Annotated in this window: 59 protein-coding genes (2 of these 59 running past the window's edge); 32 read left to right on the top strand and 27 right to left on the bottom strand. The window is 58.7% G+C overall.

What is annotated here, in order from left to right:
- From cysG to rpoS, 13 genes are all read left to right on the top strand, one after another.
- Positions 1–314: the final stretch of a siroheme synthase CysG gene (cysG, locus tag V1566_RS21485; protein ID WP_395304576.1), read on the top strand. It extends 1,045 nt beyond the left edge of the window; only the last 314 of its 1,359 coding nucleotides appear in the window; the start codon falls outside the window, past its left edge; the stop codon is at positions 312–314.
- Between the two features lie 9 nt (positions 315–323).
- The gene (gene cysD / locus V1566_RS21480) at positions 324–1,232 is read left to right on the top strand and encodes a sulfate adenylyltransferase subunit CysD (protein ID WP_006811770.1); all 909 of its coding nucleotides are present in this window, start codon (positions 324–326) and stop codon (positions 1,230–1,232) included.
- Positions 1,233–1,241: 9 nt separating this feature from the next.
- The gene (gene cysN / locus V1566_RS21475; RefSeq protein ID WP_395304575.1) at positions 1,242–2,666 is read left to right on the top strand and encodes a sulfate adenylyltransferase subunit CysN; all 1,425 of its coding nucleotides are present in this window, start codon (positions 1,242–1,244) and stop codon (positions 2,664–2,666) included.
- Positions 2,666–3,271, top strand: coding sequence for an adenylyl-sulfate kinase (gene cysC / locus V1566_RS21470; protein WP_048990159.1), 606 nt, complete (start codon positions 2,666–2,668; stop codon positions 3,269–3,271). Before cysN ends, cysC begins: the two co-directional genes overlap by 1 nt.
- Before the next feature lie 58 nt (positions 3,272–3,329).
- Positions 3,330–3,656: a DUF3561 family protein gene (locus V1566_RS21465; RefSeq protein ID WP_395304574.1), complete on the top strand. Its 327-nt coding sequence runs from the start codon at positions 3,330–3,332 to the stop codon at positions 3,654–3,656.
- A gap of 166 nt (positions 3,657–3,822) precedes the next feature.
- Positions 3,823–4,134, top strand: a complete 312-nt coding sequence (gene ftsB, locus V1566_RS21460) for a cell division protein FtsB (RefSeq protein WP_008499609.1) — start codon at positions 3,823–3,825, stop codon at positions 4,132–4,134.
- A gap of 19 nt (positions 4,135–4,153) precedes the next feature.
- The gene (ispD, locus tag V1566_RS21455; protein ID WP_039263357.1) at positions 4,154–4,864 is read left to right on the top strand and encodes a 2-C-methyl-D-erythritol 4-phosphate cytidylyltransferase; all 711 of its coding nucleotides are present in this window, start codon (positions 4,154–4,156) and stop codon (positions 4,862–4,864) included.
- On the top strand, positions 4,864–5,343 hold the full coding sequence (gene ispF, locus V1566_RS21450; protein WP_029741541.1) for a 2-C-methyl-D-erythritol 2,4-cyclodiphosphate synthase: 480 nt from the start codon (positions 4,864–4,866) through the stop codon (positions 5,341–5,343). The genes ispD and ispF overlap by 1 nt, the downstream gene beginning before the upstream one ends.
- Positions 5,340–6,389 (top strand): tRNA pseudouridine(13) synthase TruD, encoded by a 1,050-nt coding sequence (truD, locus tag V1566_RS21445; RefSeq protein WP_395304573.1) that lies wholly within the window; start codon positions 5,340–5,342, stop codon positions 6,387–6,389. Before ispF ends, truD begins: the two co-directional genes overlap by 4 nt.
- Positions 6,370–7,131, top strand: coding sequence for a 5'/3'-nucleotidase SurE (gene surE / locus V1566_RS21440; RefSeq protein WP_121932265.1), 762 nt, complete (start codon positions 6,370–6,372; stop codon positions 7,129–7,131). The genes truD and surE overlap by 20 nt, the downstream gene beginning before the upstream one ends.
- Positions 7,125–7,751, top strand: a complete 627-nt coding sequence (locus V1566_RS21435) for a protein-L-isoaspartate(D-aspartate) O-methyltransferase (RefSeq protein ID WP_023333224.1) — start codon at positions 7,125–7,127, stop codon at positions 7,749–7,751. The genes surE and V1566_RS21435 overlap by 7 nt, the downstream gene beginning before the upstream one ends.
- A gap of 116 nt (positions 7,752–7,867) precedes the next feature.
- Complete coding sequence (gene nlpD / locus V1566_RS21430) at positions 7,868–8,992, top strand: murein hydrolase activator NlpD (protein ID WP_029741538.1); 1,125 nt, start codon at positions 7,868–7,870, stop codon at positions 8,990–8,992.
- A gap of 59 nt (positions 8,993–9,051) precedes the next feature.
- Positions 9,052–10,044, top strand: a complete 993-nt coding sequence (gene rpoS / locus V1566_RS21425) for an RNA polymerase sigma factor RpoS (RefSeq protein WP_008499600.1) — start codon at positions 9,052–9,054, stop codon at positions 10,042–10,044.
- Between the two features lie 52 nt (positions 10,045–10,096).
- Here rpoS and V1566_RS21420 read toward each other — a convergent pair whose 3' ends face one another.
- Both V1566_RS21420 and V1566_RS21415 read right to left on the bottom strand, forming a co-directional pair.
- Positions 10,097–10,474 carry a DUF4440 domain-containing protein gene (locus tag V1566_RS21420; RefSeq protein ID WP_395304572.1) on the bottom strand — a complete coding sequence of 126 codons (378 nt, stop codon included), beginning with the start codon at positions 10,472–10,474 and terminating at the stop codon, positions 10,097–10,099.
- Complete coding sequence (locus V1566_RS21415) at positions 10,471–11,673, bottom strand: MFS transporter (protein WP_395304571.1); 1,203 nt, start codon at positions 11,671–11,673, stop codon at positions 10,471–10,473. The genes V1566_RS21420 and V1566_RS21415 overlap by 4 nt, the downstream gene beginning before the upstream one ends.
- 108 nt (positions 11,674–11,781) lie before the next feature.
- On the opposite strand from V1566_RS21415, the gene V1566_RS21410 reads away from it, so the two are divergent.
- Positions 11,782–12,669, top strand: a complete 888-nt coding sequence (locus tag V1566_RS21410; protein WP_395306025.1) for a LysR family transcriptional regulator — start codon at positions 11,782–11,784, stop codon at positions 12,667–12,669.
- Here V1566_RS21410 and V1566_RS21405 read toward each other — a convergent pair.
- On the bottom strand, positions 12,666–13,073 hold the full coding sequence (locus tag V1566_RS21405; RefSeq protein WP_395304570.1) for a MarR family winged helix-turn-helix transcriptional regulator: 408 nt from the start codon (positions 13,071–13,073) through the stop codon (positions 12,666–12,668). The genes V1566_RS21410 and V1566_RS21405 overlap by 4 nt on opposite strands.
- A gap of 171 nt (positions 13,074–13,244) precedes the next feature.
- On the opposite strand from V1566_RS21405, the gene V1566_RS21400 reads away from it, so the two are divergent.
- Genes V1566_RS21400 through V1566_RS21390 form a run of 3 tightly spaced genes read left to right on the top strand, consistent with a single transcriptional unit; the run spans position 13,245 to position 15,496 of the window.
- On the top strand, positions 13,245–13,847 hold the full coding sequence (locus tag V1566_RS21400) for a non-oxidative hydroxyarylic acid decarboxylases subunit B (protein ID WP_008499595.1): 603 nt from the start codon (positions 13,245–13,247) through the stop codon (positions 13,845–13,847).
- Positions 13,837–15,264 carry a non-oxidative hydroxyarylic acid decarboxylases subunit C gene (locus V1566_RS21395; protein ID WP_395304569.1) on the top strand — a complete coding sequence of 476 codons (1,428 nt, stop codon included), beginning with the start codon at positions 13,837–13,839 and terminating at the stop codon, positions 15,262–15,264. Before V1566_RS21400 ends, V1566_RS21395 begins: the two co-directional genes overlap by 11 nt.
- Before the next feature lie 10 nt (positions 15,265–15,274).
- Positions 15,275–15,496 (top strand): non-oxidative hydroxyarylic acid decarboxylases subunit D, encoded by a 222-nt coding sequence (locus tag V1566_RS21390; protein WP_033146398.1) that lies wholly within the window; start codon positions 15,275–15,277, stop codon positions 15,494–15,496.
- 136 nt (positions 15,497–15,632) lie between these two features.
- Here the strand turns inward: V1566_RS21390 and mutS are convergent, their stop codons facing one another.
- Both mutS and V1566_RS21380 read right to left on the bottom strand, forming a co-directional pair.
- Complete coding sequence (gene mutS / locus V1566_RS21385) at positions 15,633–18,194, bottom strand: DNA mismatch repair protein MutS (RefSeq protein WP_395304568.1); 2,562 nt, start codon at positions 18,192–18,194, stop codon at positions 15,633–15,635.
- A 113-nt stretch (positions 18,195–18,307) separates the two neighbouring features.
- A complete protein-coding gene (locus V1566_RS21380; RefSeq protein WP_395304567.1) occupies positions 18,308–18,538 on the bottom strand; it encodes a SymE family type I addiction module toxin in 231 nt (76 codons plus the stop codon).
- Between the two features lie 175 nt (positions 18,539–18,713).
- Between V1566_RS21380 and V1566_RS21375 the strand changes: the two genes are divergently transcribed.
- Entirely contained in the window at positions 18,714–19,058 is a 345-nt protein-coding gene (locus V1566_RS21375; RefSeq protein ID WP_024909244.1) for a nitrous oxide-stimulated promoter family protein, read from the top strand.
- 5 nt (positions 19,059–19,063) lie between these two features.
- On the opposite strand, the gene V1566_RS21370 is transcribed toward V1566_RS21375, so the two are convergent.
- From V1566_RS21370 to hypA, 10 genes are all read right to left on the bottom strand, one after another.
- The gene (locus V1566_RS21370) at positions 19,064–20,284 is read right to left on the bottom strand and encodes an MDR family MFS transporter (protein WP_395304566.1); all 1,221 of its coding nucleotides are present in this window, start codon (positions 20,282–20,284) and stop codon (positions 19,064–19,066) included.
- 16 nt (positions 20,285–20,300) lie between these two features.
- The gene (locus V1566_RS21365; RefSeq protein WP_395304565.1) at positions 20,301–21,062 is read right to left on the bottom strand and encodes an ABC transporter ATP-binding protein; all 762 of its coding nucleotides are present in this window, start codon (positions 21,060–21,062) and stop codon (positions 20,301–20,303) included.
- Entirely contained in the window at positions 21,062–22,099 is a 1,038-nt protein-coding gene (locus tag V1566_RS21360; protein ID WP_395304564.1) for a FecCD family ABC transporter permease, read from the bottom strand. Before V1566_RS21360 ends, V1566_RS21365 begins: the two co-directional genes overlap by 1 nt.
- Complete coding sequence (locus V1566_RS21355) at positions 22,099–23,097, bottom strand: ABC transporter substrate-binding protein (protein ID WP_395304563.1); 999 nt, start codon at positions 23,095–23,097, stop codon at positions 22,099–22,101. Before V1566_RS21355 ends, V1566_RS21360 begins: the two co-directional genes overlap by 1 nt.
- 153 nt (positions 23,098–23,250) lie before the next feature.
- Complete coding sequence (gene flhA, locus V1566_RS21350) at positions 23,251–25,323, bottom strand: formate hydrogenlyase transcriptional activator FlhA (protein WP_395304562.1); 2,073 nt, start codon at positions 25,321–25,323, stop codon at positions 23,251–23,253.
- 57 nt (positions 25,324–25,380) lie between these two features.
- Positions 25,381–26,391 (bottom strand): hydrogenase expression/formation protein HypE, encoded by a 1,011-nt coding sequence (hypE, locus tag V1566_RS21345; protein ID WP_395304561.1) that lies wholly within the window; start codon positions 26,389–26,391, stop codon positions 25,381–25,383.
- Positions 26,388–27,509, bottom strand: a complete 1,122-nt coding sequence (gene hypD, locus V1566_RS21340; protein WP_395304560.1) for a hydrogenase formation protein HypD — start codon at positions 27,507–27,509, stop codon at positions 26,388–26,390. Before hypD ends, hypE begins: the two co-directional genes overlap by 4 nt.
- A gap of 2 nt (positions 27,510–27,511) precedes the next feature.
- Positions 27,512–27,784 carry a HypC/HybG/HupF family hydrogenase formation chaperone gene (locus V1566_RS21335; protein ID WP_395304559.1) on the bottom strand — a complete coding sequence of 91 codons (273 nt, stop codon included), beginning with the start codon at positions 27,782–27,784 and terminating at the stop codon, positions 27,512–27,514.
- Positions 27,775–28,638: a hydrogenase nickel incorporation protein HypB gene (gene hypB / locus V1566_RS21330; RefSeq protein ID WP_395304558.1), complete on the bottom strand. Its 864-nt coding sequence runs from the start codon at positions 28,636–28,638 to the stop codon at positions 27,775–27,777. Before hypB ends, V1566_RS21335 begins: the two co-directional genes overlap by 10 nt.
- A 3-nt stretch (positions 28,639–28,641) precedes the next feature.
- Positions 28,642–28,992 carry a hydrogenase maturation nickel metallochaperone HypA gene (gene hypA / locus V1566_RS21325; protein WP_395304557.1) on the bottom strand — a complete coding sequence of 117 codons (351 nt, stop codon included), beginning with the start codon at positions 28,990–28,992 and terminating at the stop codon, positions 28,642–28,644.
- 211 nt (positions 28,993–29,203) lie between these two features.
- Here hypA and hycA point away from each other — a divergent pair, with 211 nt between their 5' ends.
- The 9 genes from hycA to hycI all read left to right on the top strand — a co-directional run bounded on the left by hycA (position 29,204) and on the right by hycI (position 36,982).
- Positions 29,204–29,668 carry a formate hydrogenlyase regulator HycA gene (hycA, locus tag V1566_RS21320; RefSeq protein ID WP_395304556.1) on the top strand — a complete coding sequence of 155 codons (465 nt, stop codon included), beginning with the start codon at positions 29,204–29,206 and terminating at the stop codon, positions 29,666–29,668.
- A gap of 70 nt (positions 29,669–29,738) precedes the next feature.
- Positions 29,739–30,347: a 4Fe-4S dicluster domain-containing protein gene (locus V1566_RS21315; protein WP_023308971.1), complete on the top strand. Its 609-nt coding sequence runs from the start codon at positions 29,739–29,741 to the stop codon at positions 30,345–30,347.
- Positions 30,344–32,158, top strand: coding sequence for a formate hydrogenlyase subunit 3 (hycC, locus tag V1566_RS21310; protein ID WP_395304555.1), 1,815 nt, complete (start codon positions 30,344–30,346; stop codon positions 32,156–32,158). Before V1566_RS21315 ends, hycC begins: the two co-directional genes overlap by 4 nt.
- Before the next feature lies 1 nt (position 32,159).
- Complete coding sequence (locus tag V1566_RS21305) at positions 32,160–33,083, top strand: respiratory chain complex I subunit 1 family protein (protein ID WP_395304554.1); 924 nt, start codon at positions 32,160–32,162, stop codon at positions 33,081–33,083.
- A 15-nt stretch (positions 33,084–33,098) separates the two neighbouring features.
- Positions 33,099–34,808 (top strand): formate hydrogenlyase subunit HycE, encoded by a 1,710-nt coding sequence (gene hycE / locus V1566_RS21300; protein WP_047173494.1) that lies wholly within the window; start codon positions 33,099–33,101, stop codon positions 34,806–34,808.
- Positions 34,809–34,817: 9 nt separating this feature from the next.
- Positions 34,818–35,360 (top strand): formate hydrogenlyase complex iron-sulfur subunit, encoded by a 543-nt coding sequence (locus V1566_RS21295; protein WP_395304553.1) that lies wholly within the window; start codon positions 34,818–34,820, stop codon positions 35,358–35,360.
- Entirely contained in the window at positions 35,360–36,127 is a 768-nt protein-coding gene (locus V1566_RS21290; protein ID WP_395304552.1) for an NADH-quinone oxidoreductase subunit B family protein, read from the top strand. Before V1566_RS21295 ends, V1566_RS21290 begins: the two co-directional genes overlap by 1 nt.
- Positions 36,124–36,534 (top strand): formate hydrogenlyase maturation HycH family protein, encoded by a 411-nt coding sequence (locus tag V1566_RS21285; RefSeq protein ID WP_395304551.1) that lies wholly within the window; start codon positions 36,124–36,126, stop codon positions 36,532–36,534. The genes V1566_RS21290 and V1566_RS21285 overlap by 4 nt, the downstream gene beginning before the upstream one ends.
- Positions 36,527–36,982: a hydrogenase maturation peptidase HycI gene (gene hycI, locus V1566_RS21280; RefSeq protein ID WP_395304550.1), complete on the top strand. Its 456-nt coding sequence runs from the start codon at positions 36,527–36,529 to the stop codon at positions 36,980–36,982. The genes V1566_RS21285 and hycI overlap by 8 nt, the downstream gene beginning before the upstream one ends.
- A 26-nt stretch (positions 36,983–37,008) precedes the next feature.
- Here the strand turns inward: hycI and V1566_RS21275 are convergent, their stop codons facing one another.
- The 3 genes from V1566_RS21275 to ascF form a co-directional block, all read right to left on the bottom strand.
- The gene (locus V1566_RS21275) at positions 37,009–38,028 is read right to left on the bottom strand and encodes a YiiG family protein (RefSeq protein ID WP_395304549.1); all 1,020 of its coding nucleotides are present in this window, start codon (positions 38,026–38,028) and stop codon (positions 37,009–37,011) included.
- Positions 38,029–38,162: 134 nt separating this feature from the next.
- Entirely contained in the window at positions 38,163–39,587 is a 1,425-nt protein-coding gene (locus V1566_RS21270) for a 6-phospho-beta-glucosidase (RefSeq protein ID WP_395304548.1), read from the bottom strand.
- Positions 39,588–39,605: 18 nt separating this feature from the next.
- Positions 39,606–41,057 carry a PTS cellobiose/arbutin/salicin transporter subunit IIBC gene (ascF, locus tag V1566_RS21265; RefSeq protein WP_395304547.1) on the bottom strand — a complete coding sequence of 484 codons (1,452 nt, stop codon included), beginning with the start codon at positions 41,055–41,057 and terminating at the stop codon, positions 39,606–39,608.
- A gap of 214 nt (positions 41,058–41,271) precedes the next feature.
- Here ascF and V1566_RS21260 point away from each other — a divergent pair, with 214 nt between their 5' ends.
- From V1566_RS21260 to V1566_RS21245, 4 genes are all read left to right on the top strand, one after another.
- A complete protein-coding gene (locus V1566_RS21260) occupies positions 41,272–42,285 on the top strand; it encodes a LacI family DNA-binding transcriptional regulator (protein WP_395304546.1) in 1,014 nt (337 codons plus the stop codon).
- Between the two features lie 134 nt (positions 42,286–42,419).
- Positions 42,420–42,965, top strand: coding sequence for an electron transport protein HydN (gene hydN, locus V1566_RS21255; protein ID WP_395304545.1), 546 nt, complete (start codon positions 42,420–42,422; stop codon positions 42,963–42,965).
- A gap of 5 nt (positions 42,966–42,970) precedes the next feature.
- The gene (gene hypF / locus V1566_RS21250; RefSeq protein WP_395304544.1) at positions 42,971–45,187 is read left to right on the top strand and encodes a carbamoyltransferase HypF; all 2,217 of its coding nucleotides are present in this window, start codon (positions 42,971–42,973) and stop codon (positions 45,185–45,187) included.
- Position 45,188: 1 nt separating this feature from the next.
- Positions 45,189–46,211 (top strand): HoxN/HupN/NixA family nickel/cobalt transporter, encoded by a 1,023-nt coding sequence (locus V1566_RS21245; RefSeq protein ID WP_395304543.1) that lies wholly within the window; start codon positions 45,189–45,191, stop codon positions 46,209–46,211.
- Positions 46,212–46,324: 113 nt separating this feature from the next.
- Here the strand turns inward: V1566_RS21245 and norW are convergent, their stop codons facing one another.
- Together norW and norV are read right to left on the bottom strand one after the other, a co-directional pair.
- A complete protein-coding gene (gene norW / locus V1566_RS21240) occupies positions 46,325–47,458 on the bottom strand; it encodes an NADH:flavorubredoxin reductase NorW (protein WP_395304542.1) in 1,134 nt (377 codons plus the stop codon).
- Complete coding sequence (norV, locus tag V1566_RS21235; protein WP_193941900.1) at positions 47,455–48,900, bottom strand: anaerobic nitric oxide reductase flavorubredoxin; 1,446 nt, start codon at positions 48,898–48,900, stop codon at positions 47,455–47,457. Before norV ends, norW begins: the two co-directional genes overlap by 4 nt.
- Positions 48,901–49,085: 185 nt before the next feature.
- On the opposite strand from norV, the gene norR reads away from it, so the two are divergent.
- On the top strand, positions 49,086–50,600 hold the full coding sequence (gene norR / locus V1566_RS21230) for a nitric oxide reductase transcriptional regulator NorR (RefSeq protein WP_395304541.1): 1,515 nt from the start codon (positions 49,086–49,088) through the stop codon (positions 50,598–50,600).
- Here norR and gutQ read toward each other — a convergent pair.
- From gutQ to srlA, 7 genes are all read right to left on the bottom strand, one after another.
- Positions 50,597–51,562, bottom strand: a complete 966-nt coding sequence (gutQ, locus tag V1566_RS21225; protein WP_045888106.1) for an arabinose-5-phosphate isomerase GutQ — start codon at positions 51,560–51,562, stop codon at positions 50,597–50,599. The genes norR and gutQ overlap by 4 nt on opposite strands.
- The gene (locus V1566_RS21220; RefSeq protein WP_029742069.1) at positions 51,555–52,328 is read right to left on the bottom strand and encodes a DNA-binding transcriptional repressor; all 774 of its coding nucleotides are present in this window, start codon (positions 52,326–52,328) and stop codon (positions 51,555–51,557) included. Before V1566_RS21220 ends, gutQ begins: the two co-directional genes overlap by 8 nt.
- A 63-nt stretch (positions 52,329–52,391) precedes the next feature.
- A complete protein-coding gene (gene gutM, locus V1566_RS21215; RefSeq protein WP_395304540.1) occupies positions 52,392–52,751 on the bottom strand; it encodes a transcriptional regulator GutM in 360 nt (119 codons plus the stop codon).
- 93 nt (positions 52,752–52,844) lie between these two features.
- A complete protein-coding gene (gene srlD / locus V1566_RS21210; RefSeq protein WP_029742071.1) occupies positions 52,845–53,624 on the bottom strand; it encodes a sorbitol-6-phosphate dehydrogenase in 780 nt (259 codons plus the stop codon).
- Between the two features lie 14 nt (positions 53,625–53,638).
- Positions 53,639–54,001, bottom strand: coding sequence for a PTS glucitol/sorbitol transporter subunit IIA (srlB, locus tag V1566_RS21205; RefSeq protein ID WP_023308951.1), 363 nt, complete (start codon positions 53,999–54,001; stop codon positions 53,639–53,641).
- 12 nt (positions 54,002–54,013) lie between these two features.
- Complete coding sequence (locus V1566_RS21200) at positions 54,014–54,973, bottom strand: PTS glucitol/sorbitol transporter subunit IIB (RefSeq protein ID WP_063144185.1); 960 nt, start codon at positions 54,971–54,973, stop codon at positions 54,014–54,016.
- On the bottom strand, positions 54,970–55,081 hold the final stretch of the coding sequence (srlA, locus tag V1566_RS21195; RefSeq protein ID WP_395304539.1) for a PTS glucitol/sorbitol transporter subunit IIC. 452 nt of this gene lie beyond the right edge of the window; only the last 112 of its 564 coding nucleotides appear in the window; its start codon lies off the right edge, out of view; the stop codon is at positions 54,970–54,972. The genes V1566_RS21200 and srlA overlap by 4 nt, the downstream gene beginning before the upstream one ends.

Raw genomic sequence — 55,081 nt, 5'->3', positions numbered from 1 at the left:
GGTCGCATCTCGCCCAGAGCCGCCAGACGCTGGCGATTTACATGGGCACGATGAAGGCGGCGGATATCAGCGAACAACTTATTCAGCACGGTCGCGAGGCGACGACGCCCGTTGCCGTCATTTCTCGCGGTACGCGCGTCGATCAGCACGTTGCGACGGGCACGCTGGAACATCTTGCAACCCTGGCGAAAGACGCCCCGATGCCCGCCCTGATCGTGGTGGGAGAAGTGGTGCAGCTACACAGCACACTCGCCTGGTTCCAACACACAACCGATACAGAAGGCTTTGGTTCTTCTGTTGTAAATTTGGCTTAAGGAACGGTTATGGACCAAAAACGTCTTACACACCTGCGGCAGCTCGAAGCGGAGAGTATCCATATCATCCGCGAAGTGGCCGCCGAGTTTTCTAACCCGGTGATGATGTACTCCATCGGTAAAGATTCCAGCGTCATGCTGCATCTGGCGCGTAAAGCGTTTTATCCGGGCACGCTGCCGTTCCCGTTGCTGCACGTGGATACCGGCTGGAAATTCCGCGAAATGTACGAGTTCCGCGATCGTACCGCGAAGGCCTACGGCTGCGAGCTGCTGGTGCATAAAAACCCGGAAGGGGTGGCGATGGGCATTAACCCGTTCGTGCACGGTAGCGCCAAGCACACCGATATCATGAAAACCGAAGGGCTGAAGCAGGCGCTGAATAAATACGGTTTTGACGCGGCCTTCGGCGGCGCGCGCCGTGACGAAGAGAAATCCCGCGCCAAAGAGCGTATCTACTCCTTCCGCGACCGCTTCCATCGCTGGGACCCCAAAAACCAGCGCCCGGAGCTGTGGCACAACTACAACGGTCAGATTAATAAAGGCGAAAGCATTCGCGTCTTCCCGCTCTCCAACTGGACCGAGCTGGATATCTGGCAGTACATCTATCTGGAAAACATCGAAATCGTTCCGCTGTATCTGGCCGCCGAGCGCCCGGTACTGGAGCGTGACGGCATGCTGATGATGATCGACGACGATCGCATCGACCTGCAGCCGGGCGAAGTGATCAAAAAACAGATGGTGCGTTTCCGTACCCTCGGCTGCTGGCCGCTGACCGGCGCGGTGGAATCCAGCGCGCAGACGCTGCCGGAGATCATCGAAGAGATGCTGGTGTCCACCACCAGCGAACGACAGGGGCGCGTGATTGACCGCGACCAGGCAGGCTCCATGGAGCTGAAGAAACGTCAGGGTTATTTCTAAGGAGCCGCCATGAATACCACTATTGCTCAACAAATTGCCAACGAAGGCGGCGTAGAAGCGTATCTGCACGCGCAACAACACAAAAGCCTGCTGCGTTTTCTGACCTGCGGCAGCGTGGATGACGGGAAAAGTACCTTGATTGGCCGCCTGCTGCACGATACGCGCCAGATTTATGAAGATCAGCTCTCTTCCCTGCATAACGACAGCAAGCGTCACGGCACCCAGGGGGAAAAACTCGACCTGGCCCTGCTGGTGGACGGCCTGCAGGCGGAGCGCGAGCAGGGCATCACCATTGACGTGGCCTACCGCTACTTCTCTACCGAGAAGCGCAAATTTATTATTGCCGACACCCCGGGGCATGAGCAGTACACCCGTAACATGGCGACCGGCGCCTCCACCTGCGACCTGGCGATCCTGCTGATGGACGCGCGTAAAGGCGTACTGGATCAGACCCGTCGTCACAGCTTTATCTCGACGCTGCTGGGGATCAAACACCTGGTGGTGGCGGTTAACAAGATGGATCTGGTGAACTTCAGCGAAGAGAAGTTCGAGGAGATCCGCCAGAGCTACCTGACCTTTGCCGAACAGCTGCCGGGCAACCTGGATATTCGCTTTGTACCGCTCTCGGCGCTGGAAGGGGATAACGTCGCCTCCCAGAGTGCGAACATGCCGTGGTACAGCGGTCCTACGCTGCTGGAGGTGCTGGAAACCGTTGAAATTCAGCGCGTGGTCGATACCCAGCCGATGCGCTTCCCGGTACAGTACGTGAACCGTCCGAACCTCGATTTCCGCGGCTTCTCAGGCACCCTCGCGTCAGGCTCCGTGAAGGTGGGTCAGCGCGTCAAGGTGCTGCCATCCGGCGTGGAATCCACCATCGCCCGCATCGTCACCTTCGACGGTGACCTGCAGGACGCGGGCGCCGGTGAAGCAGTAACGCTGGTGCTGAAAGACGAAATTGATATCAGCCGGGGCGACCTGCTGGTCGACGCGCAGGAAACGCTGGCGGCAGTGCAGGGTGCCTCCGTGGATGTGGTGTGGATGGCGGAGCAACCCCTGACCGCTGGCCAGAGCTACGACATCAAAATTGCCGGCAAGAAAACCCGCGCCCGCGTGGACCGTATTCAGTTCCAGGTGGATATCAACAACCTCACCCAGCGTGACGTCACCGAGCTGCCGCTGAACGGCATTGGTCTGGTCGATCTGACCTTCGACGAACCGCTGGTGCTGGATCCGTATCAGCAGAACCCGGTCACGGGAGGGCTGATCTTTATCGACAGGCTGACCAACGTTACCGTCGGGGCCGGTATGGTACGCGAACCGATTAAACAGGCTGCCGCGACGTCTGAATTCAGTGCCTTCGAGCTGGAACTGAACGCGCTGGTGCGTAAACACTTCCCGCACTGGGGCGCACGCGATCTGCTGGGAGGCAAGTAATGGCCGCCCATGATGAGAACGTCGTCTGGCATCCTCATCCAGTGACCGTTGCCCAGCGCGAACAGCTCCACGGTCACCGTGGGGTTGTGCTGTGGTTTACCGGGCTGTCAGGCTCGGGTAAATCAACGGTGGCGGGCGCGCTGGAAGAGGCGTTATACCAGCAGGGCGTAAGCACGTACCTGCTGGATGGCGACAACGTGCGTCACGGCCTGTGCAGCGATTTAGGGTTTAGCGACGATGACCGCAAAGAGAATATCCGCCGGGTGGGCGAAGTCGCCAGCCTGATGGCTGACGCCGGGCTGGTGGTGCTGACCGCGTTTATCTCTCCGCACCGCGCCGAGCGCCAGATGGTGCGCGAACGCGTGGGCCAGGATCGCTTTATCGAGGTGTTTGTCGATACGCCGCTGGAGATTTGCGAAGCGCGCGACCCGAAAGGGCTGTACAAGAAAGCGCGTGCCGGAGAACTGCGCAACTTCACCGGAATTGACGCGGTATACGAAGCGCCTGAATCGCCTGAGATTCACCTGGAGGGTCAACAATTGGTAACAAATTTAGTAAGCCAATTATTAGACCTGCTCAGACGGGACGATATTATCAGATCCTGAGACGGTATCGTTCGGGAGCTGTCCTCCCGAACGATGAGTCACGGTCACAGGATTAGCTATGCGCAACAGTGAAAATTACATCACCACCACCGGGTCGGAGCCGCTCGCGACCGACGACGAAACGACCTGGTCATTTCCTGGGGCCATCATTGGCTTCGCCTCATGGCTGTTGGCGCTTGGCATTCCGTTTCTTATCTACGGCGGCAACACGCTGTTCTTCTTTCTCTACACCTGGCCTTTCTTTCTGGCGTTGATGCCCGTGGCGGTTGTCGTCGGCATTGCGCTGCACTCTCTGCTCAATGGTAAGCTCCTCTACAGCACCGTGGTCACGATTGTGACGGTGGTTCTGATGTTTGGTCTGTTATTTTTGTGGCTCATGGGCTAACTTCAGCCATAATTCAAACCGTAACCAACTGTGTAACGATATTGTGCAGGACGATTCTGCGGAAAAAATGTGGTACATTTGCCCGCGATGTTGCGGCATCTCTGTTACCCCGGCGTAGTGCTCTGGGGAAGTCTTGGGATGATGATGCCGTTTTTCAGGGGGCAGGATGGGTAAACTAACGCTGCTGTTGCTGGCTTTGCTAATCTGGCTGCAATATTCGCTGTGGTTCGGTAAGAACGGACTGCACGACTATAGCCGGGTGAGCGATGACGTCGCGGCTCAGCAGGCAACAAACGCCAAACTTAAGGCGCGAAACGATCAACTCTTTGCTGAAATTGATGACCTCAATGGCGGGCAAGAGGCGATTGAGGAACGCGCACGCAATGAACTCAGTATGACTAAGCCGGGCGAAACCTTCTATCGTCTGGTTCCGGATGCGTCTAAACGCAATCAGGGCTCAGCACAAAACAATCGATAATCAGGCCCAGGATTACGACATGGCAGTAACTTTTTCGGACGTATGCGCCGTGGTGCCGGCCGCAGGTTTTGGCCGGCGCATGCAGACAGAATGTCCCAAGCAGTACCTCTCTATTGGCGATAAAACGATCCTCGAGCACGCCGTGGCAGCGCTGCTGGCGCACCCGCGGGTGACGCGTGTGATCATCGCTATCAGCCCTGGCGATGCTCGCTTCGCGCAGCTGCCGCTGGCAAATCATCCACACATTACCGTCGTTGACGGTGGCGCCGAGCGCGCCGATTCCGTGCTGGCGGGCATTCAGGCCGCCGGAAATGCGCCGTGGGTGCTGGTGCATGACGCGGCGCGTCCGTGTCTGCATCAGGACGACCTTGCGCGCCTGCTGGCCCTGAGCGAAACAAGCAAGGTTGGCGGGATTCTGGCCGCGCCCGTGCGCGACACCATGAAGCGTGCCGAGCCGGGTAAACAGGCTATCGCTCACACCGTCGATCGTGTCGATTTATGGCACGCGCTGACGCCACAGTTTTTCCCCCGCGAATTACTCCACGACTGCTTAACGCGTGCGCTTAAAGAAGGTGCGACCATCACGGACGAAGCCTCTGCGCTGGAATATTGCGGTTTCCACCCTGAGCTTGTTGAAGGACGCGCTGATAATATTAAAGTGACGCGTCCGGAAGATTTACAGCTCGCGGAATTCTATCTTACCCGTTCGACCCATCAGGAGAAGGCATAATGCGAATTGGACACGGTTTTGATGTACACGCCTTTGGCGGAGAAGGCCCAATTATCATTGGCGGCGTGCGCATTCCTTATGAAAAAGGACTGCTGGCGCATTCTGATGGCGACGTGGCACTGCATGCGCTGACCGACGCGCTGCTGGGCGCTGCCGCGCTGGGTGATATCGGCAAGCTGTTCCCGGACACCGACCCGGCATTTAAAGGGGCGGATAGCCGCGAGCTGCTGCGCGAAGCGTGGCGCCGCATTCAGGCGAAAGGCTACACCCTCGGCAACGTCGACGTGACGATTATTGCCCAGGCCCCGAAAATGCTGCCGCACATTCCGCAGATGCGCGTGTTTATTGCAGAAGATCTGGGCTGCCATATGGACGACGTGAACGTCAAAGCGACCACGACCGAGAAGCTGGGCTTTACAGGGCGTGGCGAAGGGATTGCCTGTGAAGCCGTAGCGCTGCTGCTGAAGGCGAGCAAATGACGGACTTCGATAACCTGACATACCTGCACGGTAAACCGCAGGGGAACGGGGTGCTAAAAGCCAGCCCGGAAGATTTCCTCGTGGTGGAGGATCTGGGCTTTGAGCCGGATGGCGAAGGCGAACATATCCTGGTACGTATTCTGAAAAATGGCTGCAATACCCGCTTTGTGGCCGACGCGCTGGCAAAATTCCTCAAAATTCATGCCCGCGAAGTGAGCTTTGCCGGGCAGAAAGATAAACACGCCGTCACTGAACAGTGGCTCTGCGCGCGCGTTCCCGGCAATACGATGCCTGATTTAAGCAAATTTGAGCTTGAAGGCTGTAAGGTACTGGAGTTCGCTCGCCACAAGCGCAAGCTGCGTCTGGGGGCGCTGAAGGGGAACGACTTTACGCTGGTGCTGCGTGAAGTGTCCCACCGCGAAGATGTTGAAAAACGTCTGAACGCTATCAGTGAACGCGGCGTACCGAACTACTTTGGTGCGCAGCGCTTTGGCATTGGCGGCAGCAACCTGCAGGGGGCGCTGCGCTGGGCGCAAAGCGATGCACCAGTGCGCGACAGGAATAAACGCAGTTTTTGGTTGTCGGCGGCCCGCAGTGCGTTGTTTAATCAGATTGTGAGCGAAAGGCTGAAAAAACCAGACGCGAATCAAGTTGTTGTTGGCGATGCGCTACAATTAGCGGGACGCGGAAGCTGGTTTGTGGCAACGGTCGAAGAAATGGCCGATGTGCAATCGCGCGTGGAAGCAAAGGCGCTGATGATTACCGCCGCGTTGCCCGGTACGGGCGACTGGGGAACACAGGGCGGCGCGCTGGCCGCCGAGCAGTCAGCCGTAGCGGATGCGCCAGAATTGCAATCCTTGCTGGTGCGGGAAAAAGTCGAAGCGGCACGCCGCGCGATGCTGCTCTATCCGCAGCAGTTAAGCTGGAACTGGTGGGATGACGTAACCGTTGAGTTACGCTTCTGGCTACCGGCAGGTAGCTTTGCCACCAGTGTTGTCAGGGAACTTATCAACACCTCGGGTGATTATGCGAATATTGCTGAGTAACGATGACGGGATCCACGCGCCAGGCATTCAGACCCTGGCGAAACACCTCCGTGAATTTGCGGATGTGCAGGTCGTGGCACCCGATCGTAACCGCAGTGGAGCGTCTAACTCTCTGACTCTGGAGTCGTCGCTTCGCACCTTTACCTTTGAAAATGGCGATATTGCTGTGCAGATGGGCACGCCAACCGACTGCGTTTTTCTGGGCGTGAACACGCTGATGCGTCCGCGTCCGGATATCGTCGTCTCCGGCATTAACGCCGGTCCTAACCTCGGCGATGACGTGATTTATTCCGGTACCGTGGCGGCCGCAATGGAAGGGCGCCATCTGGGGTTCCCGGCGCTGGCGGTCTCGTTGAACGGCCACACACATTACGACACCGCCGCCGCGGTGACCTGTTCGATCCTGCGGGCGCTCGGCCGCGAGCCGTTGCGTACCGGGCGCATCCTCAACATCAACGTGCCGGATCTTCCTCTCGATGAAATTAAAGGCATTCGCGTCACCCGTTGCGGGAGCCGACATCCTGCCGATCAGGTGATCCCGCAACAGGATCCTCGCGGCAACACGCTTTACTGGATTGGCCCTCCCGGCGATAAGTGCGATGCGGGTCCGGATACCGACTTTGCCGCCGTAGATGAAGGCTATGTTTCGGTTACCCCACTGCACGTAGATTTAACCGCGTATAGCGCGCATGATGTGGTGTCGGGCTGGCTGGATCGCGCAGGAGTGAACGCGCAATGGTAAACAAACGTGTACAAACTCTTCTGGAACAACTCCGCGCGCAGGGGATCCGCGACGAGCACGTGCTTGAAGCGCTTGCTCAGGTTCCGCGTGAGAAATTTGTAGACGAGGCGTTTGAACACAAAGCGTGGGAAAACGTAGCGCTGCCCATCGGGCAGGGTCAGACGATTTCGCAGCCTTACATGGTGGCGCGCATGACGGAGCTGCTGGAACTGACGCCCGACTCCCGCGTGCTGGAGATTGGCACCGGGTCGGGGTATCAAACCGCGATCCTGGCGCATCTGGTTCATCATGTATGCTCCGTTGAGCGGATTAAAGGTTTACAGTGGCAGGCGCGTCGTCGCCTGAAACAACTTGATTTACATAATGTTTCGACACGACACGGTGATGGATGGCAGGGTTGGAAGGCGCGCGCGCCGTTTGACGCGATCATCGTGACGGCGGCCCCGCCTGAAATTCCTGCAGCCCTGTTGTCGCAGCTGGATGAGGGGGGCATTCTTGTTCTGCCTGTCGGGGACGAGCAGCAGCTTTTGAAGCGCGTTCGTCGTCGCGGCGGCGAGTTTATTATCGACACCGTGGAAGCCGTGCGCTTTGTGCCCCTGGTAAAGGGGGAGTTGGCCTGAGACTCGGAATTATCCAGGGTTATTAAGGCAAATTCAGCGTATGGTGTGGCGCGAAAGATTCGTGCCATCACGGTAAATTTTAAGTCACTGGTAGTTAACACATTCCTGGGGGATAAATGAGCGCGGGAAGCCCTAAATTCACCATCAGCCGTGTTGCGGCATTATCACTGGTTTCGCTCTGGCTGGCAGGCTGTACAAGTTCTAACAACGCGCCTGCGCCCGTCAGTTCTGTCGGCGGAAACAGCGGCTCGGGTAACACGTCCAGCGGAATGTTGATCACACCTCCGCCTAAAATGGGTACCTCTACGGCGCAACAAAATCCGCCAATTCAGCCGGTTCAGCGTCCAATGACGCAGCCGACGCAGATTCAGCCAGTGGAACAGCCTGTTCAGACCCAAAATGGCCGCATAGTCTATAACCGTCAGTATGGGAACATTCCGAAAGGCAGCTATACCGGTGGCAGTACCTATACCGTGAAACGCGGCGATACGCTGTTCTACATTGCGTGGATCACCGGGAACGATTTCCGTGACCTCGCGCAGCGCAATAACGTCCAGGCCCCGTATGGTCTGGAAGTTGGGCAAACGCTCCAGGTAGGCAACGCAACGGGCACGCCGCTTACGCCTGGCAACACCGTTTCAGCGGCCGATGTGACGGCTCAAAATAACAGCGTTAAGCCTGCACAAAAATCCACCACGGTGGTTGCTTCACAACCGGTAATTACGTATTCTGAGGATTCAGGTGATCAGACTGCTAACAAAATGTTGCCGAATAATAAAGGGACTGCGACTGTTGTCACAGCACCGGTAACGGCACCTGTGGTTAGCTCTACTGAACCGACTGCCAGCAGTATGACCTCCAGTTCGCCAATCTCTGCCTGGCGCTGGCCAACTGACGGCAAGGTTATCGAGAACTTCTCTTCCTCCGAGGGGGGAAATAAAGGGATTGATATCGCAGGGAGTAAAGGACAGGCTATCATCGCGACCGCAGACGGACGCGTTGTGTATGCCGGTAACGCTCTGCGCGGTTACGGTAATCTTATTATCATCAAACATAACGATGATTACCTGAGTGCCTACGCCCATAACGACACAATGCTGGTCCGGGAACAACAAGAAGTTAAGGCGGGGCAAAAAATCGCTACCATGGGTAGCACCGGAACCAGTTCTACACGCTTGCATTTTGAAATTCGTTACAAGGGGAAATCCGTAAACCCGCTGCAGTACTTGCCGCAGCGATAATTTGACGGGGCATGCCAGCCAGGGTGTCTCGTTCAGGGATCACGGGTAGGAGCCACCTTATGAGTCAGAATACGCTGAAAGTTCATGATTTAAATGAAGACGCGGAATTTGATGAGAACGGAGTAGAGGCTTTTGACGAAAAAGCCTTAGTAGAAGAGGAACCCAGTGATAACGATTTGGCTGAAGAAGAGCTGTTATCGCAGGGCGCCACACAGCGTGTACTGGACGCGACTCAGCTTTACCTTGGGGAGATTGGTTACTCCCCACTGCTAACGGCCGAAGAAGAAGTCTATTTCGCACGTCGTGCTTTGCGTGGTGATGTGGCCTCGCGTCGTCGCATGATTGAAAGTAACCTGCGACTGGTCGTGAAAATTGCTCGCCGTTACGGCAATCGTGGTCTGGCTCTGCTGGATCTGATTGAAGAGGGCAACTTAGGTCTCATCCGCGCAGTTGAGAAGTTTGACCCGGAACGCGGGTTCCGTTTCTCAACCTACGCGACCTGGTGGATTCGTCAGACCATCGAACGGGCTATTATGAACCAGACCCGTACGATCCGCCTGCCGATTCACATCGTCAAAGAGTTGAACGTTTATCTGCGCACCGCGCGCGAGTTGTCCCATAAACTGGACCACGAGCCAAGCGCAGAAGAAATTGCCGAACAACTCGATAAACCGGTTGATGACGTAAGCCGTATGCTGCGTCTCAACGAGCGCATTACCTCCGTTGACACCCCGCTGGGTGGCGACTCCGAAAAAGCGCTGCTGGACATCCTGGCCGATGAAAAAGACAACGGTCCGGAAGACACCACGCAGGACGATGACATGAAACAGAGCATCGTCAAATGGCTGTTCGAGCTGAACGCCAAACAGCGTGAAGTGCTGGCACGTCGTTTCGGTTTACTGGGGTATGAAGCTGCGACACTGGAAGACGTCGGCCGCGAAATTGGCCTGACCCGTGAACGTGTTCGTCAGATTCAGGTTGAAGGTCTGCGCCGCCTGCGTGAAATCCTGCAGGGGCAAGGTCTGAATATCGAAGCGCTGTTCCGCGAATAAGCAACCTTTCGTCAAAAAAGGCCCGTCGTGAGACGGGCCTTTTTCTTTTGCGCTACGGCTGCGCCGTTTCGTGCAGCAGGCGCCACACTATCCGATCGCCTTCCTGATTGAGCACCGCGGTTGACCAGCGCACGTTGATGGGCAGGTCTGGCCGGGTTTGCGTCTCCCGGTAGTGCAGCACCGCGCAACGTTCCCAGCGCTCGATCGTGGATAATTCGTCAATGACGATCTTCAGTCCAGGACGGCTCCCGCGCTGTTTTTCCAGAAAACTGACCAGACCGATATAGTTGATATGAACGCCGCCCGGCGGGATCATCAGGAAATCTGGACGGAAACGGGCGTGCAGGGCGTCGGGATCACCTTCACCTTTGCCTAACCAGTCTTCAAGCGCAATGTGGAGGTCGATAATGTCGTGTTCGAAAGGCGTCATGAATTCTCCTGTCGCAGCTGGGTGAGCACCTGCGTATTGTTAAGACGAAAAACGTACAGTACAGGCAGCAAGGTCATGCCTGCGGCAAAAATAAACATCCCGTGCCAGGCGGCGAGCGGCGTCAGCCAGGCCTGCGCCAGGTTCAGCGCCTGCGCCAGCAGCAGGGCACCGGAAAAAAAGCTGAGCTGACGATTAAGATTCCACAGCGCGCTGGCATCCGGCATCTCTTCCCGGCGCGTCGTCAGAAAAGCGCTGCTCTGAGCCGTACTGCTGCACAGGCTTCCCCCCGCGCCCATCAGGGTAAACGCAGCGGCAGGCAGCAGCGTAGCCGAACTGACGTTAATCAAAAGCAGAATACCCGTCGCCTGCAGCAGGCAGCCGATGACGATCAGCGGTCGGGGGCCGATACGGTTAAAATAGCGTCCCGTTGCCGTGATGGCGATAAACGATGCCACGGACCACGGCAGCATAAGCATGCCCGTTGCGGCGGGGCTCATGTTCGCCACGTGCTGAAGATAAAACATGCCCGTGACGTTCACCCCAATAAACATGCCGGGTACGCAGATATAGACAAGCATGGAAAAACGCAAAAGCGGGTCCGCAAGCAGCGACAGGTTTAGCAGTCTGGCCGCGTTCATCGCAGGCATTTCGTGTTTAAGCCACAGGCAGGCTAAAACAAAGGTCACGATAGCGACCGGCAGCGTGGCGAAAAATATCCATCGCCAGCTTAGCGTCTGCACCAGCAGTCCCCCGATCGCCGGGGAGCAGGCCGGGGCAAGCAGCGCGACCAGCATTACCGCCGAGGAGAGTTGGGCCCGCTCGTGAGGCTTAAACTGTTGCCAGGTCAGCGCCTGTCCTACGGGGATCAGTAAGCCTCCTCCCACGCCCTGGAGTACTCGCCAGGCAATCAGACCTTCAAGCGTTGCAGACAGGCCCGCCGCTGCGGAGGCTGCGCTGAACAGAAAAAGCGAGAGCAGGATGACGCGCTTTGGCCCGATGCGGCGCGTGAGCACGCTGCTGAACGGGATCACCAGCGTCAGGCCGGCAATGTACCCGTTACTGACCCAGGATAGGGCTGAAGGCGTGGTGTTAAATGTGTGAGCCATTGCCGGGAACGCGACGCTGGCAATAAACATGTTGATCAAATCAAGAAAAAAGCCCAGCAGATAAACAACGGCGACTTTGCTGCGATACGTCATGGTGGATCCTCCGGTGAGGTGGCGTATCGTATCTACCCCAGAAGCACGGATAAACCTGACAAAACGCGATATACTGTAAAAAATATTTTGACAGTAAAGGGCGTGATGATGATTAACCTGCAGCGGGCGCAGATGTTTGTCGCGGTGGCCGACACCGGCAGTTTCACTGCCGCAGCCGAGGCGATGGGGCTGACAAAAGCCGTGGTCAGCTTCAATATTCGCCAGCTTGAAGATGAGCTGGGCGTTACGCTGCTGCTGCGCTCCACCCGCCGCCTGACGTTAACCGAGGCGGGGGCGCTATTTCATCAGCGCAGCGTGGCGCTTCTGAAGGATGCCGAACGGCTGCAGGATGATGTCCGCGCGAATCATGCGGGGCTTACTGGCGAACTGCGGATCACGACTACCCCCGAGTATGGCTCACAGGTGGTGGTAGCGCTGCTGGCCAGGTTTAGCCAGCAGCACCCGGATCTTCGCGTGCGGCATGTTTCGTCGTCCCTGCACGCCGACCTTATCTCGGAGCGCTTTGACGTGGCCATCCGGCTGGGAACGCTTGCCGATTCGCGCAACCACGCCGCGCTGATTTCGCACTTCTCCATTCTCCCCGTCGCGACGCCCGGGTGGCTCGTTAACCATCCGATCGAAACGCTCGCGCAGCTGGCCCACGTGGACTGGATTATTCACGAGCGTCTGGCCTCGCCGCTGCGCTGGCAGGTGAGAGATGCCAGCGGTGCGCCTGAAATGCTGGAGATAAAAAAAGCGCCGCGCCTGTTTGCCGACAGCGCTCAGGCTCTTATGGCTTTTGCGCTCGCAGGTGGAGGCGTGGCGTTACTGCCGGAATGGCTGGCGCGCGATGCGCTTGATGCGGGAAAACTGGTCCCGGCTTTACCGGGATATACCTTTGCGCAGCAGGGCATCTATGCGGTTTATCCTGATGCCCGGCATGTGTCAGCAAAAGTGCGCACCTTTATCGATTTTATGCGCACCAGCGTGAATTAATCGTGCATCATTTTTTTGATGAGCGCAGAGAACTGCTCCCGCTCGGCCTTGTTAAGACGTCCTAAAAACGCCTCATCCACCTCGTTGCCAACCGGTTTACAACCTGCAAGCAGGGCTTCACCTTCTGGCGTCAGAAAGACAAACCGGCGGCGCTTATCGGAAGGATCGTGCTCGCGTTTCACCAGACCGCGCGCCTCCATGCGGCTGAGCATCTCCGCCAGGGTCGCTTTCGTGCTGACCGCCACTTCGGTCAATGCCACCTGCTCAATACCCGGATGCTCGGCAATGGAGCGCATAACCGCATACTGTGGTTTGGTCAGTTCCGGTAAGGCATGTTGCCACTGCGCGGTATGCTGTTGAAAAAGCTGACGTAACAGGTGGAACGCCTCTTGTCTTAGTTCCATGAACACTCCGACGGAAAAAATCTCCCCCTATGATAGCCGCTATTGCTCTCAATTTTAACGCGGCATTTTTTAGCCATTCGTGTGATCGTATGCGAACGATCTTGTCAGGAAAACAATCCTGGAGTAGCTTATTGATAATGTTCGTATACGAACAAATCATGGGGGTGATGAATGAGATTGATAGTAGGAATGACGGGAGCAACGGGCGCGCCGCTGGGCGTGGCGCTGCTGCAGGCGCTGCGGGAAATGCCGGAGGTGGAAACCCATCTGGTGATGTCGAAGTGGGCAAAAACCACCATTGAGCTGGAAACGCCTTACACCGCGCAGGACGTTGCTGCCCTGGCTGACGTTGTCCACAGTCCGGCTGACCAGGCCGCCACCATCTCCTCCGGCTCGTTTCGCACCGACGGCATGATCGTCATTCCCTGCAGCATGAAAACGCTGGCGGGTATCCGCGCGGGCTACGCCGAAGGGCTGGTGGGACGTGCGGCGGACGTGGTGCTGAAAGAGGGGCGCAAGCTAGTGCTGGTTCCCCGTGAAACGCCGCTCAGCACCATTCATCTTGAGAACATGCTTGCCCTTTCCCGCATGGGCGTGGCGATGGTGCCGCCCATGCCTGCCTATTACAACCACCCGCAAACCGCCGATGACATTACCCAGCACATCGTGACCCGCGTGCTCGACCAGTTCGGTCTGGAGCATAAAAAGGCGCGCCGCTGGAACGGTTTGCGGGAGGCGAAACATTTTTCACAGGAGAATAAAGATGGCATTTGATGATTTGAGAAGCTTCCTGCAGGCGCTCGATGAGCAAGGGCAACTGCTGAAAATTGAGGAAGAGGTAAACGCCGAGCCCGATCTGGCGGCGGCAGCCAACGCGACCGGCCGCATTGGCGACGGCGCGCCCGCGCTGTGGTTCGACAACATTCGTGGCTTTACCGATGCCCGCGTGGTGATGAACACCATCGGCTCCTGGCAGAACCACGCCATTTCGATGGGGCTGCCTGCGAACACCCCGGTAAAAAAACAGATCGACGAGTTTATCCGCCGTTGGGATAAATTCCCCGTCACACCGGAGCTCCGCGCTAACCCGGCCTGGGCGCAGAATACGGTGGACGGTGAAGACATTAACCTGTTCGATATCCTGCCGCTGTTTCGCCTGAACGACGGTGACGGTGGTTTTTATCTCGATAAAGCGTGCGTTGTCTCGCGCGATCCGCTCGACCCGGATCACTTCGGCAAGCAAAACGTCGGGATCTACCGCATGGAAGTGAAGGGCAAGCGCAAGCTCGGCCTCCAGCCGGTACCGATGCACGATATCGCTCTGCATCTGCACAAAGCGGAAGAGCGCGGTGAAGACCTGCCGATTGCCATTACCCTCGGCAACGACCCGATCATCACCCTGATGGGCGCCACGCCGCTGAAATACGATCAGTCCGAGTATGAAATGGCCGGCGCGCTACGTGAAAGCCCGTACCCGATTGCCACCGCGCCGCTGACCGGCTTCGACGTGCCGTGGGGTTCTGAAGTGATCCTGGAAGGGGTGATTGAGGGCCGCAAGCGTGAAATCGAAGGGCCGTTTGGCGAGTTTACCGGACACTATTCCGGTGGCCGTAACATGACGGTTGTCCGTATCGACAAAGTCTCTTACCGCACCAAACCGATTTTCGAATCCCTTTACCTTGGCATGCCGTGGACCGAGATCGACTATCTGATGGGACCGGCTACCTGCGTGCCGCTCTACCAGCAGCTGAAAGCGGAATTCCCGGAAGTGCAGGCGGTGAACGCGATGTACACCCACGGTCTGCTGGCGATTATCTCCACCAAAAAGCGTTACGGCGGTTTTGCCCGCGCGGTCGGTTTACGCGCCATGACCACGCCGCACGGTCTGGGCTACGTGAAGATGGTAATCATGGTGGATGAGAATGTCGATCCGTTCAACCTACCACAGGTGATGTGGGCGCTGTCGTCGAAAGTGAACCCGGCAGGGGATCTGGTGCAGCTGCCGAACATGTCGGTCCTTGAGCTTGACCCTGGATCCAGCCCGGCGGGCATTACCGACAAGCTGATTATCGATGCCACCACGCCTGTCGCACCGGACACCCGGGGACACTACAGCCAGCCGGTACAGGATCTGCCTGAAACCAAAGCCTGGGCTGAAAAACTGACCGCGATGCTGGCAGCACGTCAATAAGGAGGAAAAGATGATTTGTCCACGTTGTGCCGATGAGCATATTGAAGTGATGGCGACGTCGCCGGTAAAAGGGGTCTGGACCGTTTACCAGTGCCAGCATTGTTTGTATACCTGGCGCAATACTGAACCGCTGCGCCGTACCAGCCGTGAGCATTACCCGGAAGCGTTCCGCATGACGCAGAAGGATATTGATGAGGCGCCGCAGGTGCCAACGATCCCGCCGCTGTTGTAAAAAAAAACGGTGGCGCTGCGCTTACCGGGCGATAATATTGTGCGGTCTTTTGCCCGGTGGCGCTGCGCTTACCGGGCCTACGGTTTGTAGGTCGGGTAAGGCGAAGCCGCCACCCGACAAAACAGACCGCAGAAAACTAAACCAGACTCTTCAACCGATAAATCCACTCCAGCGCCTGACGCGGCGTCAGTGAATCCGGGTCGAGGTTCTCCAGCGCTTCCACCGCTGGCGACGTCTCTTCCGCAGGCACCAGCAGCGACATCTGGGTGCCGTCAATCTGCGTCGCCGCCGCATTCGGTGACAGGCTTTCCAGTTCACGCAGTTTCTGACGCGCGCGCTTGATCACGTCCTTAGGCACACCTGCCAGCGCCGCGACGGCCAGGCCATAGCTCTTGCTCGCCGCGCCATCCTGCACCGTGTGCATAAAGGCAATGGTATCGCCATGCTCCAGCGCATCCAGATGAACGTTCGCAACCCCTTCCATTTTCTCCGGCAGCTGCGTCAGTTCGAAATAGTGGGTGGCGAACAGCGTCATGGCCTTGATTTTATTCGCGAGGCTTTCCGCACAGGCCCAGGCCAGCGACAGGCCATCATAGGTTGACGTTCCGCGTCCGACTTCGTCCATCAGCACCAGGCTGTGCTCCGTCGCGTTATGCAGAATGTTTGCCGTTTCGGTCATTTCGACCATAAAGGTTGAGCGGCCGCTTGCCAGATCGTCCGCAGCTCCGACGCGGGTAAAGATACGGTCGATAGGGCCAATCTCCACGTTTTGCGCCGGGACGTAGCTGCCGATATACGCGAGCAGGGCGATCAGCGCCGTCTGACGCATATAGGTACTCTTACCGCCCATGTTCGGACCGGTAATGATCAACATTCTTCTCTGCGGTGACAGGCTCAGCGGGTTGGCAATGAACGGTTCATTCAGCACCTGCTCTACCACCGGGTGACGGCCCTCTGTGATACGAATGCCGGGCTTGTCAGTAAAGGTCGGGCAGGTATAGTTCAGCGTTTCAGCGCGCTCTGCCAGATTCACCAGTACGTCCAGCTCCGCCAGCGCGCTGGCGCTCAGCTGCAGGTCGGCCAGGTGCGGCATCAGCATGTCGAACAGCTCGTCATAAAGCTGTTTTTCCAGCGCCAGCGCCTTACCTTTCGAGGTGAGGACTTTGTCTTCGTACTCTTTCAGTTCAGGTATGATGTAGCGTTCGGCGTTCTTCAACGTCTGGCGGCGCACGTAGTGAATAGGCGCCAGGTGGCTCTGCCCGCGGCTGATCTGAATATAGTAACCGTGTACCGCGTTATACCCCACTTTCAGGGTGTCGAGCCCAAGACGTTCGCGCTCGCGGATTTCCAGCTTGTCGAGGTAGTCCGTCGCACCGTCGGCCAGCGCGCGCCATTCGTCCAGCTCTTCGTTGTAGCCTGGGGCAATTACGCCGCCATCACGCACCAGAACCGGAGGCGCATCGATAATGGCGCGCTCCAGCAGCTCGCGAAGTTCGGTAAACTCGCCCATGGTTTCGCGGAGTTTCTGTACCGGCGCGCTGTCGACGTCACTCAACTGCGTGCGCAGTTCCGGCAGTTGCTGGAAAGCATGACGCATCCGCGCGAGGTCGCGCGGTCGTGCAGTTCGCAGTGCCAGACGAGCAAGGATACGCTCCAGATCGCCCACCTGGCGCAGGACCGGCTGCAGCTCGGTATAGCGATCCTGCAACGCAGCAATCGTCTGCTGACGGCAAACCAGCGTATCGGTATCGCGGATCGGCATATGCAGCCAGCGTTTCAGCATGCGGCTGCCCATTGGCGTCACCGTACTGTCGAGGACCGACGCGAGCGTATTTTCTACGCCACCCGCCAGGTTCTGCGTGATCTCCAGGTTACGGCGCGTGGCGGCATCCATGATGATGCTGTCCTGCTGGCGCTCCATGGTGATAGAGCGGATATGCGGCAGGGAAGTGCGTTGGGTATCTTTTACGTACTGCAGGAGACACCCTGCCGCACACAGCCCGCGCGGGGCATTTTCAACGCCAAAGCCAATCAGATCGCGGGTGCCAAACTGCAGATTCAGCTGCTGGCGCGCGGTATCAATTTCGAATTCCCACAGCGGGCGACGACGCAACCCGCGACGACCTTCAATCAGCGCCATTTCGGCGAAATCTTCGGCATAGAGCAATTCTGCCGGGTTGGTGCGCTGCAGTTCGGCTGCCATCGTTTCACGGTCAGCCGGTTCACTCAGGCGAAAACGTCCGGAGCTGATATCCAGTGTCGCGTAGCCAAACCCTTTACCGTCCTGCCACAGCGCTGCCAGCAGGTTATCCTGGCGTTCCTGTAACAGGGCTTCATCACTGATGGTGCCAGGCGTGACGATGCGCACGACTTTGCGTTCCACCGGGCCTTTTGAGGTCGCCGGATCGCCGATCTGTTCGCAGATGGCGACGGACTCACCCTGATTCACCAGCTTCGCCAGGTAGTTTTCCACCGCGTGGTGTGGGATACCTGCCATAGGGATGGGTTCGCCTGCTGATGCGCCACGTTTGGTCAGCGAGATGTCGAGCAGCTGCGATGCACGCTTAGCATCGTCATAAAACAGCTCGTAAAAATCACCCATACGGTAAAACAGCAGGATTTCTGGGTGCTGTGCTTTCAGCTTCAGATACTGCTGCATCATCGGCGTATGTGCGTCGAAATTGTCGATTGTGCTCATGGAGTTATGATGTCCATTTCTTTGAAAATAAACCGTTTTGATCGGCTCAGTGGCCGTTTGTTCCTTCTATTGTCGCATGAAAAAAAGGTCCGGCGCAGAAAAATGTCGTGGCTTTACGAGGCGCCTTCCGACATTAATTCGATGACAATTTTTCCATGCTCTACGCCCACTCTGACTCTGGAATGGGTCGTAAACCCTGCCTTTTCAAGCCAGTCACCTTTTAAGCTCAGCGCCGCATGCACGCTGTAGCGCTTCGGTATCTTGGTATTGCGGTCCTCATGGCGCTTTCTAAAATATCCCACTGTTAAATGGCGATAGGGTTTGTCGATCGTGAGTTCTTGCATAGGGTCTCCAGACAACACGGACAAAGGTCATTTCTGATACCTGTATAAAATACCAGTAATTATCGGGCGGTGCAGGGCGAAAACTGGAATCAAGCTTCAGGAAACGAAATGCAACCGCTGAAATCCAGTGTTGTAAGGTGTATTATTAATGCACTTTATTATTCGGTAAGCCGTTATGTCCGGTAAACGTATCTCACGAGAAAAAGAGACCATCGCGAAAATGATCGCGTTGTATGAAAAGCAGTGCCCGCAGGCATCTCAGGAGGAAGGGCATTATCAGGCGCTCAACGCGTATGCCGATAAGCGCCTGGATAAGTGCGTTTTCGGTGAGGACAAGCCTGCCTGCAAACAGTGTCCGGTGCACTGCTACCAGCCTGCCAGACGTGAAGAGATGAAGCAGGTTATGCGCTGGGCAGGCCCGCGTATGTTATGGCGTCATCCCATTCTGACCGTTCGTCATCTGATAGATGACCGTCGTCCCGTACCGGAACTGCCGGAGAAGTACCGTCCGAAAAAGTGATCGGTTCAGCGTTTCAGCGGGCGGCAAATCACGTTCAGGGCCAGCGCGCTGCAGAGTGGGAAAAGAGCCAGCAGCAGCCAGGGATACATTGCCTGCGTTGAGGGCACCAGCGCGCGATCCAGCAGGTTGCCAAACACCAGGTTTCCTGCCAGTACCGCAATGCCTCCGGCGGTGGCGAGTGCGCCGTAGTGCGCGCCAAGCGTTGATTCCTCCGCAAACCGAGGGATCAGATCTTTAGCCGATGGCACCAGCAGCATTTGCCCCAGCGTCAACAGCGTCACAAAACAGACTGAAGGCAGTAAGCGCAGCCAGCCTTCCGGCGGCGTCATCGGGGCAAACATCGCCACGCTCGCAAAGGCGGCTGACAGCAGCAAAAATCCCACCGGCAGAATTCTCACCGCGCCCACGCGTCGGGCGAAGCGCGCCAGCGGCAGCTGTAAGGTGATGATCAGAACTGAGGCCAGCATAAAAAGTGGACCGAGATCTTTCTCGTTACCGCCAGAACGCTGGATCTCTACCGGCAGCGCCAGATAAAGCTGGTTATAACTTAACAGCCATGAACTGTAGGCAATAATAAAGGCGACAAAGCGCGGCTGACGGAACGTTGTCCACCAGGGCTGTATTTTCAGCGTCTGTGAACGGTGGCCAGCAGCAGGCAGGCAAAAGTAGAGCACCACTAACGCAATGATAAAGACGCCTGCCCCCGCTAGCGCCACCTGACGAAAACCCAGGCCGGTGAGCAGGGCGCCAGCAACCGGGCCCAGTACCGCGCCGAGTTCTCCACAGACGGCAAAGAGCGCAAACCACTCCGCCCGGCTTCGTTTGCCTTTTGCCTCGCTGTGAGTGCCCGCTTTTGCCAGCAATGCCTCAATCGAGGGGGAGAACAATGCGCCGCCAACGCCCGTCAGACACGCGCCCAAAATAATCGGCCACAGTGATTCCCCGAAGGCCAGCAGCAGATAGCCTGAAACACGAACAATACAGCCGCTCAGGATAATCACTTTCGCGCCAAACCGGTCCGAGAGCGCACCACCGACGATAAACATACCCTGCTGAGAGAACGTGCGCAGGCCCAGGATCAGCCCGATCAGCCCGCCGGAGAGCAGCATATCGTCGCGCAGGAATATCGCCAGGAAGGGAACGACGGCGTAAAAGCCAATGTTAAAAACAAACTGGCTGCCCAGTAAAACGGGTGGCCAGAGCGTGGCGGCAGGGCGAAGAGGCATCGTTGTTTACTCGCCCCTAAACGATAAAGTGGATGTGCTTTTTACCATGGAACGGCGAGATCTCGATTTTGGTTTTGACCCGGAAGACATCCCAGAGCAACGACTCGGATAAGATGTCCTGCGGTGTCCCCGTCGCCACAATTTGCCCTTTCTGCATCACAATCAGCGAGTCGCAGAACATCGAGGCGTGGTTGAGATCGTGGATAGCGACGATACTGGTGACCGGTAATTCGCTGATCAACTGCATCAGCTGCATCTGATGATGAATGTCCAGGTGGTTAGTCGGTTCGTCCAGCAGGATTTCCGTTGGGGTCTGAGCCAGCGCGCGGGCAATATGCACGCGCTGGCGCTCACCGCCAGAGAGACTCAGCCAGCCCTGGTCGCTTTTATCCAGCATATCCACGCGCTGCAGGGCGGCGGTGACGGTTTCGTCATCGTGGTTGCTCCAGTTGGAAAAAGCGGAGTGGTGCGGAATACGCCCAAGTTTCACCACGTCGCGTACACGCATGTTGGCGTCTGTCATCCCATGCTGTTCCACGAAAGCGACCCGGCGGGCAAGCTGCTTTTTGGCGATGCGGGAGATGTCCTGGCCGTCCAGGGTAACGCAGCCAGCACCCGGGCGACGTAGACCCGCGAGGATCCGTAAAAGAGACGATTTACCGCAGCCGTTAGGGCCAAGGAGACCTACCGTTTCTCCCCGTGACACCTTCAGCGAGACGTCATTAACGATGACTTTTTTACCTACCTTCCAGGTAATATTTTCAGCGCAGATACTCATCACTTATTCCTTGAACGGTAGATAATCACGGCAAAGAAGGGGACGCCAACCAGCGCGGTGACCACGCCGACGGGCAGGCTTTGCGGCGCAATCAGCATGCGAGAGGCAATGTCTGCCAGCACCATCAGGATCGCCCCTGCCAGCGCGCTGGCAATCAGTAGCGTGCGGTGCAGCGGCCCGAACAGGAAACGCATCACGTGCGGCACCACCAGCCCGACAAAGCCGATTGAGCCCGCCATGCTGACAATCGTCGCGGTAATCAGCGCGGTAGTGGTAAAGAGCGTCAGGCGAACCCACGGGACGGCGATGCCCAGCGACGCCGCGGCGTCATCGCCGAACGTAAAAGCATCCAGCGCCCGGGAATAGTAAAGGCAAACGGCTAGCCCAATCAGCACCACCACCAGTGCCAGCTGGAACTCAGGCCAGCGAACGCCGCTGAAACTGCCCAGTAGCCAGAACATCACGTCGCGCGCCTGCTGGGCGCTGGCGGAGGTGCTGATGGTGTAGGCAGTAATGGCGTTGAACAGCTGTGAGGCGGCAACGCCAGCCAGAATGGTACGTTCATTTCCCCCGCGCGCGCCGTTCGTCAGAAACGCGACAAACGCAAAGGCGGCGAATGCCCCAGCAAAAGCACCAGCAGACAACGACACTGCACCGGTACCGATCCCCAGCACCACGACAGAAACCGCCCCCGTAGAGGCGCCGGCAGACACGCCGAGCACGTAAGGCTCAGCCAGCGCGTTCTTCAGCAGGCTCTGCAATACGGCACCGCAGATGGCCAGCCCCGCGCCGCAGCAGGCCGCCACCAGCGCGCGGCTCAGGCGAAAGTCCCAGATCACGCTCTCATAGATGCGGGTGAGCGGAACCTCGGTGAGCCCCATTTTATTGCTGATGGCGTAAAACACGTTATCCAGGGGAATGGATAGCTCGCCGACGCTGACACTCAGCGCGATCGTCAGAAATAACAGTACCAGGGCGAGCAAACCCGAGGTCGTCAGAACCAGGCTCTGCCGGACCTGAAGAACGGCGGTTGTCATCAGTTCAGCCCCAGCTTTCTGAGCTGTTCGCCGACCTGCTCAGCCCCGTAAATCGTGCGGATCGTCGGATTCATCGCCTGGCCGTCCATCACCACGATATGGCCTTTTTTCACCGCGTCCAGCTGGCTGACCGCCGGATCGCTCTTCAGGAATTTGATTTTTTCTTCCGCGTTATCCAGTGCCCAGCGGTTGCGGTCCAGGCTGGACACTACAATGACATCCGGATTTGCGGCAATAATGCTTTCCCAACCCACGGTTGGCCATTCGGTCTCGGACGTAATGGCGTTATGACCGCCCATCAGGCTGGCGATAAACCCGGAGGGGCTATTTTTACCGCCTACGTAGGCGTCCGCAGAGGGGGAGGAGCTGGAGAACCAGAAGACAAACGAGAGGTCTTTTTTGTTCTTGCCGAATTCCTTACGCAGGTCGGCCTCACGTTTTTTGAAGTCGGCAATCACGGCCTGACCGCGATCTTCAACGTTAAAGATTTTGGCGAAATCCTCAATCTCCTGATAGAGATACGTCATATCCCACAGTTTCTGGCGGCTGCCGTACATATCGCCGGTGGCTTTTTTGGTCGCGCACATGCCCGGTGACACGTAGCTGTTCACGCCCAGGGTCTTCAAATCGTCACGTTTTGCGACCTTACTTTCCGGCCCCAGCAGCAGGGGGGACTGCGCGGGGACAAAGTCAGGATTTTGCGCAAGAACGGATTCAAGGGTCGGGATTTCGACCGTCAGGGTTTTGATTTTTGCATTCTGTTCCGCCAGCTGCGGCAGCACTTTTGTCGGCCAGAAGGCGCTGGCCTTCACCTTATCTTCCAGCCCCAGCAGGAGCAAAATTTCGACGGTGTTTTGACCCAGGGCCACGACGCGTTCTGGCGCTTTGGTGAATGTCTCTTTATAGCCACAGTTTTCAATCGTCAGGGGATAGTTGGTTGCCAGAGCAGAACCGACCGACGCAATCGCCAGGCCTAACGCGCAGATGACCTTTTTCATGAAACGCTACCCTTCATTAAAATTATTTTTGATGCAAATGAAACTCATTATTAAGGCGGAATTTTATACAGAGGAAACGATTTTGTGTCAATGAGGGACAATTGCGAAGGGTAACAAAAGGCGGTGTCAGAAAAACACCGCCGGAATAAGGTCTTAAATGAGGCTCTCTTTATCAATCCCGAGACGCTTCATGCGTGACAGCAGGGTGGTGCGTTTTAACCCCAGGCGCTGGGCGGCACCTTTTTGCCCGGCGACCACGCCGTTGGTCTCTTTCAGCACGCGCATAATGAGCTGATATTCATCTTCTCCCTCTTTCGCTGTCTCGGCGGCGGGCACGGTCACGTCAGGAAGCGTAACCTCCGGCAGCGAAAGCTGCAGCACATTGCCGCGCGTCAGCAGCACCGCGCGTTCGATGACGTTTTCCAGCTCGCGCACGTTGCCGGGCCATTCCATCGATGAAAGGGTACGCAACGTCTCGGCAGGAATACTGTCGATGTTTCGCCCCATCCGGCGCGCGATCTTCGCGGTAAAGGCTTTGACCAGCAGGGGGATATCTTCCGGGCGTTCGCGCAGCGGCGGCAGGAAGATCGGGAAGACGTTCAGACGATAGTAAAGGTCGCTGCGAAACTCGCGGTCGGCGACCATTTTTTTCAGGTCGCGGTTGGTAGCGGCGATCAGCCGCACGTCGGTCTGGATAAGCTTGTTGCTGCCAAGGCGCTCAAACTCCTGCTCCTGCAAGACGCGCAGCAGTTTCGGCTGTAGCTCCAGCGGCATATCGCCCACTTCGTCGAGGAACAGCGAGCTTTTGTCCGCCAGCTCAAAACGGCCCAGCCGCTGGCTGCTGGCCCCGGTGAATGCACCGCGCTCGTGGCCGAACAGATCGCTTTCCAGCAGCCCCGCAGGCATCGCGGCGCAGTTCATCTTCACCATCCGTCGGCTGTTGCGGTTGCTCAGGTTGTGGATGGCGCGGGCAATCAGCTCTTTACCCGTACCGGTTTCGCCCAGAATCAGCACCGTGCTGTCGCTTTGCGCCACCATCTCAACCTGCTTGAGTACGTTGAACATGGCGTCGCTGCGCCCGATGATTTCACCAAAATCGCTGTCCACGTTGTTGAGCTGTTCGGTCAGGGCCAGGTTCTCATCCACCAGCCGCTCTTTCAGGCGATGGATCTCCTGATAGGCGAGGGCGTTATCCAGGGCGATGGAAATACGTTCGGCGATCTGGCGCAGCAGCTTCAGGTTGGCGGTGGTGAACACGCCTTCCTCGCACTGCGCCAGCTTCAGCACGCCCAGCATAGTGTTACCGGACATCAGCGGCAGCAGGCACAGGGTCTGAATTTTATTACCCCAGGTGTTGAACAGCATCCGCTCGTACGGCGCGACCGGATCCTGCTCGTTCAGGTTGAGCAGGAGGATCTCTTTGCTTTTGAAGACCCGCTCAGAAAGGGTGCCCGCTTCGTCCACTTCGCTCTGCTCGTGCGCCGGGTTGGCTTCATCGAGATAATGCGTGGAGTAGATGTTCAGCTTGCCCTTGCGATGGCCGCGAAGCGCAATGCTGATAGCGTCGATTTTGAAATAGTGGTGGATCTCTTTCGAGACTTCGCTGACCAGTTCATCCATGTCGAGCCGTGATAGCACGGCGTTGGTGATGGCGACCAGAATGCGGAAGTTGTCGCGCTCGCGGCTCAGCAGGTCGTAATCGACATTATTGGTGACGCGGCTTTGGATCTGCTCCGCGACGACGGCCACAATCTGGGTAAAGGTATGCAGGCGCTCGTATTCCGCCTCGCTCCAGAGCTGGTCGGTGGTGCGGATAAACTCGCATCCGCCAAAAATCTGGCCCTCTGCCGCCAGCGGCAACATGCAGTAATGCCCGAAAGGCTGATAGAGATTGCTCTGTGCCAGCCTTGGCCACGCCTGTCGGAATTCCGCAAAGTTGCAGTGCAGCACTTCAGGCCGGGAGAGTATGCGGCGCACCGGGCCATGCGCCAGATACGTTTCGTCTTCGTATTCAAACGTTTTGCCATTATCACGCGTTGAGTAATAGCTCGCGCGGTGCGTTCCGCTATGCCAGAGCACAATCGCGGCGCTGTCCGCCAGCGCCGATTGCCTGACCAGCCGCGTCAGGGCATCGCTCAGCGAGCCGAGGTCCGGCTGCTGTAAAAGTGTGCGCGTGATATCAAACAGGCCCTGCTGTCCAAGATCGCTCATCGGTGTATACGGCATAGTGCTTTCCAGTAGAAACGAGCAAAAAAATCCAAGCTGACCGCTTTTGGCGCGGTTCTAGCAAATACGGGGTAAGGGTTCCGCGTGCGGCAGATCCAGCGTCCGTTTCACGCCATAAAGCCCGGTCAGGCGCACCCCTTTGCGCTCAACCACTTCACCAATCATCGCAGCCTCTTTTCCTGACGGATGCGCCCGCAGCTGTTCAAGCACGGCTTCCGCGGCCGCGCGTTCAACGCCAATCACCAGTTTGCCTTCGTTTGCGAAGTTAAGCGGGTCAAGGCCCAGCAGTTCGCAAAGCCCGCGAACGGCAGGCTTAACGGGCAGGCTGCGCTCGGTGAGTTCAATCCCGCACCCGCAGCTTGCCGCAAACTCATGAACCACGGCATTCACGCCGCCTCGCGTGGCGTCCCGCAGGGCTTTCACGCCGGGCACGGCACGCAGCGTCTGAATTAGCGGGGTGAGCACCGCGCAGTCGCTGCGCAGTTCCCCGTCCAGCCCCAGACCTTCGCGCAGGTTCAGGATGGTCGCCCCGTGGCAGCCCAGCGTTCCGGTCACGATCAGCACGTCGCCCACGCTAAGCTGCTGCGCGCCCCAGCGAATATCAGCGGGAATCGCTCCCATGCCGGCGGTGTTGATAAACAGCTTGTCGGCCGCGCCGCGCTGCACCACTTTGGTATCGCCGGTGACGATCGCTATCCCCGCCTCGCGCGCGGTCTGCGCCATGCTGTTGACCACTGTCGTGAGCGTCTCCATCGGCAAGCCCTCTTCGAGGATAAACCCGCAGGAGAGGTAGCGCGGAATGGCACCGCTGACCGCCACGTCGTTGGCCGTGCCGCAGACGGCGAGCTTGCCGATATCACCACCGGGAAAGAACAGCGGATCGATCACGTAGCTGTCGGTGGAGAAGGCCAGCCTGTCGCCCTGGGCGGTGAGGGTGGCGAGGTCAATGCGCGCCTGGTCTTCCTGCTCGGCAAGCCAGGGGTTGTTGAATGCTTCCATAAACAGCTGATTAATGAGCTGCTGCATCGCCTGACCACCACTGCCGTGCGCCATTTCAACCGTATTCATGCTTCACTCTCCTGGTTGCGATACTGATACCACGCGGCACACGCCCCTTCGGAGGAGACCATCAGCGCGCCAAACGCCGTTTGCGGGTTACAGGTATTGCCAAATAACGGGCATTGATGAGGTTTGCATTTACCTGTGAGTACGTCGCCGCAGCGGGCCCGGGGATCGTCGCAAACCTGCTGCGGCTGCGGGCGGAAATGCCCTTCGGCGTCGAACGCGCGATAGGCTGACGTCAGGTGCACGCCGGATTCGGCAATCAGCCCCAGTCCACGCCATTCGCTGTCGCCTTCGACGCAAAACACGTCGGCTATCGCCTGCTGCGCCCGTTCATTTCCCGCATCCGGCACCACGCGGCGGTACTGGTTTTCCACTGCACTCAGGGCCGCTATTTTCTGCTCAACCAGCATGGTGACACCTTGCAGTAGATCAAGTGGTTCGAAACCAGCGACCACTAACGGACGATTGTACTGTTCAGCGATAAAACCGTAGGCGTCTGTGCCAATCACCATGCTGACATGCCCCGGTGCCAGAAAGGCGTCTATTCCGTTTCCCGGCTCTTCCAGCAGGCTGCGCAGCGTGGGAATGAGCGTAATGTGCTGGCAGAAAAAGAAAAAGTTCTCGAGCTTACGCGCTTTCGCCTGTTGCAGCGTGATGGCGGTGGCGGGCATGGTGGTTTCAAATCCCAGGCCAAAAAACACCACCTTGCGCGCGGGGTTATTCTCTGCCAGCGTCAGGGCATCCGTCGGCGAATAGACGATCCGGATGTCAGCTCCGCGCGCTTTCGCCTGCAGCAGCGAGCCATTTTTCCCCGGCACGCGCATCGCGTCGCCAAAGGTGCAGAAAATGACGTCGGGCTGGCTGGCGATTTCAATACAGCTGTCGATGCGCCCCATCGGCAGAACGCAGACCGGACAGCCGGGGCCGTGGATAAACTCGATGTTCTCCGGCAGCAGCTGGTCGAGGCCAAATTTGAAGATGGCGTGCGTGTGGCCGCCGCACACCTCCATGATCCGCAGCGGCCTCTCTTTCGCGTAATCCAGCAGCGCTGCGCGCGTTTTCAGATGCTCGATAAGCTGCAGTACCTGCTCCGGCGCGCGGTATTCATCAACGTAACGCATGGCTAACGCTCCTCGCCGTACAGCAGCGCGCCCACGTCAGGCTCCACGTCAAACATGTTTTGCAATGCATCCAGCGTGTCGCGGGCTTCCGTTTCGTTAATCACGCTCATGGCAAACCCCACGTGGACCAGCACCCACTGGCCGAGACGCGAGGCGCCCGTTTCATCGCTGCTGCCCACCAGCGTCAGGTCCACGTCGCGCAGGATGCCGCAGACTTCGACTTTGGCCTGATTACCGTCGATGGTGTGAATTTGTCCGGGGACGCCTATGCACATCGTTCGTTCTCCAGCCACTGTAGCCAGCTGTCCATGCCGTCGCCGCGCGTGGCAGAGACCAGTACGATCTGAATCTCCGGATTCACTTCACGGGCATACGCCAGACACTTATCCACGTCGAAATTCAGATACGGCAGCAGGTCGACTTTATTCAGCAGCATGATGGACGCGGCGGCAAACATATGCGGGTACTTCAGCGGCTTGTCTTCGCCTTCGGTCACCGAAAGCACCGCCACCTTGTGTCGTTCGCCAAGATCGAAGCTCGCCGGGCAGACCAGGTTGCCGACGTTTTCAATAAACAGAATGCCGTTATCCGCCAGCGGCAAACGCGGGGCCGCATCGGCAATCATCTGCGCATCCAGGTGGCAGCCTTTGCCGGTATTAACCTGAATCGCCGGGGTGCCGGTCTCGCGAATGCGCGCCGCGTCGTTAACGGTTTGCTGGTCGCCTTCGATAACGGCGCAGGAGACGCGTCCGTTCAGGCGTTTGAGCGTTTCCGTGAGCAGCGTGGTTTTGCCGGAGCCGGGGCTGGAGACCAGGTTCAGCACCAGCTGTTTGCGGGTGGCAAAGCGCGCGCGGTTGCGGGCGGCGATCTGATTATTTTTGTCCAGCACGTTGATTTCCACTTCCAGCATCTGGCGCTGGCTGATACCCGGTGCGTGGGTCCCCGCCTCCCCGTGGCCGTAGTGCAGATCGCCCGTATCGGAGCGTTGCGGAGCGAAGGTGATACCGGTCAGTGCCGCAGAAGGGCGTGGGGCAGGTGAAAAGGGCGCGGAGCGAAACGCGGAATGGGGACGGTGTTCATCCCCTTCTATATACAGGTTGCCTTCGGCGCAACCGCAGGTGCTACACATACTTTACTCCTTCTCTATTTCGAGGCGTTGGATCTGCATGCCGTCATCCGCCACGATGCGCAGCCCGGTGCTCTGGCACAGCGGACAGCGCTGAACCTTCGATGACAGCAGGGTGACGTACTGCTGGCACTGCTCGCACCAGCACTCCGCCTGCTGCTCTTCAATATGTAGCTCGCAGCCTTCCGCCAGCGTGCCGCGACACACCAGTTCAAAACAGAAGTTCAGGGCGCTGATCTCGACACAGGAAAACGCTCCGACCTTCAGCCAGACGCCGGTGACGCGTTTCGCGTGGTTTTGCACTGCCTGCTGTTCGATAAGTTCCAGAGCCCGCTGGCAGAGGGTGATTTCGTGCATGGCGCCTCCTCAATGAATTGCCCCATTGAATGCAATAACGATGCCAGCTTGATTTTTGTTAAGGCGTGACGATGTCAACGCTGTCGAAATGACACGTCGACACCGCTCCGTTGACAGCAGTTTTGCAATTAAATTCATCTAAAATCATAAGGATAAAAACTGGCATGGAATCTGCTTAACAGCCGCTATCTCCATTAAACGGATACCTTCTATGACTATTTGGGAAATCAGCGAAAAAGCGGATTACATCGCGCAGCGCCATCAGCAGCTGCAGGACCAGTGGCACCTTTACTGCAACTCGCTGGTTCAGGGCATTACCCTCTCGAAAGCGCGTCTTCACCACGCGATGAGCTGTGCGGCACAGGGGGATATGAGCTTTGTCCTGTTCGGCCATTTCACGATCAACGTGACCCTGGCGGATAACTTCAACAGCCACACTATTGAGTACCACCTCGAGACAAAAGACGGCGAAAAACAGTGTATTGCGAAGGCGCAGCTGATGGCCGACGGCATGGTGGACGGTCACGTCAGCAACCGCGATCGCCAGCAGGTGCTGGAGCACTATCTGGAAAAAATCGCGCCGGTCTATAACGGCCTGTACGCCGCCGTTGAACACGATCTTCCGGTCAACCTGAAACAGCTGATGGACGGAAATGCCTCAGCAAACGTGGCCTGACTCCTGTGTGTCGAGAAGTGTCGACAAGACAGTTTTTCGTCAAAAATGACTATCACCAGAGGATGACCCGGTGAACCGTTTTGTAATTGCTGACTCGACGGTCTGTATTGGCTGTCGAACCTGTGAGGCGGCGTGCTCGGAAACGCATCGCCTGCATGGGCTGCAGTCCATGCCGCGCCTGCACGTCATGCGTAATGAAAAAGAGTCTGCCCCGCAGCTCTGCCATCACTGTGAAGACGCCCCCTGCGCGGGTGTCTGCCCTGTGAATGCCATCACTCGCGTTGATGGCGCTGTCCAGCTGAACGAAAGCCTGTGCGTAAGCTGCAAGCTGTGCGGCATTGCCTGCCCGTTCGGCGCGATTGAATTTTCCGGCAGCCGTCCGCTGCACATTCCGGCGAACGCCAACTCGCCAAAAGCCCCGCCTGCGCCACCGGCTCCGGCACGCGTAAGCACGCTGCTGGACTGGGTGCCCGGCATCCGTGCCGTTGCGGTGAAATGCGACCTGTGCAGCTTCGATGAGCAGGGCCCGGCCTGCGTGCGCACCTGCCCGACTAAGGCATTGATTCTGGTTAACATTCGCGACATTGCCCGTACCAGCAAGCGTAAACGCGAGCTGACCATCAACAGTGATTTTGGCGACCTTTCTCTGCTACAGGCGCTTAACGAGGGGGCGAAATGAACGCGGCGATGATGATTACCAGCGCGGTAGCCTGTTTTGCTGCCGCCGCTGTTCTGGCGCTTATCTTCTCATTCCATAAAACCCTCAGCGGCGCGATCGCCGGGATCGGCGGGGCGGTAGCTAGCCTGATGACGCTGGCAGCAGGCGGCGTTGTCCTGCTCGGCGGCCAGTCCGCAGAAACCGTGATGCCGCTGATTCGCCACACCGTTGAGATCACGCCTCTGAACGCCATCTGGCTGGTGACGTTTGGCCTGTGCGGGGTGTTTATCAGCCTGTTCAATATCGACTGGCACCGCCATCCGCACGCCAGGGCTAACGGCCTGCTGGTTAACCTGCTGATGGCGACGGCGGTCTGCACCGTTATCTCCAGCAACCTCGGCGCGCTGGTGGTGATGGCGGAAATCATGGCGCTTTGCGGCGTGTTCCTGACGGGCTGCAGCGCCTCCGGCAAGCTGTGGTTTGCGCTGGGACGCCTCGGAACGCTGCTGCTTGCGCTGGCCTGCTGGCTGGTGTGGCAACGCTTTGGCACGCTGGACTTCGCTGCGCTCAACGGCCATCCGCTGGGGAATGACGTCTGGCTGCTGGGCGTTATCGGCTTTGGCCTGCTCGCTGGCATCATCCCGCTGCACGGCTGGGTGCCGCAGGCGCATGCGAATGCCTCCGCGCCCGCCGCCGCGCTGTTTTCTGTGGTGGTGATGAAAGTGGGGCTGTTCGGGATTCTGGCGATTACGCTGACCGGCGGGCAACCGCCGCTGTGGTGGGGCGTCGTGCTGCTGATTGCGGGCATGATCACCGCGTTCGTCGGCGGCCTGTACGCGCTGATGGAGCACAACATCCAGCGCCTGCTGGCGTACCACACGCTGGAAAACATCGGCATCATCCTGCTCGGTATTGGCGCGGGCGTGACCGGGCTGGCGCTTAACCATCCGGCGCTGATCGCCGCCGGTTTTATCGGCGGTCTTTATCACCTCGTCAACCACAGCCTGTTTAAAAGCACCCTGTTCCTCGGGGCGGGCAGCGTCTGGTTCCGCACCGGTCATCGGGATATCGAAAAGCTGGGCGGGATTGGCAAAAAGATGCCGGTGATTTCACTGGCGATGCTGGTCGGGCTGATGGCGATGGCCGCGCTGCCGCCGCTGAACGGCTTTGCCGGGGAGTGGGTGATCTACCAGTCCTTCTTCGCGCTCGGTCAGAGCGATCTCTTTATCGCGCGTCTGCTCGGCCCGCTGCTGGCGGTCGGGCTGGCGATTACCGGGGCGCTGGCGGTGATGTGCATGGCGAAAGTCTACGGCGTGACCTTCCTCGGCGCGCCGCGCACCCGCGAAGCTGAAAACGCCTGCTGCGCACCGTTGTTGATGGGCGTGAGCGTAGTCGCGCTGGCGCTGTGCTGCATCGCGGGCGGCGTCGCCGCGCCGTGGCTGCTGCCGCTGCTGGGCAACGCCATTCCGCTGCCGCTGACCGTGGCGAATACCACCGTCTCTCAGCCCATGATCGCTCTGCTGCTGATTGGCGCACCGCTGCTGCCGCTCGTTCTGATGCTGTTCTTCAAACGCGACAGGCTCACCTCCCGCGCGCGCGGGGCAGCGTGGGCCTGCGGCTACGAACACGAACAGTCGATGGTCATCACCGCCCACGGTTTCGCCATGCCGGTGAAGGAGAACTTCGCCGCCGTGCTGAAACTGCGCCACTGGCTGAACCCGGTGGGCTGGGTACCCGGCTGGCAGAGTACCGCCGCGCCCGCGCTGTTCCGCCGTCTGGCGGTCATCGAGCTGGCGGTGCTGGTGGTCATTGTCATTTCACGAGGAGCCTGACATGAGTCTGTTACTGGCAATTTTTCAGGCGCTGGTGCTGTTCGCCGCTGCGCCGCTGCTGTCGGGCATCACGCGCGTGGCGCGCGCCCGGATGCACAATCGTCGCGGGCCTGGGGTGCTTCAGGAGTACCGCGATCTCTTCAAGCTGCTCTCTCGTCAGAGCGTGGCACCCGACGCTGCAGGCTGGGTCTTCCGCCTGACGCCGTTTGTGATGGTGGGCGTCATGCTGACCATCGCCACCGCACTGCCGGTGGTCACGGTGGGATCGCCGCTGCCGGCGCTCGGCGATCTGATCACGCTGATTTACCTCTTTGCCATCGCCCGCTTCTTCTTTGCGATTGCGGGCCTGGACACCGGGAGCCCGTTTACCGGCATCGGTGCCAGCCGCGAGGCGATGCTCGGCGTGCTGGTGGAGCCGATCCTGCTGCTCGGGCTGTGGGTCGCCGCGCAGGTGGCGGGCTCTACTCATATCAGCTTTATCACCCACACCGTTTATCACTGGCCGGTGGCACGCTCGATCCCGCTGGTGCTGGCGCTTTGCGCCTGCGCGTTCGCCACCTTTATTGAGATGGGCAAACTGCCGTTCGATCTGGCGGAAGCCGAGCAGGAGCTGCAGGAAGGGCCGCTTACCGAATACAGCGGCTACGGCTTCGCGGTGCTGAAGTGGGGCATCAGCCTCAAACAGCTGGTGGTGCTGCAGATGTTTGTCGGCGTCTTCTTCCCGTGGGGACAAATGACGCACTTCTCCGCGGGCGGTCTGGTGCTGGCCGTTGTGATTGCCGCCCTCAAGCTGCTGGTCGGCGTGCTGGTGATCGCCCTGTTTGAAAACAGCATGGCACGCCTGCGTTTTGTTGAAACGTCACGCATCACCTGGGCCGGTTTTGGTTTTGCATTTTTAGCGTTCGTCTCCTTGCTGGTGGCGTGATTAAAGAGAGTGTTTATGTCTGAAGAAAAGAAAGGTCAGCAGTATCTCGCCGCGTTGCATCAGGCTTTCCCCGGCGTGGTGCTGGAGGAGTCCTGGCAAACCAAAGACCAGGTAACCGTCACCATTAAGGTGAACTACCTGCCTGAAGTGGTGGAGTTTCTCTATTACCAGCAGGGCGGCTGGCTGTCGGTACTGTTCGGCAACGACGAGCGCCAGCTGTGCGGCAACTACGCGGTGTACTACGTGATGTCGATGGAGCAGGGCGAAAAGTGCTGGCTCACCGTGCGCGTCGAAGTCGACCCGGCTAAGCCGGAATACCCGTCCGTCACGCCGCGTGTGCCTGCCGCCGTCTGGGGAGAGCGCGAAGTGCGCGACATGTACGGCCTGGTGCCAGTCGGCCTGCCGGACGAGCGCCGCCTGGTGCTGCCGGACGACTGGCCGGACGAACTCTATCCGCTGCGCAAAGACAGCATGGACTACCGCCAGCGCCCGGCGCCGACCACCGACAGCGAAACCTACGAGTTCATCAACGAGCTGGGCAGCAAGAAGAACAACGTGGTGCCGATCGGCCCGCTACACGTCACCTCCGACGAACCGGGCCACTTCCGCCTGTTCGTCGACGGCGAGAACATCATCGACGCCGACTACCGCCTGTTCTACGTCCACCGCGGCATGGAAAAGCTGGCGGAAACCCGCATGGGTTACAACGAAGTGACGTTCCTCTCTGACCGCGTGTGCGGTATCTGCGGCTTCGCCCACAGCACCGCCTACACCACCTCGGTGGAGAACGGCATGGGGATCGTGGTGCCGGAGCGCGCGCAGATGATCCGCGCCATTCTGCTGGAGGTGGAACGCCTGCACTCGCACCTGCTGAACCTCGGCCTGGCCTGCCACTTTGTCGGCTTTGACTCCGGGTTTATGCAGTTCTTCCGCGTGCGCGAGGCGTCGATGAAGATGGCGGAGATCCTCACCGGGGCGCGTAAAACCTACGGCCTGAACCTGATCGGCGGGATCCGCCGCGACCTGCTGAAGGACGACATGATCCAGACCCGGCAGCTGGCGCAGCAGATGCGCCGCGACGTGCAGGAGCTGGTGGACATGCTGCTCAGCACGCCAAACATCGAGCAGCGCACCGTCGGCATCGGCCGCCTTGACCCGGAAATCGCCCGCGACTTCAGCAACGTCGGTCCGATGGTGCGCGCCAGCGGCCACGCTCGCGACACGCGTGCCGACCATCCGTTCGTCGGCTACGGCCTGCTGCCGATGACCGTGCACAGCGAACAGGGCTGCGACGTCATCTCGCGCCTTAAGGTGCGCATCAACGAGGTGTTTACCGCCCTGAACATGATCGACTTCGGCCTCGATAACCTGCCTGGCGGCCCGCTGATGGTGGAGGGATTCACCTACATCCCGAACCGCTTTGCCCTCGGCTTTGCCGAAGCGCCGCGCGGGGATGACATTCACTGGAGCATGACCGGCGACAACCAGAAGCTTTACCGCTGGCGCTGCCGCGCGGCCACCTACGCCAACTGGCCAACCCTGCGCTATATGCTGCGCGGCAACACGGTTTCCGATGCGCCGCTGATCATCGGCAGCCTCGACCCGTGCTACTCCTGCACCGACCGCATGACTGTGGTCGACGTGCGCAAGAAGAAAAGCCAGGTGGTGCCGTACAAAGAGCTTGAGCGCTACAGCATCGAGCGTAAAAACTCGCCGCTGAAATAAGGACTCGCCATGTTTACCTTTATCAAAAAAGTGATCAAAACGGGCATGCAGACCAGCCGTTATCCGCTGGAGCCGATGCCGGTGGATAAAAACTTTCGCGGCAAGCCGGAGCACAATCCGCAGCAGTGCATCGGCTGCGCGGCCTGCGTCAACGCCTGTCCGTCGAACGCCTTAACGGTCGAGACGGATCTCAAAACCGGCGAGCTGGCCTGGCAGTTTAACCTCGGGCGCTGCATCTTCTGCGGCCGCTGCGAGGAGGTCTGCCCGACGGTCGCCATTCACCTGTCGCAGGAATACGAGCTGGCGGTGTGGAAGAAAGAGGATTTTCTGCAGCAGTCGCGTTTTGACCTGTGCAACTGCCGCGTCTGCAGACGCCCGTTCGCCGTGCAGAAAGAGATCGACTATGCCATCGCGCTGCTGCAGCACAACGGCGACGCCCGCGCGGAGCATCACCGTGAAAGCTTTGAAACCTGCCCGGAGTGCAAGCGTCAGAAGTGTCTGCTGCCGTCCGACCGTATTGATATCACCCGCCATATGAGAGAGGCCAGCTGATGGAAAACCTACTGGGCCCGCGCGACGCTAACGGCATTCCGGTGCCGATGACGGTGGACGAATCCATCGCCAGCATGAAGGCGTCGCTGCTGAAAAAAATCAAACGTTCGGCCTACGTCTACCGCGTGGACTGCGGCGGCTGCAACGGCTGCGAGATTGAGATCTTCGCTACACTTTCGCCGCTGTTTGACGCCGAGCGCTTCGGCATCAAAGTGGTGCCGTCCCCGCGCCACGCGGACATCCTGCTGTTTACCGGGGCCGTCACCCGCGCCATGCGCTCGCCCGCGCTGCGCGCCTGGCAGTCCGCGCCGGACCCGAAAATCTGCATCTCCTACGGTGCCTGCGGCAACAGCGGAGGCATCTTCCACGACCTCTACTGCGTCTGGGGCGGCACCGACAAAATCGTGCCGGTGGACGTCTACATTCCGGGCTGCCCGCCGACGCCCGCCGCGACGCTGTACGGCTTTGCCATGGCGCTCGGCCTGCTGGAGCAAAAAATCCACGCGCGCGAGCCGGGCGAGCTGGACAACGAGCCTGCCGCCATTCTGCACCCGGACATGGTGCAGCCGCTGCGGGTGAAGGTCGACCGCACGGCGCGGAAACTGGCGGGTTATCGCTATGGCCGACAGATTGCCGACGATTATCTGCGCCTGTTGAGCCAGGGCGAGCATCATGTGGCGCGCTGGCTGGAGGCGGAAAACGATCCGCGTCTCAATGAGATCGTGGCGAACCTGAACAGCATCGTGGATGAGGCGCGTATCCGATGAGTGAAACGGTGGTGTTCAGCCAGTTGAGCCGTAAGTTTATTGATGAGAACGATGCCACGCCGGATGCGGCGCAGCAGGTGGTCTATTACAGCCTGGCGATTGGGCACCACCTCGGGGTGATCGACTGCCTGGAGGCGGCGCTGAGCTGCCCGTGGCCCGAGTACCTGGCGTGGATCGCCACGCTGGAGGAAGGCAGCACGGCGCGTCGCAAGATGGAGGGCGTGCCGAAGTACGGCGAGATCGTCATCGACGCCAACCACATTGCGATGCTCGCCAACGCCTTTGACGCGGCGCTGAGCAGGCAAACCCCCGAGCAGCAGGCGTGGAGCAAAACGCTGCTTAGCATGCTGTACGATATTCATCAGGAGAGCGCCATCTACCTGATGGTGAGGAGATTACGTGACTGACGTTTTACTGTGTGTCGGCAACAGCATGATGGGCGACGACGGCGCGGGCCCGCTGCTGGCAGAGATGTGCGCCGCGAACCCGCAGGGCAGCTGGGTGGTTATCGACGGCGGCAGCGCGCCGGAAAACGACGTGGTCGCCATTCGCGAACTGCGCCCGGAGAGGCTATTAATCGTCGATGCCACCGATATGGGGCTCAACCCCGGCGAGATCCGCCTGATTGACCCGGACGACATTGCCGAGATGTTTATGATGACGACGCACAATATGCCGCTGAACTACCTGGTCGATCAGATTAAAGATGACGTGGGCGAGGTGCTGTTTTTGGGGATTCAGCCGGACATTGTCGGGTTTTACTACCCGATGACACCGCCGGTGAAAGAGGCGGTGGAGAGCGTTTATTCAAGGCTGGATGGGTGGGCTGGGGATGGGGGATTTTCCCGGCTCTGATGCGTTTGGGCTAGCCCCCATGTTAGTTAGCTATTAAAACTGTTATAGCTCAAGATCATCTTATTAAAAGATTCGAGCATTTTTTGATACGTGCCGTCTACTGCTTCAGGGGAATCCTGGAGCAGACCTTCCTCTTCTTCAGTGTAAGGAACATTATCTTTAACACGATGTACGCGGCTTTTGGCATTGATGACGTACTCTTGTGCGTCACGAATAAAAGCAGGTACTAATTCAACACGCGCCTCTCCGCCTTTTAAACCGTCTTGCTCATTTTCCTGCAGTTTTCGAACGATCGCTTCAAGAGTGGTTATCTGGAGGGCGGCCTGGTCAGTATCAAAGGTATCATTCTCAGCCATACGATTAAGTTTTTTATTATTAACGATCATGAGTAATGCATAATAATTGAACGATTTCCCTTCTTTTGTTTCAATATCTTTTAGTTGCACGAGTTGCCGCTGGGTATTTATTTCTCGCAGGCTGGCACTGTATTCAGTTGATTGTTTTTCAAATTCATCGAAGACGAGTACGAATTTTTTATGTAAACTTTTCCCCTTTTTGAAGTGATCGCTTTTGTAGCTATTGTTTTGATAGTAATCATTCATTTCATTTATCAATGGAATGATCTGTTTTACCGAAGCAATGTATTTTCCCGCTACAGTATCCATCGCTTTAATGCCGGGCAGCATTTTCTGGGCTCTGGCGACATCAGCCTCACACATCGATATGTCGTAGTCGATGGGATAAGTTCCATTTATCTCCACTTCTTTCCCCGTAGGGCCATTAATATAATCGCTCAGCCAGCTAACATAACGATCGGTGCTTTCGTAAATTGTATTATCTATCTCATTGAAACAGTTAGCATAGATATCTATCTTTTCATCATTAATTTTCTGACTTTGAGGCACCTCGGGACGTTGCTGAACTGGCGTGCTGGCGATATTGTTGGCTGGTGGAGTGTTCTTATTAACGGTTTTCTCATCACAACCCATTAAATTTAACGCAATTAACGAAAGAGCAAATGCAGAATAGAATGGTGCCTTTTTCATAAATACAATAGTCCATTAATGATAAAATAACTTTCTATCATTGTGTTTATGGTATAACAATCGTCTTTTACTAAAAGATAAATTAAGCGGCCGATCTCAGTAATATATCGGCCACAATAAGCGTTAGTGTAAAACTATTCTAAATCTGCCCCGTTACTCGCAATCACCTTTTTATACCACCAGAACGATTTCTTGCGCTTGCGGTCCAGCGTGCCGTTCCCGGCGTCATCGCGGTCAACGTACACAAACCCGTAGCGCTTGCTCATCTCGCCGGTCGAGGCTGACACCAGATCGATGCAGCCCCAGGTGGTATAGCCCATCAGTGGCACCCCGTCCTCAATCGCGTCGCCCATCGCGCGGATGTGCTCGCGCAGGTAGCTGATGCGGTAGTCGTCGTTGATCTCGCCGTTGGCATCGATCTCGTCCTTCGCCCCGAGGCCGTTCTCCACCAGAAACAGCGGCTTCTGATAGCGGTCGTACATCATGTTCATGGTGATGCGCAGGCCGAGCGGGTCGATGCCCCAGCCCCATTCGCTCACCTGAATGTGCGGGTTGCGCAGGGACTTCACGATGTTTGCCGCGCTGGTGTTCCCCGCGTTCATGTCCGCCGACGCGCAGCGCGAGGCGTAATAGCTGAACGAGACAAAGTCGACGGTGTTTTTCAGAAGTAGATCGTCGCCAGGATCTTTCACAATCACCACGCCTTTCTCGCGGAATACGCGGCCAGAGTAGGCCGGGTAGCTGCCGCGCGCCTGCACGTCGATAAAGAACAGGTTCTCGCGGTCTTTCTCCAGCGCCATCCATACGTCTTCCGGCTTGCAAGAGTACGGGTAGAAATTGCCGCCCGCCAGCATGCAGCCGACCTGGTTTTCCGGGTTCACCTCGTGGGCAATTTTGGTCGCCAGCGCGCTCGCCACCAGCTCGTGGTGCGCGGCCTGGTATTTCACCTGGTCTTCGTTTTCACCTTCCTCAAACACCAGCCCCGCGCCGGAGAACGGGCTGTGCAGCATGATGTTGATTTCGTTGAAGGTCAGCCAGTATTTCACCAGCCCGTTAAACTCCTCAAAGCAGGTACGGGCGTAGCGGGCGAAGAAATCGACCATTTTGCGGTTGCGCCACGAGCCGTACTCCGTCACCAGGTGCATCGGCACGTCGAAGTGGCAAAGCGTGACCAGCGGCTCGATGTTATACTTTTTGCACTCCTCGAACACCGCGCGGTAGAAGGCAATGCCCTCTTTGTTCGGCAGCGGTTCGTCGCCGTTCGGGTAGAGGCGGCTCCAGGCAATCGAGGTGCGGAACACCGTAAAGCCCATCTCCGCCATCAGGGCAATGTCCTCTTTATAGCGATGGTAAAAATCAATCGCCTCGTGGCTCGGGTAGAACTCGTCGTCACGCAGCGTAAAACGCTTTTCCTTACCGACCTTCACCGCCAGGCGATTCGCGCCGTGGGGGATCATATCGACCGTCGTAAGTCCTTTTCCGCCCTCACGGTAAGCACCTTCACTCTGGTTGGCGGCAAGCGCGCCACCCCATAAAAATCCTTGTGGAAAAACAGACATTCTTACCTCGCTTTCAATTTATGCTTTTGCTGTGTTGCTCTGTACCGGTGCGGTCTGCAGGGCGCGCGCTTTTTCGGCCTCGTCTTCGACCGGGATATCCTCAAAGCCGAGTATCAGAGTCAGAACAAACGACAGCACCACTGCCAGCCCCATCACACCGAACACCCAGACGATGGTCATCGGGTTGGCCGGGTCGAAGAACTGCACGCTGGTAAACAGCCCCGGTGCCGCCATGGAGTGGCTGGCAAGACCGGCCATGCCGGCCACCGCCCCGCAGATGAAGCCGCTGATCAGGCTCGCAATCAGCGGACGTTTTAGCCGCACCGCCACGCCGTACAGCGCCGGTTCAGAAATCCCCGCCATGATAGCGGAGGCCGCTGCCGCCAGCGCCGTCTGGCGCAGCTCCGGGTTTTTGGTTTTCCACGCCACCGCCAGCGATGAGCCGCCGAGCGACAGGTTGGCGCCGATTTCGGACGGCATCACCATCCCTTCCTTGCCCGTTTCGGCAATGGTCTGAATGATGGTCGGCGTAAAGACGCGGTGCATCCCGGTCATCACCAGCAGCGGCCACAGCGCGCCCATAATGGCGACGGAGAGCCAGCCCAGATAGCCGTGAATGGTGTAGACCAGCGCGGAGATGGCGCTACCGATCCAGATGCCCAGCGGCCCAATCAGCACGATGGCAAGCGGGGCGGCAATCAGAACGATCAGCATCGGCTTGAGGAAGTTTTTCGTCACCGCCGGCGTAATGCGATCCACCCAGCGTTCGATGTATGACAGGCACCAGGTCATGACCAGCGCGGGGATGACGGTATAGGTGTATTTCACCGCCGTCACCGGAATAAAGGCGAACTCAACATGCTCGCCCTGCGCGGCTTTCGCCATCAGCTCGATAAAGCTCGGGTGCACCAGCACCCCCGCGATGGCGATTGCCAGCGACATGTTGGTTTTGAACTTCACCGCCGCCGAGGCTGCCACCATTAGCGGCAGGAAGAAGAACGCGCCGTCGCCGATGACGGTCAAAATGGTGAGCGTCGGTGCGCCTTTGGGCAGCACGCCGGTCATCTCAAGGATCATCGCCAGCAGCTTGACCATCGAGCCGCCGATGATCGCCGGGATCAGCGGAGACATGGTGCCGATCAGCGCGTCGAGGATCCCGGCACCAATGCGGCGTAAGGTCATCTTCTGTGGGCCTACCGGCTCTACGGGCTGTAGGTCCGTGGGCAGCAGGCTCACTACTTCGCGGTACGCCTGTGAAACGGTATTACCAATAATCACCTGGCACTGGTTGTCGTTGCGCACCACGCCGAGCACGCCGCTGATGCTTTTCAGGCGCGCAGCGTCGGCAAGGCTTTCGTCTTTCAGAACGAAACGCAGACGCGTCATGCAGTGGGTGACGGCGACAATGTTCTCTTTACCGCCCAGCGCGCTGACAACGTCGGTCGCCAGCGCGGCATAATTTTTGGCCATCGGATGTGATCCTGTTATCGTTGTGAGAAATGTAGGAAACCGGTTCCACATAATCATCATGAGTTTCTTTGAATGAAACAAGATCGCTTTTTGACCATTTTTTCGTTTCGTGATGCAGATCGCAATGGGGTAGCGAAAGCGTGATTTCACCGCTGCGACAATTTTTTTGCAGTGCAGTACACTGCGCTTCATCAGATTCAGACGGAATAACAACATGACCACGATGCTTGAAGTGGCGAAGCGGGCAGGCGTTTCGAAAGCCACGGTGTCCCGGGTGCTGTCGGGAAATGGCTACGTCAGCCAGGAGACCAAAGACCGGGTGTTTCAGGCCATTGAAGAGAGCGGCTATCGCCCGAATTTGCTGGCGCGAAACCTGGCGACCAAACGTACCCAGACGCTGGGGCTGGTGGTGACCAATACCCTTTATCACGGCGTCTACTTTAGCGAACTGCTGTTTCACGCTGCGCGCATGACGGAAGAGAAAGGGCGACAGCTGATCCTCGCGGACGGCAAGCACAGCGCGGATGAAGAGCGCGAGGCGATCCAGTACCTGCTCGATATGCGCTGCGACGCGGTGATCATCTATCCGCGCTTCCTGAGCGTGGAAGAGATGGATGAGATCGTCGAGAAGTGCGAGCAGCCCATTATGGTGCTCAACCGTCGCCTGCGGAAAAACAGCAGCCACAGCGTGTGGTCCGATCATAAAGCCTCCAGCCAGGAGGCGGTGTCACAGCTGATTGCGAAAGGGCACCGGGAGATCGCGTTTATTACCGGCTCGCTGGATTCCCCCACCGGGGTTGAGCGTCTCTCCGGCTACAGGGACGCACTGGCGCAGCACGGTATTCCGCTGCGCGAGGGGCTGATTGCGAAGGGGAAGTGGAACCCGGCCAGCGGCGCGGCGGCGGTTTCCGAGCTGCTTGCTCGCGGTGAACGCTTTACGGCGCTGGTGGCGAGTAATGACGACATGGCAATCGGCGCGATGAAGCAGCTGCACGACAGCGGCGTGGCCGCACCGGATACGGTGTCGGTGATCGGTTTTGACGACGTGGCCATCGCGCCTTACATCGTGCCGTCGCTTTCCAGCGTGCGTATTCCGGTGACGGAGATGATCAAAGAAACCATCAGCCGCCTAATCTTCATGCTCGACGGCGGTGAGTTTAAATATCAGCAAACTTTTTCCGGCGAGCTTATCCTGCGCGACTCGGTTATTGACGGCCCGCACCGCTGATGTCGACAGCTGTCATCGTCATAAGTGACGATGACAGCGCCGTTGTGATTTTTAAATTCATATAAAATCAATAGCTTAATTATTGGCACGGTTTATGAATATCTCCGGGCATAACTGTAATGCTGGAGAAGCAGATGAACCGTTTTATTATGGCCGATGCCAGTAAGTGTATTGGTTGCCGTACTTGTGAAGTGGCGTGCGTGGTTTCCCATCAGGCGGAGCAGGACTGCGCGTCGCTTACCCCTGACACGTTTTTGCCGCGCATCCACGTCATCAAAGGCGTGAATATTTCTACCGCCGCCATCTGTCGCCAGTGCGAAGACGCACCCTGCGCGAACGTCTGCCCGAACGGGGCGATTAAACGTGAGAAAGGCTTTGTGCATGTGATGCAGGAGCGCTGCATTGGCTGCAAAACCTGCGTGGTCGCCTGCCCGTACGGCGCGATGGAGGTGGTTGTCCGTCCGGTGGTACGCAACAGCGGTATGGGGCTGAGCGTACGTGCGGACAAAGCCGAAGCCAACAAATGTGACCTGTGCTACCACCGCGACGCCGGCCCGGCCTGCATGGAAGCCTGCCCGACGCATGCGCTGGTCTGCGTGGATCGCGAAAAGCTTGAGCAGATGAGCGCCGAAAAGCGCCGCCGTGCGGCGTTCGACACGTCGTCATCGCTGCTGTTCTGAACCGTATGTGCAGCAACGGTGTCCAGCTGCGCGTGCGCGGCAAGGTGCAGGGCGTGGGTTTTCGTCCCTTCATCTGGCAACTGGCGCAGGCGCTTCAGTTAACCGGCGACGTCTGCAATGACGGGAAGGGCGTGCTGGTGCGCCTCGCGGGTAATGGGGGGGCCTTTACCGCGAGGCTGCATCAGGACTGCCCACCGCTGGCACGCATTGACCACGTTGAAACGCAGCCGTTTACCTGGGCACACATGCCGGAGGATTTTACCATCCGCCACAGCGCGGGCGGGGCGATGGACACGCAGATTGTCCCCGATGCCGCGACCTGTCCGGCGTGTCTGACCGAAATGCGCGACCCCGGCGAGCGCCGTTATCGCTATCCCTTCATCAACTGTACCCACTGCGGGCCGCGGTTTACCATTATCCGCGCCATGCCCTATGACCGTCCGGCCACGTCAATGGCGCGCTTCCCGCTCTGCGTGCCGTGTGAGACGGAATACCGCAATCCTGCCGACCGACGTTTTCACGCCCAGCCGGTGGCCTGCCCGGACTGCGGACCCGCGCTGGTATGGCGCGTGGGCGACATCACCGCTGCCCGTGAGGCTGCGCTGAGCGCGGCGGTGGCGATGCTGAAAAGCGGCGGCATCGTTGCGGTTAAAGGGCTGGGCGGTTTTCACCTCGTCTGCGATGCGCAAAACCCGCAGGCGATACTGAAATTGCGGTCACGCAAGCAGCGTCCGTCGAAGCCGCTGGCGGTGATGATCCCGCTGGCGGATACGTTACCTGAGTCGATTCAGACGCTGCTGCGCTCACCCGCGGCACCTGTCGTGCTCACGCCAAAAGCCTGGCTGCCTGACTTTCCTGAGGCTATCGCTCCGGGGCTGGATAGCGTGGGCATCATGCTGCCCGCTAACCCGCTGCAGCATCTTCTGATGATGGACTGCCAGCGGCCGCTGGTGATGACCTCCGGCAACCTCAGCGGCAGGCCGCCTGCCATCACCAACCAGCAGGCGCTGGATGAGCTCAGCTGCATTGCGGACGGCTTCCTGCTGCACAATCGCGATATTCTTCAACGGATGGATGATTCTGTGATGGATCGGGACGGCGCGATGCTGCGCCGGGCGCGCGGTTTTGTGCCGGATGCCATCACGTTGCCTGCGGGTTTCGAGAATATTCCCGCTATGTTATGCACCGGCGCGGAGATGAAAAACACCTTCTGCCTGGTGCGTGGCAGCCAGGCGGTGCTGAGCCAGCATTTTGGCGATCTCGGTGACGAGGGTGTCGAAGCGCAGTGGCGCGCCGCGCTCTCGACGATGCAGGACATCTACGCCTTCCAGCCGGAGCGCGTGGTGTGCGATGCCCATCCGGGCTACCACACACAACAATGGGCGCAGGCGCAGGGGCTGCCGGTCGAAACCGTACTGCACCATCATGCCCACGCGGCGGCGTGCCTGGCGGAGAACGGCTGGCCGCGGGAGAGCGGGGACGTTATCGCCCTGACGCTGGACGGGATCGGCATGGGCGAGAACGGCGAGCTGTGGGGCGGGGAGTGCCTGCGGGTCAACTATCTCGCGTACGAGCGTCTGGGCGGACTGCCTGCCGTTGCGCTGCCGGGCGGCGATCTGGCGGCGCGGCAGCCGTGGCGCAACCTGCTCGCCCACTGCCTGGCGTTTGTCCCTGACTGGCAGCAGTACCCGGAAACGCGCGCGGTACAGCGTCAAAACTGGCCGCTGTTGGCGACGGCGATCGAGCGCGGCATCAACGCGCCGCGTGCCTCATCCTGTGGTCGCCTGTTTGATGCCGTCGCCTGCGCGCTCGGTATCGACGCGCAGTCCTGGGAGGGTGAAGCCGCCTGCAGGCTGGAAGCGCTGGCCTCGAAGTGCGCGGGTGTCGGCCATCCGGTGACGCTGTCTGTCGACAACCTCGCGCAGTTCTGGCAGCAGTGGCTGAGCTGGCAGGCGGAGCCGCGCGATCGCGCGTGGGCGTTTCACGACGCGCTGGCTAAGGGGCTGGCAGAACTCGCCGCGTTCCATGCCCGACGTTTATCGCTGTCGACAATCTGTCTCAGCGGTGGCGTGTTGCACAACCGTCTGCTGCGCGGGCGCCTGCGTCATTATCTTTCTGACTTTACGCTTCTTTTTCCTTCGCGCCTGCCCGCAGGTGACGGAGCGATCTCCTTCGGGCAGGCGGTGGTCGCCGCCGCCCGGTCATGTTCACAAAGGATTTAAAATGTTACGACTCTTACGCAATGAACCTCGCGCTGCGCTTCTGCTGCTGGCTCTGGTAATGGCAAACCTTCTTGCCTGGGGTTGGGCATGGCACGCCTTTAGCGGCAGTACGGCACTGATGGCCGCCAGCCTGCTGGCGTGGTGCTACGGGCTGCGTCACGCGGTGGACGCCGATCACATCGCGGCCATTGATACCGTGACGCGTAAGATGATGCAGCAGGGCAAACGCCCGTCCGGCGTGGGGGCGTGGTTCTCGCTGGGGCACTCCACCATCGTGGTGCTGGCCTCCATTGCCATCGCCGCTACCGCGACGGCGTTTCAGAAAAACATGGAATGGTTCCACGAAACCGGCAGCCTGATTGGCACCGCCGTTTCCGCCACCTTCCTGCTGGCAATGGCGCTGGTGAACATGGTGATCCTGCGCGGCGTCTGGCGCAGTTTTCAGGCGCTGAAACACGGCAGGCCCGTGCAGGGCGACATCACGCTCCCTGCCCAGGGCGGCGTCATGAACTGGCTGTTCGGCAAAACCTTCCGCCTCGTCAATAAAAGCTGGCAGATGTACCTGGTCGGTTTTCTGTTTGGCCTGGGGTTTGATACGGCCACCGAGATTGGCGTGCTGGGGATCTCTGCCGCCAGCGCCTCCAGCGGGATGTCGGTGTGGTCAATCATGATCTTCCCCGCGCTCTTCGCCAGCGGCATGGCGCTGGTGGATACCCTCGACAACCTGCTGATGGTCGGTGCCTACGGCTGGGCGTTTAACAAGCCGCAGCGCAAGCTGTACTACAACATGACCATCACCGGCACCTCCGTGGTGGTGGCGCTGTTTATCGGTGGGCTGGAAGCACTGGGTCTGATGATGGACAAATTCGCCCTCAGCGGCGGCATCTGGGATCTGATCGGCGCGGTAAACGACAACCTGGGCAACGCCGGGTTTGTGGTGGTCGGGCTGTTTGTCGCCTGCTGGCTGATCTCCATGGTCAACTACCGCTGGCGCGGCTACGACGCGCTGGTGGTGCGTTCCTGAACTACCCAGCCCTGTTTTTGCCCGGCGGCGCTACGCTTGCGCGGGCCTACAAGGTTTACCGTTTTGGGGTTGAGTAGGCCGGGTAAGCGGAGCGCCACCCGGCATTGCGAGGGTTAAGCAGGTAGCGATTTCAGCAGCGTGAAAGCCTCCTTCATCCGGTCTTCACTGACGACAAAAGCGCGTAGCTGACCCTCATTATCGGCACCGCGCGCGACCATTCCCTGCGGTTCGAGGGTAATTTTCCAGTTCAGATCCTGACGCTGCGTTTCACCGGCAAGATGCAGTGGTAACGCCGGCGTTTTCACTTTGACCAGCATGGCGGGTAATTTCACCGGCGTACTACCGCCGAGCAGGTTTTTCGCCAGATACATCGCGCTTAATTGTATCGGCTGCAGGAACGGAAGCACCTGACCATTAATTTCCGCGCAGTCGCCCAGCGCATAAATATCCGGCTGCGTGGTTTGCAGGTAGCTATTTACCTTCACGCCACGACCTGTTTCGGCACCTGCGCGATGCGCCAGCGCAGTTTCCGGGCGCAGACCCGTCGCCGCGATAACCGCATCCACCTCAACGCTGCGGCTGCGGTCGAGCGTGGCACGAATACCGCTTTCGGTTTTGGTCAGACTCAGTAGCTGCGATTTGAGCAGCAGATGCACCCCCATGTCGGTCAGACGATGCTGTAAGCGACTGCTTACTTCTGCGGGCATCAGCGACGACAGGATGCTCGCCGCATGGTCGACCAGGGTGACGGATTTGCCCGCCCGGCAGAAATCCATCGCCAGCTCGGTACCTATCAGCCCGCCGCCGACAATCATCACGCGCTGTGCGTCGCGAAGCCCCGTTTCGCTGGCCTGGTACTCCTGCTGGCTGTTGAGGGTGATCATCAGCTCGCGCCCCTCAATCGGCGGCACAAACGCAGAGGCACCCGTGGCCAGCACCAGCCTGTCGTACTGCCAGGTCTTCTCTTTCGCTTTCACCACGCGGGCGGCGGCGTCGATATCGGTGACCCAGGTGTACGGGAACAGGCGCAGGTTAAACTGCTCTGCGAACTCCCCCGCCGTCTGGCGGGTGAGGTCTTCGGCGCGCTGATTCTGGCTAATGACGTGGCTTAAGTCAGGCTTGTTGTACTCGTCCATGCTGTCGGCGGCAATCACCGTCAGCGGCACGCTGGCATCCTGCTTGCGGATGTTTTTTACCAGCTGGCGGGCGGCAAAGCCCGAGCCGATGATGACGATACCGTTGCTCATTTTGCCTCCGTACCCAGTTCGTCAAAAACGTCTTTTCCGAGGGAACATTCCGGGCAGAGGAAGTTGTCCGGCACGTCGCGCCACGGCGTGCCCGGAGCGACATCCTGCAGCGGCTCGCCCAGCTCAGGATCGTAAATCCACTGGCAGACGCTGCACTGCATGCGCGGGCCGAGGTCAGCAGCCGCGGCTGCCGCACAGGCGCAGGCATCCTGCTGTTCGGATGGTTGTGCCGCTTGCGGAAGGGGGGCGAGCGCCCACTGACGGGCAATGTCGCGACCGTGCTGGCGGCAGATCTCCAGGGCGTCGATATCCGGACGCCATTTTGCCTTCAGGCTCAGGGACATTTCAAAACCGGCATCCTGCAGGCGGGTCGACAGACGGTCTACCGCGCCGCCGCTCCAGCCGTGGGAGCCAAAGGCGCTGGCGCGCTTGTTGCGAAAACGCAGGCCGGTCATCTCTTCTACCAGACCGGCAATTTTCGGCATCATCACGTTGTTCATGGTGGAGGTGCCCACCAGCACGCCCTTGGAGCGGAACACGTTGGTCAATACCTCGTTCTTATCGCTGCGCGCCACGTTGAAGATTTTCACCGCCACGTTGGGGTCCACTTCGTTGATGCCCTGGGCAATGGCGTCCGCCATCATGCGGGTGTTGTTGGACATGGTGTCGTAGAAAATAGTGATGCGGTCTTCCTGATAGTCCGCCGCCCATTTCAGGTACAGCTCCACAATCTGGGTTGGGTTCTCACGCCATACCACGCCGTGGGAGGTGGCAATCATGTCCACCGGCAGGTTGAAGCCGAGGATCTCGGTGATTTTTGGCGTCACCAGGCGGCTGAACGGGGTCAGGATGTTGGCGTAGTAGCGCTGGCACTGCTCGAAGAGTTCGGTCTGGTCCACTTCGTCGTTGAACAGGCGCTCGTCGCAGTAGTGCTGGCCGAAGGCGTCGTTGCTGAACAGCACCGCGTCGCCGGTCATGTAGGTCATCATGCTGTCCGGCCAGTGCAGCATCGGGGTTTCCACAAAGATCAGCTGCTTGCCGTTGCCGATATCCAGCGCGTCGCCGGTTTTCACGGTGTGGAAGTTCCACTCCGGATGGTGGTGGTGACCGTTGATCGAGTCGATGGCGTTAGTGGTGCAGTAGATAGGCGTGTTCGGAATGTAAGACATCAGCTCGGTCAGCGCACCGGCGTGATCTTCTTCCGCGTGGTTGATGATGATGTAGTCGATGGCGTCCAGGTCGATTTCACTGCGCAGGTTCTGCACGAACTCGCGGCTGAACTTGTGATCGACTGTATCGATCAGCACGTTTTTTCCTTCGCGGATGAGATAGCTGTTGTAGCTGCTGCCGCGCAGCGTTTTGTATTCCGTCCCGTGGAAATCGCGCACTTCCCAGTCACGTTGACCGACCCAATGAATGTTATTTTTAACCAGAATAGACATAGCAACCTCTACGTAATACAGCATTTTCAAATAAGATGGTTTGCCTATATCAAGTTGCGTGCCAGTTTTTAATTTGTTGATTTTAATTAATTAATATTTTATGTCCCGTAATGGGTAGTCATTTTGACTATCAAAAACAATGTCAATATGACAACATGGGTTGTCAAAATGACAGCGAGGTTAATATGAGCTTTTCCGTAGACGTGCTGGCGAAAATTGCCATTGAGCTGCAGACCGGTATCGGCCATCAGGACCGCTTTCAGCGGCTGATCTCCACGCTGCGCCACGTGCTGGCGTGCGACGCCTCGGCGCTGCTGCGCTATGAAGGGCGGCAGTTTATTCCGCTGGCTATCGACGGGCTGGCGAAGGACGTGCTCGGACGGCGTTTTACCCTTGAAGGCCATCCGCGTCTGGAAACTATCGCCCGCGCGGGTGACGTGGTGCGTTTCCCGGCGGACAGCGACTTGCCCGACCCGTACGACGGGCTTATTCCCGGACAGGAGAGCCTGAAGGTGCACGCCTGCATCGGCCTGCCGCTGTTTGCCGGACAAAACCTGATTGGCGCCCTGACCCTCGACGGCCTGTCGCCGGACCAGTTCGACACCTTTAGCGACGAAGAGCTGCGCCTGATTGCCGCCCTGGCCGCCGGGGCGCTGAACAATGCCCTGCTGATTGAACAGCTGGAGAGCCAGAACATTCTTCCCGGCAGCCCGGCGGCGTTTGAACAGGTGACGCACACGGAGATGATCGGCCTTTCACCGGGCATGGCGCAGCTCAAAAAAGAGATTGAGATTGTTGCCGCCTCAGATTTAAACGTGCTGATCTTCGGGGAAACCGGCACCGGTAAGGAGCTGGTGGCGAAGTCCATTCACGAAGCCTCGCCGCGCGCGGTGAACCCGCTGGTGTACCTCAACTGCGCCGCGCTGCCGGAAAGCGTGGCGGAAAGCGAGCTGTTTGGTCACGTTAAGGGAGCGTTTACCGGGGCCATCAGCAACCGCAGCGGCAAGTTTGAAATGGCCGATAACGGCACGCTGTTTCTGGATGAAATCGGCGAGCTCTCCCTGTCGCTGCAGGCCAAGCTGCTGCGCGTGCTGCAGTACGGCGACATCCAGCGCGTGGGGGATGACCGCAGCCACAGAGTGGACGTTCGCGTGCTGGCGGCGACCAACCGCGACCTCCGTGAAGCGGTGCTGGCAGGGCAGTTTCGCGCCGACCTGTTTCATCGCCTGAGCGTGTTCCCGCTTACCGTGCCGCCGCTGCGCGATCGCGGGGACGACGTGGTGCTGCTGGCGGGCTTTTTCTGCGAGCAGTGCCGCCTCAGGATGGGGCTTTCCCGCGTGGTGCTGAGCCCGGGGGCACGGTCGCATCTGCTGAGCTACGGCTGGCCGGGCAACGTGCGCGAGCTGGAGCATGCGATCCACCGCGCGGTGGTGCTGGCGCGGGCGACGCGTTCGGGTGACGAAGTGGTGATCCACGCGCGGCATTTTGCGCTCCAGGATGAAACCGTACCGGCTGTCGCGCAGGCTGCGCCAGAGATAGCGAATGAAAATCTGCGTGAAGCCACGGAGGCGTTTCAGCGTCAGAGGATTACCCGCGCGCTGGAGCAGAATAACCGCAGCTGGGCGGCGTGCGCCCGGGCGCTGGAGATGGACGTCGCCAACCTGCACAGACTGGCGAAGCGTCTGGGGCTGAAGGGTTAGATAATTCCGGCCTGATAGAAATCCTGCAGGTTGATGGCGCCGCACAGCCTGCCAGCGTCATCCACCACCGGTGCGGCGGTGATTTTGCGCTTCATCAGCACCTCTTTGGCTTCAATGGCGCGGCTCTCGGCGTTCAGCGTCAGCCCGCCTTTGGTCATGGCGTCCGACACGTTGGTTTCCAGCCTGCCGCCGCCCACCAGCCAGCGGCGCAGGTCGCCGTCGGTGAACACGCCCTTGACGCTCCCGCCGTCATCGCAGACCGCAACCAGCCCCAGACCGGTGCGGCTCAGCTCCAGCATCGCGTCCATGACGCTGGTATCGAGCTTGACCTGCGGAATGGCATCGTCGGTGCGCATAAGATGGTGCACTTTATTCAGCAGGCGTGCGCCGAGCGCACCCGCCGGATGCGAACGGGCGAAATCTTCTTCGTTAAAGCCGCGCGCCTGCATCACCGCCATTGCCAGCGCGTCGCCCATCATCAGGGTGTTAACGGTGCTGGAGGTCGGAGCGAGGTGCATCGGACAGGCTTCACGTTCAACGGAAATATCCAGCGTCGCTTTGGCGGCCAGCGCCAGCGGCGAGCGGGATTTTCCGGTCATCGCCAGCAGGGCGACCGATTTTTCCTGCAGGCGCGGAATAATCAGGTCCAGCTCTTTGGCCGAACCGGAGTAGGAGATAAACAGCATCACGTCGCGGCTTTCAATCATCCCGAGATCGCCGTGCAGCGCCTCTGCTGGATGCACGAAGAACGCCGGGGTGCCGGTGCTGGCGAGCGTCGCGGCAATCTTTTTGCCGATATGGCCGGATTTACCGATGCCCGCCACGATCACTTTGCCTTCGCAGTGGATAATGGTGTTGGCGGCGCGGACAAAATCCTCGCCCAGACGTTCCGGCAGGCGGCTGGCTTCCTGCAGTTCCAGCATCAGCGTCTGGCGGCCCGTTTCTAACAGAAAATCACTCATCTCTTTCTCCGGTTACGATCACGTCGATTCCTTTCTCTTCCAGCGCTTTCCTGAACGCCGGGTCGATACCCGCGTCGGTAATCAGCTTATCAACGCTTTCAAGGCTACAGACAATGTTGGGGCTTTTGCGGCCAAACTTCGACGAGTCTGCCATCAAAATCACTTCCCGCGCGGCGTTGCACATCGCTTTACTGACGCTGAACACCTCGTTGAACGTCGTCACGCCGGCGTTCAGGTCGATACCGTCGGTGCCCATAAACAGTTTATCAAAGCTGAAGTGCTCGAAGGCATTCTCCGCCAGCTGGCCGTGAAACGATGCCGATTTTTTGCGGAAGGTGCCGCCGGGCATCAGGATGGTCTGCTCGCTGTCGAACTCCGACAGGGCGTTGACGATGTGCAGGCTGTTGGTCATCACAGTAATGTTGTTAAAGCGGCTGAGCAGCGGGATCATCTGCAGGACGGTACTGCCTGCATCCAGAATGATGGAATCGCCATCGTGGATAAATTTTACGGCGGCTTCGGCAATCAGCGCTTTCTGGTGGGTATTGATCAGCGTTTTGTGATCGATAGGCGGGTCGGCTTCGTCTTTATTGAGCACCACGCCGCCGTAGGTTCGAATGACGGCGCCAGAGTTTTCGAGCAATACCAGGTCCTTGCGTATTGTCGTGCCGGTGGTGTCAAAGTAGTGGGCCAGATCCTCTACCGAACATTTTCCCTGCTTTTGCAGATGTTCGAGAATGGCCGCCTGCCGCTGACGAGGTTTCATAGGCGCTTCGTTCCTTAGGTTGCGAAATGATAATTTCGCAAGTCTATAGCTTTCACAACGAAATTATCCATGTTTCAGATTAAGCGCTAATGATAGTGCATTCTGACAGAGTGGATCATGGGGAAAGATCACATCGGGCCGTAATTCCTGCAACGAAATGCCGTTGATTGCCTGGATTTTCACCGGACGGGCGAAGACGGTCATGCCGCGCATGAGCAGGGAATCGCACACCTGGTCGTGCTCATCCAGCGCAACGGCGACGACCACGCGCGGTTTGAAGCGTCCGCCGGAACGTCCAACTCCGACGCGACCTTTCTGACACAAGGCATCAAACGCGCGGTTAAACTGGTGGATTTGCCAGCCGCCGAACGCCATCTGGCAGAGCCAGGCGAGGGTGGCAACGGTGATGAGTGCGGTTACCATATCGACTCCTTTAATTGCCGGGTGGCGGCTGCGCCTTACCCGGCCTACGGGGTTTTGTAGCCCCGGTAAGCGCAGCGCCACCGGGGAGTGAACTCAGAACATGACCTGCCCGCCGGTGACGTTGATCGACTGCCCGGTGCAGTACGAGGCTTTCGGGCTGGCGTAAAACAGCAGCATGTTCAGCACGTCCTGATAATCGCACCCGCGCTTCAGCGGCACTTTATCGATGTAGTACTGCTCCACTTCTTCCGCCTTGATGCCGAGCTTGGTGGCATACTGCGGCAGCAGGGACTGGAACATCGGCGATTTCAGCAGGTTGCCCAGCATCAGCGAATGCACGGTAATGCCGTACTCGGCCAGATCCAGCGCCAGAGACTGCGTCAGCCCCACGCCGCCAAACTTCGCCGCGCTGTAGCCGGAGTTGTGCTTGCTGCCCACTTTCCCTGATTTGGAGTTGATCTGAATGATGCGCCCCTGAATGCCGTCGCGGATCATCAGACGGGAAAACTCGCGGGCGCAGAGGAAATAGCCCACCAGATTCACCTGCAGCGAGCGGTCAAAATCCCCCAGTTCGAAATCGCTGATAAAGGCCGCTTTCGCAATCCCCGCGCTGTAGACCAGCAGGTCGGTACGTCCAAAAATCTCGTCCACGCCGCGGGCCAGCGCCATCACGCTCTGCTCGCTGGTGGCGTCGGCACCAAACCCGTACGCCGTCCCTTCACCAAACTCGGTGTTGAGGGTATCCGCCACGCGGGCGGCTTTTTCACTCTGAATGTCCACTACCGCCACGCGGTAACCCTCTGCGGCAAGCCCACGGCAGAGGAATTCGCCTAAGGTTTGTCCTCCACCAATGACAACGGCAACCTGACTCATGTGTTTCTCCTTAATTACGCAACAAATTTTAACGTGCAGCCTGGGGTGACAGCCTGCGGAACCGGGCCCGCCACGTGAACCGTGCCGGGATACTCGGCCTGCGGCTGGCCGTCGAAACGCAGGGTGATGTGGCCCAGCTCGCGCAGGTTTTGCTCGGCCACGTCGCCGACGGCGGTCACGGCATAGCGCGCCTCGCCCAGCTCCAGCTGGCTTCCTGCCTTCAGCTCGCCCTTCAGCTCGCCGTGGCAGTGGATAAAACAAAACTCTTCGATATCCGCCGGGGCGCCTTCGCGAAAGGTGATCAGCATCTGGTCGCTCAGCGCGTCGGCCGCGCTCTGGCCGATGCGGGTAATGGTGGTCTGGTAAATGACGGTCATCGCAGGAACCTCTTATTGATAAATAAAGCCGGAGACAAACCAGGCAATCAGCACCGTCGGCGCGCCCGTCAGGAAGCGGCTCACCAGCACGGACGGGACGCCCACGCGCACGGTGTCCTGGCGCGCTTCAGCCAGCGACAGCCCAACGGGGATGAAGTCGCACGCCGCCTGGGCGTTAATGGCAAACAGGGCGGGCAGGGCGAGGTGTGGAGGAATGTTGCCAAGGCCAATCTGCACGCCAATCAGTACGCCGATCACCTGGGCAATGACCGCGCCCGGGCCGAGGAACGGCGACAGAAGCGGGAAGGAGCAGATCAGCGCCAGGGTCACCAGCCCAAGCGGGTGGCTGGCGAGCGGGGCAAGGCCGTGGGCAATCCAGTCACCCAGGCCTGACGCCATGATGATGCCGATGAGTGCCGAGACGAACGCCATAAACGGCAGGATGGTTTTCAGCACCGTGTCGATGGTGTCGCGCCCGGACTGGAACAGCACCGCCACGGCGGAACCCATACCCATCCCGACCTTCGCCAGTAGCCCGTCGCTCTGCTCGGTGATCTTCTTGCTGGTGTCGTACTCGCGCGGTGCCGCTTTTTGCGGCGCGGGAGTGCCATTCACCAGAGTGATGTTGTCCTCTTTCACCCCAGACACATAAATGTCTTCAAGGATGTACTGCGCCAGCGGGCCTGATTTTCCGGTGGAGTGAATATTCACCGTTGGAATGCGACGCTTCGGATAGATGCCGCAGCGCAGGGTGCCGCCGCAGTCGATCACCGCCACGCCGATTTCCGCTTCCGGCGGCTCGCCTTCCTTGAAGCCGTCGACCGCCTCCCAGCCGGTCAGCTCGCGCAGCCTGTCGACGATCGCCGGGCGCGTCCCTGCGGTGATGTAGACGATCTTTTTGCCTTCGGTGGCGTCGAACTCCAGCGGGCCGCCCCAGCCGCCCGTGCCTTTCTCAATGCGGATCCGGTTCATGCTGTGGCTCCTGAAAGATGGACTTTCTGTTCAAGCTGGATGCCCATTTTTTTCTCAAAAATGGCGGTGGTGAGGTCGGTCACCCAGCCGCGGAAGAAGTTGGTGACC

The sequence above is a fragment of the Enterobacter sp. ECC-019 genome (assembly GCF_043974075.1).
Taxonomy (GTDB): domain Bacteria; phylum Pseudomonadota; class Gammaproteobacteria; order Enterobacterales; family Enterobacteriaceae; genus Enterobacter; species Enterobacter asburiae_D.
This window is presented reverse-complemented; position numbering and strand designations above follow the sequence as displayed.

What these genes read in the sequence shown, in the direction of transcription:
- V1566_RS21200 (WP_063144185.1), bottom strand. Translation starts at nt 54,973, where the DNA reads ATGAACCGGATCCGCATTGAGAAAGGCACGGGCGGCTGGGGCGGCCCG.
- hypE (WP_395304561.1), bottom strand. Translation starts at nt 26,391, where the DNA reads ATGAATACGGTTGAAATGGCGCACGGCAGTGGTGGTCAGGCGATGCAG.
- srlB (WP_023308951.1), bottom strand. Translation starts at nt 54,001, where the DNA reads ATGACCGTCATTTACCAGACCACCATTACCCGCATCGGCCAGAGCGCG.
- gutM (WP_395304540.1), bottom strand. Translation starts at nt 52,751, where the DNA reads ATGGTAACCGCACTCATCACCGTTGCCACCCTCGCCTGGCTCTGCCAG.
- V1566_RS21405 (WP_395304570.1), bottom strand. Translation starts at nt 13,073, where the DNA reads ATGGAACTAAGACAAGAGGCGTTCCACCTGTTACGTCAGCTTTTTCAA.
- cysD (WP_006811770.1), top strand. Translation starts at nt 324, where the DNA reads ATGGACCAAAAACGTCTTACACACCTGCGGCAGCTCGAAGCGGAGAGT.
- hycE (WP_047173494.1), top strand. Translation starts at nt 33,099, where the DNA reads ATGTCTGAAGAAAAGAAAGGTCAGCAGTATCTCGCCGCGTTGCATCAG.
- ispD (WP_039263357.1), top strand. Translation starts at nt 4,154, where the DNA reads ATGGCAGTAACTTTTTCGGACGTATGCGCCGTGGTGCCGGCCGCAGGT.
- nlpD (WP_029741538.1), top strand. Translation starts at nt 7,868, where the DNA reads ATGAGCGCGGGAAGCCCTAAATTCACCATCAGCCGTGTTGCGGCATTA.
- V1566_RS21390 (WP_033146398.1), top strand. Translation starts at nt 15,275, where the DNA reads ATGATTTGTCCACGTTGTGCCGATGAGCATATTGAAGTGATGGCGACG.
- cysN (WP_395304575.1), top strand. Translation starts at nt 1,242, where the DNA reads ATGAATACCACTATTGCTCAACAAATTGCCAACGAAGGCGGCGTAGAA.
- flhA (WP_395304562.1), bottom strand. Translation starts at nt 25,323, where the DNA reads ATGCCGTATACACCGATGAGCGATCTTGGACAGCAGGGCCTGTTTGAT.
- hypD (WP_395304560.1), bottom strand. Translation starts at nt 27,509, where the DNA reads ATGCGTTACGTTGATGAATACCGCGCGCCGGAGCAGGTACTGCAGCTT.
- V1566_RS21335 (WP_395304559.1), bottom strand. Translation starts at nt 27,784, where the DNA reads ATGTGCATAGGCGTCCCCGGACAAATTCACACCATCGACGGTAATCAG.
- V1566_RS21375 (WP_024909244.1), top strand. Translation starts at nt 18,714, where the DNA reads ATGTCCGGTAAACGTATCTCACGAGAAAAAGAGACCATCGCGAAAATG.
- V1566_RS21245 (WP_395304543.1), top strand. Translation starts at nt 45,189, where the DNA reads ATGTTACGACTCTTACGCAATGAACCTCGCGCTGCGCTTCTGCTGCTG.
- V1566_RS21400 (WP_008499595.1), top strand. Translation starts at nt 13,245, where the DNA reads ATGAGATTGATAGTAGGAATGACGGGAGCAACGGGCGCGCCGCTGGGC.
- V1566_RS21260 (WP_395304546.1), top strand. Translation starts at nt 41,272, where the DNA reads ATGACCACGATGCTTGAAGTGGCGAAGCGGGCAGGCGTTTCGAAAGCC.
- V1566_RS21420 (WP_395304572.1), bottom strand. Translation starts at nt 10,474, where the DNA reads ATGACGCCTTTCGAACACGACATTATCGACCTCCACATTGCGCTTGAA.
- V1566_RS21415 (WP_395304571.1), bottom strand. Translation starts at nt 11,673, where the DNA reads ATGACGTATCGCAGCAAAGTCGCCGTTGTTTATCTGCTGGGCTTTTTT.
- V1566_RS21410 (WP_395306025.1), top strand. Translation starts at nt 11,782, where the DNA reads ATGATTAACCTGCAGCGGGCGCAGATGTTTGTCGCGGTGGCCGACACC.
- ftsB (WP_008499609.1), top strand. Translation starts at nt 3,823, where the DNA reads ATGGGTAAACTAACGCTGCTGTTGCTGGCTTTGCTAATCTGGCTGCAA.
- hypB (WP_395304558.1), bottom strand. Translation starts at nt 28,638, where the DNA reads ATGTGTAGCACCTGCGGTTGCGCCGAAGGCAACCTGTATATAGAAGGG.
- hycA (WP_395304556.1), top strand. Translation starts at nt 29,204, where the DNA reads ATGACTATTTGGGAAATCAGCGAAAAAGCGGATTACATCGCGCAGCGC.
- V1566_RS21295 (WP_395304553.1), top strand. Translation starts at nt 34,818, where the DNA reads ATGTTTACCTTTATCAAAAAAGTGATCAAAACGGGCATGCAGACCAGC.
- V1566_RS21365 (WP_395304565.1), bottom strand. Translation starts at nt 21,062, where the DNA reads ATGAGTATCTGCGCTGAAAATATTACCTGGAAGGTAGGTAAAAAAGTC.
- V1566_RS21285 (WP_395304551.1), top strand. Translation starts at nt 36,124, where the DNA reads ATGAGTGAAACGGTGGTGTTCAGCCAGTTGAGCCGTAAGTTTATTGAT.
- hypF (WP_395304544.1), top strand. Translation starts at nt 42,971, where the DNA reads ATGTGCAGCAACGGTGTCCAGCTGCGCGTGCGCGGCAAGGTGCAGGGC.
- norW (WP_395304542.1), bottom strand. Translation starts at nt 47,458, where the DNA reads ATGAGCAACGGTATCGTCATCATCGGCTCGGGCTTTGCCGCCCGCCAG.
- hydN (WP_395304545.1), top strand. Translation starts at nt 42,420, where the DNA reads ATGAACCGTTTTATTATGGCCGATGCCAGTAAGTGTATTGGTTGCCGT.
- hypA (WP_395304557.1), bottom strand. Translation starts at nt 28,992, where the DNA reads ATGCACGAAATCACCCTCTGCCAGCGGGCTCTGGAACTTATCGAACAG.
- surE (WP_121932265.1), top strand. Translation starts at nt 6,370, where the DNA reads ATGCGAATATTGCTGAGTAACGATGACGGGATCCACGCGCCAGGCATT.
- V1566_RS21395 (WP_395304569.1), top strand. Translation starts at nt 13,837, where the DNA reads ATGGCATTTGATGATTTGAGAAGCTTCCTGCAGGCGCTCGATGAGCAA.
- V1566_RS21465 (WP_395304574.1), top strand. Translation starts at nt 3,330, where the DNA reads ATGCGCAACAGTGAAAATTACATCACCACCACCGGGTCGGAGCCGCTC.
- norR (WP_395304541.1), top strand. Translation starts at nt 49,086, where the DNA reads ATGAGCTTTTCCGTAGACGTGCTGGCGAAAATTGCCATTGAGCTGCAG.
- gutQ (WP_045888106.1), bottom strand. Translation starts at nt 51,562, where the DNA reads ATGAGTGATTTTCTGTTAGAAACGGGCCGCCAGACGCTGATGCTGGAA.
- norV (WP_193941900.1), bottom strand. Translation starts at nt 48,900, where the DNA reads ATGTCTATTCTGGTTAAAAATAACATTCATTGGGTCGGTCAACGTGAC.
- V1566_RS21370 (WP_395304566.1), bottom strand. Translation starts at nt 20,284, where the DNA reads ATGCCTCTTCGCCCTGCCGCCACGCTCTGGCCACCCGTTTTACTGGGC.
- ascF (WP_395304547.1), bottom strand. Translation starts at nt 41,057, where the DNA reads ATGGCCAAAAATTATGCCGCGCTGGCGACCGACGTTGTCAGCGCGCTG.
- V1566_RS21435 (WP_023333224.1), top strand. Translation starts at nt 7,125, where the DNA reads ATGGTAAACAAACGTGTACAAACTCTTCTGGAACAACTCCGCGCGCAG.
- hycC (WP_395304555.1), top strand. Translation starts at nt 30,344, where the DNA reads ATGAACGCGGCGATGATGATTACCAGCGCGGTAGCCTGTTTTGCTGCC.
- V1566_RS21290 (WP_395304552.1), top strand. Translation starts at nt 35,360, where the DNA reads ATGGAAAACCTACTGGGCCCGCGCGACGCTAACGGCATTCCGGTGCCG.
- truD (WP_395304573.1), top strand. Translation starts at nt 5,340, where the DNA reads ATGACGGACTTCGATAACCTGACATACCTGCACGGTAAACCGCAGGGG.
- V1566_RS21360 (WP_395304564.1), bottom strand. Translation starts at nt 22,099, where the DNA reads ATGACAACCGCCGTTCTTCAGGTCCGGCAGAGCCTGGTTCTGACGACC.
- V1566_RS21275 (WP_395304549.1), bottom strand. Translation starts at nt 38,028, where the DNA reads ATGAAAAAGGCACCATTCTATTCTGCATTTGCTCTTTCGTTAATTGCG.
- V1566_RS21355 (WP_395304563.1), bottom strand. Translation starts at nt 23,097, where the DNA reads ATGAAAAAGGTCATCTGCGCGTTAGGCCTGGCGATTGCGTCGGTCGGT.
- srlD (WP_029742071.1), bottom strand. Translation starts at nt 53,624, where the DNA reads ATGAGTCAGGTTGCCGTTGTCATTGGTGGAGGACAAACCTTAGGCGAA.
- V1566_RS21220 (WP_029742069.1), bottom strand. Translation starts at nt 52,328, where the DNA reads ATGAAACCTCGTCAGCGGCAGGCGGCCATTCTCGAACATCTGCAAAAG.
- V1566_RS21305 (WP_395304554.1), top strand. Translation starts at nt 32,160, where the DNA reads ATGAGTCTGTTACTGGCAATTTTTCAGGCGCTGGTGCTGTTCGCCGCT.
- ispF (WP_029741541.1), top strand. Translation starts at nt 4,864, where the DNA reads ATGCGAATTGGACACGGTTTTGATGTACACGCCTTTGGCGGAGAAGGC.
- mutS (WP_395304568.1), bottom strand. Translation starts at nt 18,194, where the DNA reads ATGAGCACAATCGACAATTTCGACGCACATACGCCGATGATGCAGCAG.
- V1566_RS21270 (WP_395304548.1), bottom strand. Translation starts at nt 39,587, where the DNA reads ATGTCTGTTTTTCCACAAGGATTTTTATGGGGTGGCGCGCTTGCCGCC.
- rpoS (WP_008499600.1), top strand. Translation starts at nt 9,052, where the DNA reads ATGAGTCAGAATACGCTGAAAGTTCATGATTTAAATGAAGACGCGGAA.
- cysC (WP_048990159.1), top strand. Translation starts at nt 2,666, where the DNA reads ATGGCCGCCCATGATGAGAACGTCGTCTGGCATCCTCATCCAGTGACC.
- V1566_RS21380 (WP_395304567.1), bottom strand. Translation starts at nt 18,538, where the DNA reads ATGCAAGAACTCACGATCGACAAACCCTATCGCCATTTAACAGTGGGA.